This is a genomic window from Kordia sp. (assembly GCF_045105435.1).
GTDB lineage: Bacteria > Bacteroidota > Bacteroidia > Flavobacteriales > Flavobacteriaceae > Kordia.
Genome location: NZ_JBGCDL010000096.1, coordinates 1 through 42,313 on the forward strand (window position 1 = coordinate 1; position 42,313 = coordinate 42,313).

The 42,313-nt window shown below is 33.0% G+C and carries 33 protein-coding genes; 16 read left to right on the forward strand and 17 right to left on the reverse strand.

Going from position 1 to position 42,313, the window contains the following annotated elements:
- From AB8B65_RS04430 to AB8B65_RS04440, 3 genes are all read left to right on the forward strand, one after another.
- The coding region (locus AB8B65_RS04430; protein WP_405299649.1) for a hypothetical protein at nt 1-331 on the forward strand (331 nt) is incomplete at its 5' end.
- 143 nt (nt 332-474) lie between these two features.
- On the forward strand, nt 475-972 hold the full coding sequence (locus AB8B65_RS04435; RefSeq protein ID WP_405299650.1) for a hypothetical protein: 498 nt from the start codon (nt 475-477) through the stop codon (nt 970-972).
- Nucleotides 973-1,236: 264 nt separating this feature from the next.
- A complete protein-coding gene (locus AB8B65_RS04440; protein WP_405299651.1) occupies nt 1,237-1,995 on the forward strand; it encodes a hypothetical protein in 759 nt (252 codons plus the stop codon).
- Between the two features lie 95 nt (nt 1,996-2,090).
- On the opposite strand, the gene AB8B65_RS04445 is transcribed toward AB8B65_RS04440, so the two are convergent.
- Entirely contained in the window at nt 2,091-3,053 is a 963-nt protein-coding gene (locus tag AB8B65_RS04445) for a sodium-dependent bicarbonate transport family permease (RefSeq protein ID WP_405299652.1), read from the reverse strand.
- Between the two features lie 26 nt (nt 3,054-3,079).
- Nucleotides 3,080-3,370, reverse strand: coding sequence for a hypothetical protein (locus AB8B65_RS04450; protein ID WP_405299653.1), 291 nt, complete (start codon nt 3,368-3,370; stop codon nt 3,080-3,082).
- A 360-nt stretch (nt 3,371-3,730) separates the two neighbouring features.
- Between AB8B65_RS04450 and AB8B65_RS04455 the strand changes: the two genes are divergently transcribed.
- Entirely contained in the window at nt 3,731-4,651 is a 921-nt protein-coding gene (locus AB8B65_RS04455; protein ID WP_405299654.1) for a LysR family transcriptional regulator, read from the forward strand.
- Nucleotides 4,652-4,878: 227 nt separating this feature from the next.
- Here AB8B65_RS04455 and AB8B65_RS04460 read toward each other — a convergent pair whose 3' ends face one another.
- The 6 genes from AB8B65_RS04460 to AB8B65_RS04485 form a co-directional block, all read right to left on the reverse strand.
- The gene (locus tag AB8B65_RS04460) at nt 4,879-5,553 is read right to left on the reverse strand and encodes a response regulator transcription factor (protein ID WP_405299655.1); all 675 of its coding nucleotides are present in this window, start codon (nt 5,551-5,553) and stop codon (nt 4,879-4,881) included.
- 167 nt (nt 5,554-5,720) lie between these two features.
- Nucleotides 5,721-6,287, reverse strand: coding sequence for a hypothetical protein (locus AB8B65_RS04465; RefSeq protein WP_405299656.1), 567 nt, complete (start codon nt 6,285-6,287; stop codon nt 5,721-5,723).
- Complete coding sequence (locus AB8B65_RS04470) at nt 6,287-6,565, reverse strand: hypothetical protein (RefSeq protein ID WP_405299657.1); 279 nt, start codon at nt 6,563-6,565, stop codon at nt 6,287-6,289. Before AB8B65_RS04470 ends, AB8B65_RS04465 begins: the two co-directional genes overlap by 1 nt.
- Before the next feature lie 788 nt (nt 6,566-7,353).
- Nucleotides 7,354-8,169 (reverse strand): T9SS type A sorting domain-containing protein, encoded by an 816-nt coding sequence (locus AB8B65_RS04475; protein ID WP_405299658.1) that lies wholly within the window; start codon nt 8,167-8,169, stop codon nt 7,354-7,356.
- A 17-nt stretch (nt 8,170-8,186) separates the two neighbouring features.
- Nucleotides 8,187-9,773 carry a hypothetical protein gene (locus AB8B65_RS04480; RefSeq protein WP_405299659.1) on the reverse strand — a complete coding sequence of 529 codons (1,587 nt, stop codon included), beginning with the start codon at nt 9,771-9,773 and terminating at the stop codon, nt 8,187-8,189.
- Nucleotides 9,739-10,395 (reverse strand): discoidin domain-containing protein, encoded by a 657-nt coding sequence (locus tag AB8B65_RS04485; RefSeq protein ID WP_405299660.1) that lies wholly within the window; start codon nt 10,393-10,395, stop codon nt 9,739-9,741. Before AB8B65_RS04485 ends, AB8B65_RS04480 begins: the two co-directional genes overlap by 35 nt.
- 38 nt (nt 10,396-10,433) lie before the next feature.
- Between AB8B65_RS04485 and AB8B65_RS04490 the strand changes: the two genes are divergently transcribed.
- The 8 genes from AB8B65_RS04490 to AB8B65_RS04525 all read left to right on the forward strand — a co-directional run bounded on the left by AB8B65_RS04490 (nt 10,434) and on the right by AB8B65_RS04525 (nt 20,837).
- Nucleotides 10,434-11,603 (forward strand): sensor histidine kinase, encoded by a 1,170-nt coding sequence (locus AB8B65_RS04490; protein WP_405299661.1) that lies wholly within the window; start codon nt 10,434-10,436, stop codon nt 11,601-11,603.
- Between the two features lie 24 nt (nt 11,604-11,627).
- The gene (locus AB8B65_RS04495) at nt 11,628-12,260 is read left to right on the forward strand and encodes a helix-turn-helix domain-containing protein (RefSeq protein ID WP_405299662.1); all 633 of its coding nucleotides are present in this window, start codon (nt 11,628-11,630) and stop codon (nt 12,258-12,260) included.
- Nucleotides 12,261-12,617: 357 nt separating this feature from the next.
- Complete coding sequence (locus AB8B65_RS04500; RefSeq protein ID WP_405299663.1) at nt 12,618-15,383, forward strand: helix-turn-helix domain-containing protein; 2,766 nt, start codon at nt 12,618-12,620, stop codon at nt 15,381-15,383.
- A gap of 177 nt (nt 15,384-15,560) precedes the next feature.
- On the forward strand, nt 15,561-15,701 hold the full coding sequence (locus tag AB8B65_RS04505; RefSeq protein WP_405299664.1) for a hypothetical protein: 141 nt from the start codon (nt 15,561-15,563) through the stop codon (nt 15,699-15,701).
- A 4-nt stretch (nt 15,702-15,705) separates the two neighbouring features.
- Entirely contained in the window at nt 15,706-16,959 is a 1,254-nt protein-coding gene (locus tag AB8B65_RS04510) for a T9SS type A sorting domain-containing protein (RefSeq protein WP_405299665.1), read from the forward strand.
- 28 nt (nt 16,960-16,987) lie between these two features.
- Nucleotides 16,988-18,565, forward strand: a complete 1,578-nt coding sequence (locus tag AB8B65_RS04515; protein ID WP_405299666.1) for a tail fiber domain-containing protein — start codon at nt 16,988-16,990, stop codon at nt 18,563-18,565.
- Between the two features lie 100 nt (nt 18,566-18,665).
- Nucleotides 18,666-19,829 (forward strand): hypothetical protein, encoded by a 1,164-nt coding sequence (locus AB8B65_RS04520; RefSeq protein ID WP_405299667.1) that lies wholly within the window; start codon nt 18,666-18,668, stop codon nt 19,827-19,829.
- 12 nt (nt 19,830-19,841) lie between these two features.
- On the forward strand, nt 19,842-20,837 hold the full coding sequence (locus AB8B65_RS04525; RefSeq protein WP_405299668.1) for a hemagglutinin protein: 996 nt from the start codon (nt 19,842-19,844) through the stop codon (nt 20,835-20,837).
- A gap of 341 nt (nt 20,838-21,178) precedes the next feature.
- Here the strand turns inward: AB8B65_RS04525 and AB8B65_RS04530 are convergent, their stop codons facing one another.
- From AB8B65_RS04530 to AB8B65_RS04545, 4 genes are all read right to left on the reverse strand, one after another.
- The gene (locus AB8B65_RS04530; RefSeq protein ID WP_405299680.1) at nt 21,179-22,120 is read right to left on the reverse strand and encodes a carbohydrate kinase family protein; all 942 of its coding nucleotides are present in this window, start codon (nt 22,118-22,120) and stop codon (nt 21,179-21,181) included.
- Complete coding sequence (locus tag AB8B65_RS04535; protein ID WP_405299669.1) at nt 22,120-23,295, reverse strand: glycoside hydrolase 100 family protein; 1,176 nt, start codon at nt 23,293-23,295, stop codon at nt 22,120-22,122. The genes AB8B65_RS04530 and AB8B65_RS04535 overlap by 1 nt, the downstream gene beginning before the upstream one ends.
- Nucleotides 23,292-24,608, reverse strand: a complete 1,317-nt coding sequence (locus tag AB8B65_RS04540; protein WP_405299670.1) for an MFS transporter — start codon at nt 24,606-24,608, stop codon at nt 23,292-23,294. The genes AB8B65_RS04535 and AB8B65_RS04540 overlap by 4 nt, the downstream gene beginning before the upstream one ends.
- 243 nt (nt 24,609-24,851) lie before the next feature.
- Nucleotides 24,852-27,467 carry a TonB-dependent receptor gene (locus AB8B65_RS04545; RefSeq protein ID WP_405299671.1) on the reverse strand — a complete coding sequence of 872 codons (2,616 nt, stop codon included), beginning with the start codon at nt 27,465-27,467 and terminating at the stop codon, nt 24,852-24,854.
- Nucleotides 27,468-27,626: 159 nt separating this feature from the next.
- On the opposite strand from AB8B65_RS04545, the gene AB8B65_RS04550 reads away from it, so the two are divergent.
- The 3 genes from AB8B65_RS04550 to AB8B65_RS04560 all read left to right on the forward strand — a co-directional run bounded on the left by AB8B65_RS04550 (nt 27,627) and on the right by AB8B65_RS04560 (nt 34,946).
- Nucleotides 27,627-28,649 (forward strand): LacI family DNA-binding transcriptional regulator, encoded by a 1,023-nt coding sequence (locus AB8B65_RS04550; RefSeq protein ID WP_405299672.1) that lies wholly within the window; start codon nt 27,627-27,629, stop codon nt 28,647-28,649.
- Nucleotides 28,650-29,908: 1,259 nt separating this feature from the next.
- A complete protein-coding gene (locus tag AB8B65_RS04555) occupies nt 29,909-33,271 on the forward strand; it encodes a discoidin domain-containing protein (protein ID WP_405299673.1) in 3,363 nt (1,120 codons plus the stop codon).
- 76 nt (nt 33,272-33,347) lie between these two features.
- Entirely contained in the window at nt 33,348-34,946 is a 1,599-nt protein-coding gene (locus AB8B65_RS04560) for a T9SS type A sorting domain-containing protein (RefSeq protein ID WP_405299674.1), read from the forward strand.
- Nucleotides 34,947-35,039: 93 nt separating this feature from the next.
- Here the strand turns inward: AB8B65_RS04560 and AB8B65_RS04565 are convergent, their stop codons facing one another.
- The gene (locus AB8B65_RS04565) at nt 35,040-36,851 is read right to left on the reverse strand and encodes a hypothetical protein (protein WP_405299675.1); all 1,812 of its coding nucleotides are present in this window, start codon (nt 36,849-36,851) and stop codon (nt 35,040-35,042) included.
- Between the two features lie 273 nt (nt 36,852-37,124).
- On the opposite strand from AB8B65_RS04565, the gene AB8B65_RS04570 reads away from it, so the two are divergent.
- A complete protein-coding gene (locus AB8B65_RS04570) occupies nt 37,125-37,265 on the forward strand; it encodes a hypothetical protein (protein WP_405299676.1) in 141 nt (46 codons plus the stop codon).
- A 402-nt stretch (nt 37,266-37,667) separates the two neighbouring features.
- Here the strand turns inward: AB8B65_RS04570 and AB8B65_RS04575 are convergent, their stop codons facing one another.
- The 4 genes from AB8B65_RS04575 to bglX form a co-directional block, all read right to left on the reverse strand.
- Nucleotides 37,668-37,865: a hypothetical protein gene (locus AB8B65_RS04575; protein WP_405299677.1), complete on the reverse strand. Its 198-nt coding sequence runs from the start codon at nt 37,863-37,865 to the stop codon at nt 37,668-37,670.
- A gap of 135 nt (nt 37,866-38,000) precedes the next feature.
- The gene (locus AB8B65_RS04580; RefSeq protein WP_405299678.1) at nt 38,001-38,519 is read right to left on the reverse strand and encodes an RteC domain-containing protein; all 519 of its coding nucleotides are present in this window, start codon (nt 38,517-38,519) and stop codon (nt 38,001-38,003) included.
- A gap of 142 nt (nt 38,520-38,661) precedes the next feature.
- Entirely contained in the window at nt 38,662-40,041 is a 1,380-nt protein-coding gene (locus AB8B65_RS04585; RefSeq protein ID WP_405299679.1) for a sugar porter family MFS transporter, read from the reverse strand.
- Nucleotides 40,042-40,096: 55 nt separating this feature from the next.
- Nucleotides 40,097-42,298: a beta-glucosidase BglX gene (bglX, locus tag AB8B65_RS04590; RefSeq protein ID WP_405299681.1), complete on the reverse strand. Its 2,202-nt coding sequence runs from the start codon at nt 42,296-42,298 to the stop codon at nt 40,097-40,099.
- Nucleotides 42,299-42,313 lie beyond the last annotated feature (15 nt).

Genomic DNA, 42,313 nt, shown 5'->3' on the forward strand with positions numbered 1-42,313 from the left:
GATTCATCAAATGGGGAATCCATCAACAGACAGATACATGACCTTACATATTTACGGTTCTTGCGATAAAGCAGGCGATATTACTGCCGATGCGAAGAATTACGAATTGGAACACGATCGTGTAAATCATACGACTGGTGGTGCATTTTTTAACTTGCCAGAGGATCAGATTTATGATTTTGAACCAGCGCCAATTCCAACTGATGATGTATTTATCAATTATGCAAAGTTGATGATTGATTATTACCACCGTCAGGAACAAACTCCTGAAATTATTGAGTTAAAAGCAAAATTAATGCAAAAATTACAGGATCGTATTTGCCTTTCGTAATTGCATAAAACACTATTTATGACTAAAGCCTTGCTGGAAATAGTGAGGCTTTTTCTTTACAATCTTGCTTTCGCTGGAATTTTCTTAGATTTGTCCTTACAACGGCAACCTCAAAATCAACCTTCCTTAACATATAGAAACTAATGATGAAACGTCTAATTTTAATATTAATTTTTATAACTGGTTTCATCGTACCTGCTCAAAATAAGAGCGTTAAAAAGTCTGAATTAAAGAGAATATTCCGAAAAAGTATTGACCAAGAATCGCGGAGAAGAGTTTCAACACTTTCAAATCCCTGGGTAATTAACAATACTGATAGCTTGTATTTTAAAGCGGATACCATCAAACTTATCAATATTAAAAAAAAATATAAACTTCCTTTTTGCAAAAAAATTAATTGGTCATTTTTTAGAAAAGATAAATTTCATTTAGTAGATTCTCAATCCTGTAAAGAACCATCTACAGCAAAAATCGGTACTGCATTAAATCGTTATTGGGTAAAAATTAAAAAAACTGATATAGGCTTGATTTTGACAACACACAATATTAGTGGAGTTGTTGATCAATTCCTTGTAATTTCAATTAATCAAAATGTGTATGTAGATGAAATACTATTAAAAAGAATTAAAAAGAAATTTTAGAAAAATCTTTCTTACAGTACTACTTTCACTATTTTTTAGCCGGATTGTCGGCACAAGTTCAAACTTGCGCTAGCGGAGGAATCCATTTTTAAGGAAAAGAAATAATATGGATTTCACACAAAAAATATTTAGTCAATGATCATAGTTCCCATACTTTTTGCACTCATGCTACTATTAGTAGTTTTTAGGTTGACTACTATCCGCAATCGAAAGAAAGAACTCAAAAATTCGATTCATCAATCGGAAGTAAAGAGCGCTAAAAAAGTGAAAAAAAATCATTTTCAATATACCTACTGGCAAAACATCATCGATGGTAAAGAAAGCGTTACGATTGATACAACGGAAGTTTCCTCTCAAGTTTTATTAGATCACTGGAAATATATTTTCAACTATTATTACGTGATTAAAGAAGAAGTAAAAGCGGAGCGAATGGAAAAGCGTTTTAAAGAAGCTGACATTATTCATAATTTGACATATACTCAAAATTTAACAAAGTCGCTTTACAAGAAAAATTTAGAAATCGTAAAAAATAAGATCATTGATTTTTTTACTACGATTCTTAAAAACAGCGATAAACTTCGGAAGTCAGAAGCTAGTGTTCCGCTAAAAGTGATTAGCATTGTGTATTCGCTTGATGACAACTCGGAATTCTATCTTTGCGCGCAACCTAGTAGCACATTTTATGCGGACAAATTAGCAACGTATGTAAAAGAATTTCAATTGCGACATGAATTTGAGATTGATATTTATAAAATTGAATCTGAAATTTATAATGAATTCAATATCACAGTTGGTGAGTATTCTGATGAATATACCAATTATACGTACGACTTGTTTTCGCAATTACTTTTTGACTGTTGGAAAGTTGCCAAAAAAAATACCGATTCACCAATATTAGGCACTTTAGAATACGGGTCTGGTGGAATCGATTATGATTTGGACACAGGAGAAAGTATTCATTTTCATATCGAAGATCACTACAAAAATAAAGGCATTTTTATTGAAAAAGATGTTGATTTATAGTTACATAACAATTTCATTTTATATAAAAAAACAAAGTCTTACAAGTAACCAACTGATAAGACTTTGCCGGGTTTTTACTTATGAAAGTAATGTTATTATGTATGCTGTATAAACCACATGTATATTGGCATTCCCAACGTAATGTTGAACGGGAATGTAATGGCTAATGCCATTGGTAAATATAAACTTGGATTTGCTTTTGGTGCGGCAATTCGCATTGCGGCGGGTACGGCAATGTATGAAGCACTAGCTGCTAAGATTGCTAATAACAATCGGTCACCATCACTACTTAATACATGTGACGATAGATATGCTGTCGTAATTCCGTTGACAATTGGAATGAAGATTGCAAAAATTAAGGCAAACCATCCTTTTTTGATCAGTGTGCCTATTTTCTTTCCGCTGGTAATTCCCATGTCTAATAAGAATACTGCCAAAAATCCTTTAAAGATGTCTGTTGTAAATGGTTTAATGCCTTCTGCTTGTGCATCACTTGCCATAAAACCTATTACTAAACTTCCTAAAATTAGCAGTACACTTCCGTTAGTAACTGCATGTTTTACGAGTCCCATCATTTCTTTCGATGATTTTTTTCCGTTGGAATGAATTCGCATCAGCAACACACCTACAATAATAGATGGTGCTTCCATTAAAGCCATTACAGCTACCATGTGTCCTCCAAATGGAATGTCTTTCATTTCCAAAAAGCTAATCGCAGTTACAAACGTTACCGCACTTACAGAACCATACGCTGCTGCAATAGCACCTGCATTGTCTACTGTAAATTTTAAACGTAATATGTAATATGAATATACTGGAACGATGATTGCGAGTGCAATTCCCATTACAAGTGACCAACCTATATCGGCTGTGTAACTGCTGTGTGCAAGCTCTTGCCCACCTTTAAAACCGATGGCAAGCAAGAGATATAAGGAAATAAATTTTGAAGAGTTTTTTGGAATTTCGAGATCACTTTTTACTTGTGCAGCGAAAATTCCTAAAACGAAAAATAATAATGCTGGATTCGTTAAATTATCGAATAGTAAATGTAAATCCATTAGGGTATTTTATAGGTTTTGTAACCTTAGTCAATTATTTCTATTTCTAAAATTCCGTTGATTCGCACTTGCTTTCCAGCTTTTTTAGCTTCTAAGTAAATTTCTCTAAAGCTTTCTTTTTCGCGCAGTAACTGCCCTACTCTACTATCATCAAAAGTAGTATCGCTATTTACATCACCTTCACACATTGCTAAACGATGAATTTTGTGAAAATTAATTTTTTCTTCAATCAAAGAATTGATTACTTCTTTCGCTTCCATAGCAGTAAATTTACCTTCTACCAATTGTACTTTGTGCGTTACTTCTGTTGCTGTCATAATTACTTAGTTTTTAACTTTTACTTAATGCGTTAATGAATAATAAACTCAAAATAACTTCCGCTTTTACTGGTGTCCAAAATGCTCTGGACTTAGACTTTAGCTTGTGCACCTCGAAATTATATATCCAACAAATACAACAATAAGAGCAATTCGTTTAATAGAAGTAAACAATTGGTATTTGTTTATTTTTATTGGTAGAAAAGCATCATTATTTTTGATGTAAATTGAATGTGTAGCTCCTTCAAATTTGTTACTGAGTGATACTGTCTTATCTATTATTATTTTACAATGCAAAGGTTATGCTTTATATTCATATATTTTTATTTATATTTATTATACAAAACATAAGTAATATTTATGAACTACACCTTACACCAATTAAAAGTCTTTGTAGAAATTGTAAAAAAGAAAAGCATTACCAAAGCTTCCGAAGCATTATTTTTAACACAACCTGCTGTATCTATTCAACTTAAAAAATTTCAAGATCAATTTCCGTTGCCACTTACCGAAGTGGTTGGACGTAAATTGTATGTGACAAATTTTGGGGAAGAAATCGCAATTACTGCCCAAAAAATATTAGATGAAGTTTCTACCATTGATCATAAAACCAAAGAATATCAAGGAAAGTTAGCCGGAAAACTAACACTTGCCTGCGTTTCTACGGGAAAATATGTATTACCGTACTATTTGGCTGGTTTTGTGAATCAGCATGCGGGAATCGATTTTACTATAGATGTGACTAATAAGCAAAATGTGGTCAAAGATTTGGAACAGAATAAAGTTGATTTTGCTTTAGTTTCTGTTTTGCCAAAACATTTATCGTTAGAAACATTGCCTTTGCTTAAAAACAGCTTATATCTTGTTGGAGGAAGAGATCGTGAAGCAGAAAGAGGCGGTAAAATTGAGGCTATTTTTAAAGAAGAACCATTGTTATATCGTGAAGAAGGTTCTGCCACGCGAAATGCCATGGAAGCTTTTATTGACGGAAAAAATGTTTCCGTTCAAAAGAAAATAGAATTGACTTCCAACGAAGCACTAAAACAAGCCGTTATTGCTGGTTTGGGATATTCAATTATGCCGCTTTTAGGAATTAAAGATGCGGTTAATGATAATGCTATTAAGGTTATTGAGTACAAAGGTTTGCCAATTCATACACAATGGAATTTGGTTTGGCTAAAGAATAAATCGCTTTCACCTGTTGCCAATGCTTTTATTTCGTATTTGAAAGATGAGAAACAAAACATTAAAGCAAAATATTTTGATTGGGTTGAAGAGTAAAATCAGTTTTTTTATTTTTTTGATTCGATTCTAAAATAAGAACGTAAAACATAATTTTAACTCATACGAATTGAGGCTGTCTAAAAAGTCATAATTTTGTCAAACCGAACTTGATTCGGTTTCGCATAACAGTTGAAAATCAGCTTTATGAGATTCTGGATCAAGTCCAGAATGACAACTTTTGAAACTTTTCAGACAGCCTCTTTTTTATGCTTTTGATTTGATTATTAATTAAGAAACAATAATTCATCTGTATCAATAATTTTATTTTGAATAGCGTAAATAAGTAAGCCTGCTGTGTTTTTTGCGCCTGTTTTCCGCAATAAATTTCTTTTGTGCGCTTCTACCGTTTTAAGCGAAATATAAAGTCGTTCGCCAATTTGTTGACTCGTGTATTGTTTAGATAGTAATTTTAATATTTCTATTTCTTTTACTGTTAATGAATCTTGCTTCTGATTGTAAATTTCTGGTATTTTTTCAGAAAGTTGCAAACGCATGAATTCCATTTGATCTCTTGAAAAATAGTGCCCTTTTTTGAACACCTTTTGTATCACTCGTATCAGTTCTTCTTCACTTGTATCTTTAGGTAAAAAAGCACTAGCGCCTAATCTGAGAATTTGTGCCATTAATGAATCTGTGTATAATTTAGAAAGCACAATGGTTTTGATCGCTTCTGAACGAATTTGTAATTCCCGCAAGACGGACAATCCAATACCATCATCCATTCGCAAATCTAGCAGTACTACATCTATATTTTTTTGTTCGTAATTTGCCATAAATACTTTTCTTTCATGCGCAGTAAAAACAACTTTCATATCTTCATGCTCGCTTAGCAAATCACTTAAAAGTTGTGCAAATAATTTATCATCATCAACAATAGCAATTCTTATAATTTTATTCATGATACTTTTTAATTGTATTCTGGAATAAATATAAAAAACATTACGTATTTTCCTAATTTTATTTTAAACTTACACTTACTTTTTCATGTTTTTTGTATCCTAATGAATACTTTTCAGTGTGAATAAAAAAGTAACGCCTTGCATTACAACAAGACGCTACTTTAAGACTACATCGGTTTGTCTAAAATAATCATTCCATATATCAAGGTATCTCTTTCGCGAATTTGACGCCATTTTAATACCTCAACATTTAGGTTGTTGTCTAAAGAGTCTTTTATAACGACTTTTATTTTCATTGCAACTCCAGTAAACGCAACAGAAACATCATAGTTATGATATAAATCGGCTATGCGTTTTGGGTAGTAATCATAATCTGTTTTTCCCATATATAGGAACCGATTGTATTCAAAGTTATGCCCTAACAAGTTTACATACGCAGGATTAAAATATTGTACTATGAATTCATTTCCGCGTTTTAATTTTTGAAAAATTGGCACTGGAAATGTTTCAAAATTTCTGTTATACAATATCATATTAGACACTAAAGTTTCATTTAAGGTTTCTAGACGTGCAACTCGCTGCACCAAACCTTCATTTTTTTTACGTAAACTAAATGATGAAACAGTAAGCACCAAAATTGGCACGTATGTAAACAATCGGTATTTTTTGATGATTTCAAGAATAAACTGAAACCATTTTTTCTTTTGTGTGTTTTCTTCTTCTATAGCTTCCATTAGGAGATTAATTTTTTAAATGCACTTTTTATAAACAGTCCCAGGTTGTTATTGACAATTCCAATAAATTTCCCACTAGAACACAAAACAAAACCCAAAATGACAAGAAACGTTCTTGTTTTTGTAAATTGAATTTCTTCCATTCCAATAATCATATACGCATACATGGGCTGAATTAATGGAACAACAAATACTATAAAGCCTATTAAACGCACTATAAACACCCAATATCGCTGCGCTTTGCTTTTTCTGTTTTTTATTATTTTGACTGAATTCATATTGTAAATTTTAATTCATACTGATACAAGAATTTTAGTCACATCTACACATTCCATAAAACAATAGCCTGTTTTTATGGTAGTTTCTTAATGGTTATTTGATTGGAATATTTAGGAAGTTATGCGTTGTAATCTTGATAGAAAACGATATTTCTTAATCAAACATATATGAGGGAAATTATCTTTTTAGTTGCTGTTTAAACCTATACAATTATCACTGATGAGAAGAAAATTATATGATAATTTATATCGTATTTACACTTTATTAGATAACGATGATATATGTACTTGGCATCTTTATTGACTAAATCCTTTGCTGTACAAAAATACGAAACGAGAAACCTTTGAAAGTGTATTTTAAGATGCTTTGCCTGTAGTTTCAGTAAAAAATATAAGCTTTGAGAATTAAATATTGTACTATTTGCAAAGAAGACTTTTCTACAATGTATCGAATTCAATATAAACAGGTTAAAGAATGGTTTTTTGTGTGCGAAGCATGTCTTTTATCTGTTAAAAAAGATAATCCAAATTATCGTTATGGCGCAACTTGGAAGAAATAAGCCCTACTATTTTTCGTTTGAAACGCTCTATTTTTTTTTAGAGAAGAGTATTTTTTTGAAATTGAATTTTTAAAAAAACAGTTCATTTTTAAAAACAAGAAAGCCTTTCTATTTCTAGTAAGGCTTTTTTTCTAGTGTCCCGAACTTTCAAAATTTAAACTTTTTATAAATGATTTGGAAGCTATTAACTTGTTTGTCTCAAAAAAAAACAACTTATTGAAAGTTAAATCATTGCTTAAGTATTTTGATCGTTTTTTGAGTTTTTTCAGAATAGATTTTTAACATATAAATTCCGCTTGTTAAGCTATTGACATTAATAGCTGTCAAATTATTTTCTTTAGAAAGTACTAACTGTCCATTTAAATTATGCAATTCAGCTTTCACTAAGTTTACATTCGTATTTGTGATATGAATAATGTCTTTTACAGGATTTGGATATACAGCAAGTGAACTTAATTCATTTTTTTTCACTGAAAGTGTAGAAAAGTCAAAAGAAGACATCCCAGAAACTGCTGCTGTATTTGGATCCACTACATTTACAAATTCTGCCATACCGTTATCTATCATATCTGCCTGCATAAAACTTTTTAAAGGTGTCACCGTAGTCGCTAAAGCAGCATTGTTTTCTAATATATATATAATTCCCGAAGTTGGTGAGCCATTCACTTGAATTGTAACAACATTAGAAGTTGTTCCTGTAGATGGCGCCACTAAAGAAACGGGACTTCCCAACGTTTCTGTAATTAGATATCCATCAATGGACGGCTGACCAACAGCAGTTCCGTCAAAAAAGGTAGCAGAAGCCGCATTTCCTAAGGAAGATGTCATACTTATGGTTACGCCGTCTGGTACAATAATGGTGAAACCATAACTCTGCATCGAAGTTGCAAAATTGTTAGCACTTGTGTTCGGAACCGCTCCAATGGTAAAACTATAGGAACTATTATCAATTAAAGTATACGTATATCCATCTTGCGCATGTATTTGAATCGTAAAAAGGCTCAAAAGGATGATAATAATCGTTGTGATATTATGTGTATTCATTTGTAAATGTTTTAATGTTAGTTATCAAGTCTGCTAGGCAATTGTTCTAAGATTTGATACGTACTAAAATTCAAAAAGTTTCCAGGATGTGCCAATACATTTTGTAAAATCAGTGGTGTGTCTGGATTGGTTCCAGAATATTGACTGCTTCCATCCATATCAACATCGTTCGTATTATAACCGCTCACGACGTAGGTTGGGAAATTCAAGAAGTTTCCAGCATCATTTAATACTCTAGATAAAATTGATGGTGTATCAGGACTTACGCCTGAGTATTGTATAACCGAATCATCATTTGCATTTCCACACCACATGGCAACAATACCTGAAGGCATTCCAAAAGTTGTTTGCGCATTGCTTCCCCAAGTAATAGAATTATTTGCATTGGTAAAGTCTATTATATTTGATAAACTCATGGCTGTATTGGTCATAATTCCTAAATGATTCCGATGATTTACAACAACATTATATTGTTTAACTTGCTGTAAAAATACTAAAGGAAGTATTCCATCTAAACCTACAATATCTCCATCGCGTTGTAAAAGTGCAGATTGTCCATCTACAACTAAAGTGTTGTCTATGTTGTCACGTAATTCTACCCAAACCCAATCTACAATGGCATTTTCACCAGTAACCGAAAAAACACTGTTATTTACCACAGCAACATCGCTATATGGACTTGTCGTAGGAATCAATCCTGCTACTCGTAAATCATCTCGCATAAGATTTTCTTCTCCGGAAATAGGATTTATAAATGCGCCTTGTAAATACGCTTTGGCTTCTAAAACTACTTCATTACAATTGGTATTGAATACAGTTTGTATATCCTTATCGAAATTTGATGGCAAATTTATACTTGCATTCCAGTCGTCTGCAATAGTTTCATTATCAACTGTTACGCATATAAGGTTCGGGTTTTGGCTAATAAGTAATTTTTGAAAATTAGCAGTATTACCATTGGCTATATTTAAACTAGTTAGCTCATTACTCTTACATGATAATTGATTTAAAACTGTATTATTACTAAGGTCTAAACTGATTAAGTTATTACCAATACACGACAAGTTAATTAGCGCTGTATTATTGCTAAGATCCAAATTGGTTAGGTCATTAGAAGCAATTCTTACGTCCTTTAAAGCGACATTATTACTAAGGTCTAAAGTAGTTAAGTTATTGACACCACATCTCAAATCTGTCAAGGCTGTCTTATTACTAAGATCTAAACTCGTTAAGTTATTTGCACTGCATCGTAAATCGGTCAATACTGTATTAAAGCTTAGGTTTAGATTCGATAAATTACTAGAATTACACCATAATGTGCTTAATACTATATTATTGCTGACATCTAAACTCGTTAGTTGATTTCCTGTGCAATTTAAAAATGTTAATGCAGTAAACTCTTCAATACCGGTTAAGTCATTTATATTTTGATTGTTAACATCTAAACTAGTAACTGAACTTATTCTACTTGTGAGTACATAATTGTCATTAGCAATACCATTACCCATACTAGTGGCATCTCCAAGAGCTACAGTATCGCCATTGGCATTATGTGTTTCTAAGTAGTTTTCAAAAAGCGAATACGACACGACCTTTCTGCTCACATGCATTGCGACTATTTATGGAAGCAACAGTTCTTTTGTAACCAGATGGGCAAGACCAACATTTTCCTGTACTAACATCATAAAAAGAACCACCTTTACATTTTTTCGACTTTCCAACAACACGCGCACTTGCAAAAACGGGCATTGCTTTATTTACTTCATTGCGAACCGTTTTTACAGCTTTTCGTGTTTCATCTGCTACTTGAATTCCAGTGTTTTTTACATTTTTTACAGTCTTTGTAACTGCTCTTTTGGTATCTTTTATAACATCACCAATCACTTTTACTTCTGCTAAAGAAAGAATACCATTAGGACTTTCTAATTGTAATTTTACCTGACTTGCTTTTTTTCCTACTCTAAATTTTAATGGATATTGAATTCCTGGAGAAAATCTATGATTTCTTTTATTTACACGTTCCCATGTGCTACCATTATAAATGTATACTACAAGATTACTTAAGCGTTTTCTGCAACAGTCTGTTCTATTCCACACCAAGATTTCTTTTACATATTGCATGGTTCCCAAATCTACTTTCCACCACGGGTTTGGTGTTCCTCCATCTCTGGTGTGCGAAACCGATTTTTTTTGCCATCTTCCATCTGTGTTTCCATCGATAGCCAACTGAGCGCCTCCTTGATTTGAGCTGTAATTAGTGGATTGTGTCGCTTTCTTTCCTTTTGCAAGATTGGTATCCTACAGCTCGAAATAATAACAAGGTACGTTATGAAAATTTACCACCAGGAGCATATATTTTAAAACTTAGAGGCGGACTTGTTCCTGAAAGTGTTTCTCAAAATGAACGTGCGATTACTGTCATTGTAAAACCTTATTGGTATCAGACACTTTGGTCTAAAATACTGCTAGGATTACTTATTTTAGGGATTGGGCTTATCATATTACAATTCAAACTCAAACAAGAACGAACCAAGCAAGAATCGACACGTTTACAAGAATTAGACAACATTAAAACGAAACTGTACACCAATATTACACATGAGTTTAGAACGCCGCTCACGGTGATTATGGGGATGAATGAAAACATTAACGGTCATCCGCATGAACGTAGCCTAATACAACGAAATGCCGAAAATCTGCTGGCACTCATCAATCAGTTATTGGATCTTTCCAAATTAGATTCTGGAAATATTACGGTAGATATGATTCATGGCGACATCATCGAGTATTTGCAATATCTTACAGAATCTTTTTACTCCATGGCGTCTCAAAAGAAAATAAATCTACGTTTTGATGCAGCATTGGAAAGTCTTGAAATGGATTATCATGAAATTAAAGTTCAACACGTGATTTATAATTTACTTTCTAATGCGATAAAGTTCACCAAAACTGGAGGTAAAATAAATGTACATGTGCAAAAAGAAACTTCTCACTTAAAAATTGAAGTAAAAGATACTGGAGAAGGAATTACGAATGAAGACTTGCCACATATTTTTGAGCGTTTCTATCAAGCAGGAGTAAAAGCTAAAATAGATCAAGGAATTCAAAGTTATTCTGGCACAGGCATTGGACTTGCATTGACAAAAGAACTCGTAGAAATCATGGAAGGAAGCATTTCTGTGAAAAGTGAATTAGGTTGGGGAACAACGTTCACCGTTCTTTTGCCTGTCAAAAATGAAAAAGCGAGTATACAAACAGTTGTTTCTTCCGAAAATAATATGGATTTAGTGTTTGAAGAATCAACAATAACTGAAGAACAGCCAGCACAGGATAAACCACTATTATTAGTTGTTGAAGACAATCCTGGTATTGTAAGTTACATTCGTTCTATTGTAAAAGAAACCTATGATTTCCATATTGCAGTTAATGGATAAGAAGGTATTGATAAAGCCATTGAGTTGATTCCTGATATTATTATTTCTGATGTAATGATGCCAGAAAAAAATGGCTTTGAAGTTTGTGATGTTCTCAAAAAAGACGAGCGAACCAGTCATATTCCAATTATCATGCTCACTGCAAAAGCTGATATGTCGTCTAAAATTGAAGGTTTAGAAACGGGAGCCGATGCGTATATGACAAAACCATTTGAAAAAAAGGAGCTCATTATTCGAATGGAGAAATTATTAGAACTTCGAAAAAAATTACAGGACTATTATGGAGATGGAACCATAGAAACTAAGCAAAACAACGAACCAAAATCTATAGAATATACATTTATCACAAAAATACAATCGTACATAGAAGCGCATTTCCAAGATCCAGAATTATCGGTCACAACCATTTCTGATGTATTGAATTTAAACCATTCACAATTGTATCGAAAACTAAAAGCCATTACAGGAAAAACCTTGTCACAATTTATTCGTTCGGTACGTTTACAAAAATCCATTCATTTGATTCAAACAACAGATCTTACCATAGCTGAAATTGCCTATGAAGTTGGGTATAATGATCCTAATTATTTTACACGTTCCTTTAAAAAAGAGTTCGGGAAAGTGCCTGGAAATTTAAGAAATACTGATTCTAACTAACAAAATTACTGTCATTATCTTATGTAGAAGAAGTTATCCTGTGTCTCAACAAGGTTTTGTATTGAGAATCAAAAAGCTACAAAGTCAAAAAAGCAAACTAAAATTTTATTTTAACCATAATTCTTCTACATTTAATGAAAACTTATAAGGTTATAATATTCTGAAATTGAAATTTTCAATAAAAAATATCTTAAGCAACTTAAAATGTCTAATTTTATAAAGCACATGGATTGAATTATTTTAATAAAGATAATTTTCCCGGAAAATTTGATATCATTACCATTTACTAGTATGTGTTTTCTATTCTTCGATTGTTCAATAAATTCAAGTTTTCTAAAAAAAAGCTCGATACTATGTATGCTATTATTTTTCTCTTGTCATACAATCGCACAAAACACAAAAAGCGATGCTAAATGGAGAACTTTATATGATTCTTTGATTGAGCATTATGAATTGAGAAACACAGACAGTGTCACGTATTATGCAGAAGAGTTATTTACAACAACAAATCAACCTCACGATTCATTAAAAGTTAATGTTGGAGCTATGATAGCTAGATTAAATAAAAATGAATCCGAGGCTTTTCGTTTTTTAAACTTAATAGAAGCATCGCTGCTCAAGTCTACTAAAAATAGAAATTTACTTGGATGGAATTATTATTATAAAGCAACTTGGTATTACAATAATTCTTTTGACAAAAAAGCACTAAACTATTACTACAAAGCAGATTCTGTTTTTACTTCAATCAACAGGAAATCATTCGTATCGGTGATGACAAAAAATGGTATCTGTGATGTTTTAATGAAGTCTTTATTGAATGATGAACCTTTACTAATAAATCAAGTAATACCTTATATAAATGATGGTTTAAAGGTTTCAGATTCAATAGGTTTTAAAGTACCAAGCGCTATTTTATTATACAAAAAAGGAGATGTATACTTAGCAAAGAACGATTTAGAAACCTCAGCGTATTATTATAGAAAATCCTTAGAGATTAGTGTAGAAATTGATAATAATATTAGACAGTCATTAATACTTAATAAACTAGCAAACATATCGTTACGCAAAAACGTATTAGATTCTGCGATAATTTATCAGGAAAAAGCTGTAGAAAAAGCAAAGGCGATAACTAATTTTAAAGTCATTTCGGTAGTTAATTTAGAACTAGGGAAATTATACAATACAACTGAAAAATATATTGATGCAATACGTCACTTGGATTATGCAAAAGAAATGTTGGGTAAATCAAAATCTGCTAGAAAAGAGATCTATCACGATATTGATTATAATCTAGCGGAAGCTTATTTTGGCAAAAACGAATTCAAGAAAGGATATCTGTATTTAAAATCTGCAAAAGAAATTATGGAAGAAGTGCAGCAGATTAAAAATGTTGAAAAAATTGAAGAAATTGAATTAAAATTTCAATCTGAAAAAAAAGAACAAGAAATTGCGCTTTTAAAATCTCAGAATGAATTAGTAGCAAAGCAAAAAACAAATCAACGGAATCGGTTATTGGGAATTATCAGTATTACCTCAATAGCGGGTGTATTCTTTTTCTTTTTATATCGAAATCGTCAAAAAACTACTAAAAAATTAAAAGAACTAGATAAAGATAAATCTAACTTTTTCTCCAATATTTCTCATGAATTTAGAACACCGTTAACGCTCATTTCTGGTCCAATTCAACAACAACTAAAAAAGGAAAATTTACCTGATGATGAACGTAATAATCTTGAAATGATGAAACGAAATTCTGATCGTTTACTTTCCTTAGTAGATCAGTTATTAGGTGTCTCAAAAATAGAATCTGGAAAAGTCGTATTGCATATAGCAAACAGCAACATAATTACTTTTACTGAAATTTTAGTTGATAGTTTTAGATTTACAACAAAGCAAAAACTTTTAAAATTTAAAATCGACATAAAGCCAACAACTCATGAAACTTGGTTTGACAAAGATATTGTTGAAAAAATTATTACAAATCTGTTATCGAATGCTGTAAAATACACTCCCAAAAACGGAGAAATTGCCTGTAAAGCAGTTGTAAAAGACAATGAATTTCACTTCGAAATAAAAAACACAGGGACACCGTTGACAACTGAAGAAATTTCGAAACTATTTGATCGTTTTTATCAAATTGATGAAGACAAAGAAGGAACAGGAATTGGACTCTCATTAGTCAAAGAAATTGTAAAACTTCACAAAGGGACAATCGCTGCTACAAGTATTGAAAATTGGATCACTTTTAAAGTTATGCTGCCAATTGCAAAAGCCAATTATAAAGATGTTGAGGTTGAAGAAGTATTAGAAAATGACATCGTAACTTCTACAACGATGCTAACTGATGAAAACGCTTCTGATGAAGATACACCAATCCTTTTAATTGTTGAAGACAATACGGATGTACGCATGTATGTCGATTCTATTTTTAAAAATGATTATAAAATAATACATGCTGAAAACGGACAAATAGGAATTGATTTAGCAATAGCGCACATTCCGGACATTATTATAAGTGATATTATGATGCCTATAAAAGATGGTATTGAACTTAGTAAAACTTTAAAAACCGACGAACGTACAAGTCATATTCCAATCATATTATTAACTGCAAAAGCGGGCGATGGAAATAAAATAATTGGCGCAGCAACTGGAGCAGATGATTATATAACCAAACCATTTAATCAAGAACTATTAGCTGTAAAAACCAAAAATTTAATTGAGACGCGTAAAAAAATGCAGGAACGGTATAGTCAAGAAATTGTGCTAAAACCCACAGATATTAGTATTAATTCTACAGATGAATCTTTCTTAACCAAAATACAATCAATTTTAGACGACAAGCTTGTAGATTCCGCATTTAGCATAGAAGATTTTTGCCAGGTAGCAGGCATGAGTAGAATGCAATTACACCGAAAACTAAAGGCGTTATTTAACATGACAACTACAGAATTTATTAATTCGCAACGTTTAAAATTAGCTGCCGATTTATTAAAAACTTCAGATACTACCGTATCACAAGTTGGCTATAGTGTAGGCTTTAATGATCCAGCATATTTTAGCAAACGCTTCAAAGAAGTATACAATTGTACGCCTACACAATACGCAAAAAAGAATACATAAACACACTTTATTTCACCCTTTCTTTTAAGTGTTTATCCTAAATAAACACAGGTATTTCCTGTGTTTTAAGCAATGTTACAATAGTCATAGTGTTTGTTACAATGTTTATAGTCTTCACACAACTACACTACTACTTTTACCTTCATAAAGTTATTCTAAATACAACTTATAAAGAGAATGAAATTATACGAGGGAGAATTAAAAGAAGTATTAACCGATACGATTTACTTAAACGTAAGCAATCTTAAAAAAGGCTCCTATACCTTAAGCATTATTAACGAAAATAAAGTGATACAAAAAACTACTTTCAAAAAATAATACTATGAAAAAACACTACTCAATTTTTTGCATACTATTCTTCTTAAGCATTCAACAACATACAGCACAAACTGAATTCAGAAGAGATTCTATCCATATATTTTCATGGTCTAATGCGGACGATAGTTGGTCTCATAACACAAGAGAATTATACACATTTGATTACGAAGGAACAAAAGAAACCAATCTACTTCGCTTGATAGCAAATGGCGGAACTGGTAATTGGGTAAACTTTTATCAATTTAATAAAGACTATAATACCTTAAATAACATAACCGAAAGCATACAGCAAAACTGGAATAGTGGCGCTTGGTCAAATAGTGCAAGAGATACGCATACGTACAATGCACAGCATAATGAAACTGTTTTCCTATATGCTATAAGAGTGAATGATATTTGGAGAAGCCAAAGACGAGAAACTAAAATCTATGATGGAAACAATGTTGCTGCCAAAACGATTGAAGAACTTGATGGTTCTAGTCTTGTTCCTGAAGACAGATACTTATATGAATACGAAATAGCTTCTGACAGATTAACTCAAGAAATTGAGCAAATTTATTTTGAAGATGTAGATTTTTGGTTGAATGTAGAAAAAAAAGAATACAGTTATACCAGTTTTGGAGCATTACAAAAAGTAGAGGAATTTGGATTTAATGGAGGTCAAAACAATTTTAATACAAATGGAACTGAGCAGACTTTATATACTTATAATGCATTACAACAACTTACAGAACGAACCAGACAATTACGAATAAGTGGCACCTACAGAAACTTTGAGCGTTTTGTGTATACATATACACTAGGAAATCAAACAGAACTCATAATTCAAGAATGGGTTACCGCTGATAATATTTGGAGAAATCAATTTAGGCAATTACGAACTTTTGATGCAGATAATAACGAAATAGAACTTATATATCAAGCTTGGAATTCAGACATTGACGATTGGCGAAACTTAAGTCGTACCGTATCATTTTGGATTGCTGCAGCTGCTTTTGATGCTACTACACTAAGCATCAACGCAATTAATGATGACTCGTATTCAGTTGTTGTATATCCAAATCCAACTGCAAATTATATCAATATCAATACTTCAATACCTGTTCACTCGGTTACATTATATAATCTACAAGGAAAACAAATTCTTAAAACGAAAGGAAAAACAAAAATTGATATTGGTCATGTAGCAGCAGGTATGTATTTGGTTAAAATCCATATGGACAACAGCATACTTACTAAAAAAATTAGAATCAATTAAAAATAGTGAAAAACGTAAAAATAAGCTCATGAGAAAAATAATTACAGTACTTATCTTACTATTCGTAACAGTTTCAACTTTTGCGCAACAGGGCATAAATTATAAGGCTTTAATCAAAGATGATTCGGGTATTATAGTAGCCAATACAAATATAGTTCTACAATTTACCATTTATGAAGGTGACGCGCTAACAAACGAAGTATATGTAGAGCAGCATGCTTATACTACAAACGCAAATGGCTTTGTTATACTAACTATTGGAGAAGGTAATACTGTAGATGATTTCAATACTATTAATTGGGGAAATGATGAGCATTTTATTAATGTACAAGTGAGTGTCGATGGAGGTAATTTAATAGACCTAGGAACTACACAATTTATGGCGGTGCCTTATGCAAAGCATGCAACAACTGCAGCCAATGTATTTAGCGGAGATTACAACGATTTGATTAACCAACCTACAACACTACCGAGTGGCTTAGAGCAAATTACAGAAAACGATGGTACACAAGATAAAACTGGTTGGAGATTGGTTGGCCGTAACCCAAATTCTCACTTACCAATAGGTGAGGGCGCCATCGACTTTAGTACTTTTGGAGATGTATCTGGAGGTGCTAGCGGTGATTATTCTATGGCCATTGGTCCTGGCTCAGTAGCTTCAGGAGATTCTTCATTTTGTAGAGGTTATAATTCAAATGCTTCAGGAGCAGGATCTACGGTAATAGGAAGCTATTCTTCTGCCTCAGGAAATGGTTCTATAACATATGGATATGCTTCTTCTGCCTCAGGCGTTGGTGCTACAGTAATTGGGTCATGGAGTAATGTATCAGGTTTTGGTGCTACCGCCATTGGTCTTAGATTAGAAGCAGATTCTTATTATTCATTTGCTCTAGGGCGATATAATATTGGAGGCGGTACTCCAGGTTCATGGGTCGTTACTGATCCGCTATTTGTAATTGGTAATGGTGTTGATGATGATAATCGTAACAATGCAGTAACGGTTTTAAAAAATGGTAAAGTTGGTATCGGTAGAGCAATACCTTCTAGTTTGCTTGAAGTTGCTCATGAAAATAGTCCACCCACATCTAGTGATTATACAAACGCGTTTAGTATTCACAACATAAGCACAGGTGGTTCTTGGCAATTTTCAACTGTTAATACAGGGCATTTAAGTATCTACAAAAACGGAAGTTATCGCGGTTTTTTTAATGAAAGTAGCGGAACGTATAGTTCTATTTCTGATAGACGTGTAAAAAAAGACATCATATCTATAGAAGATGGTACACTTGCTAAAGTGATGCAACTAAATCCTGTAAGTTATCTTATGAAAGATCAAAAAGGCAGCAAACGAAACGTAGGATTGATATCTCAAGAAGTAAAAGAAATATTTCCAAGTATTACACATTACGTTAAGGAATCTGACTTGTTAACCTTGTCTTATTCTGAGCTTATTCCAATACTGATAAAAGCACTACAAGAGCAGCAAACTATTATTGAAGCTCAAAACTCAAAAATTGATAGTCAAGCATTAGAAACATCTCAACAAAACGCAGCTATCCTATTATTAATACAACGCATGAATGCGCTAGAAGCGGCAAACAACTAATAGTCAACTACTATGAAACGAGCATGTTAAAAAGTTTCTCATCTAACAAAATGATTAATAACGAACAACATATGACCGAAAAAACAATAAATATAAACAGATGAAAACAAAACTTACAGTGCTCGTATTACTATTGATTAGCAGTACAATACTTGCCCAACAAGGCATTAACTACAAAGCCATTTTAAAAGACGCAAGTGGCAATGTGCTTGCTACTACTTTTATGAATGTACAATTTACCATACATCAAACTACAGCTGCAGGTACCATTGTATATCAAGAAGATCATAACTACACAACAGATATTAACGGCTTATTAATACTTACTATAGGCACGGATTCTTCTCCAAGTATTGGTGTATTTGATGATATAAATTGGAGTGCAGACGTACATTTTTTACAAACAACAATTACCTATAGTGGCGGTACTATAAATTTTGATGCTACTGAGTTTAAAGCAGTGCCTTATGCAAAACATGCTGAAACTGCAGGAAATGTTTTTAGTGGTAGTTATTCTGATTTGACGAACCGTCCTTCAATACTAACACCAGGTTTGCTAAGGTACAATGAGCAAGATGGCAATCCTTTTGCTTTTGGTTGGGCACTTACAAATCGTCACCCTAATTCTTTCGGACCTTTAGGAGATAAAGCAGTAGACTTAACCTATGCTAGTACAACAGCTATATCTACAACAAGAGGAGCAACTGGATCGACTTCAGTTACAATGGGTTTATTAACTACAGCATCTGGATCTATTTCAACAGCAATGGGTAATAGAACAATAGCTGAATCTTACAACTCTCTAGCTATTGGCAGGTATAATGTTGGTGGAGGAGATCCATTAACTTGGTCTACTTCTGATCCATTATTTGAAATAGGTAATGGGAGTAGTAGTAACAGTAAAAATAATGCACTAACAGTCTATAAAAATGGTAACGCTAAATTTGATGCAGAAATTCAACGTACACCAACTGGAGATGCTAATTTAATTCCTATAGCCTATGGTACTGTAGAATCTGATGGAAATGTATTAAGTGGTACAGGTAATTTCACGGCTAGTATTAATGCGAACGTTATCACCATTAGTGTTAACAGTGTACCAATAAGTGTTGGCAATACATCATGTTTAATAACACCGTATTCCACAGCTTTTAGGACTTCCTCTATTGTAGTCGATGGAGGAGGCGATATACAAGTGCGTACATTTAATAGTTCGGGAAATTTAGCACCTACAACTTTTCAATTTGTGATTTATAAACTATAAAAAATGATTCTTATGAAAACAAGATACATACTACCAATACTATTGCTCATAAGTCATATTGGATTTACACAAACTATCGAAAAATACAATATTGATAGTGGCGGAGCATCTGCTACAGCAGGAGGAATAGAAATACTCTATACAATCGGGGAAACAAACGTACAAGAACATACGACAACAACGCTTTCTGTTTCCGAAGGATTTATCACGACTGATTTTAAAATTAATATCAATCCGAAAGTATTCTTGCAAGGACCACTTTTAAATTCAGTTATTGCCGGATTGATGAATGATGACCTAAGATCGAATAATCACTTACCTACAACATCTCCTTATGCAGATGGAGCTACCGCAGTAACAACTGTTTTCAATCTTGGTGGGACTTCTGGAACAGGAATACCACAAGATGATATTGTAGATTGGGTTTGGTTAGAAATACGCCAAGCAAATGACAATACAAAAATAATAAGATCGCAATCAGCATTAGTACAACGAGATGGTGATATTGTTGATGTAGATGGTGTTTCAACACTACAACTAAATGCAGCACCAACCAATTACTATATAGCAGTAAAGCACAGAAATCATTTAGGAATCATGTCTGCAAATGTAATTTCGCTCAATAACACTATGACGAGCGTAGATTTTACCAATCCAACAACACAAACGTTTGGTACTAATGCGCAAACAACTGCTGGAATACCTACAGGAACAAGAGCTATGTGGACAGGTGATGCAAATGGTGATGCAGTTGTACAATACTCAGGAACTACGCCCGATTCGCCAAGTATTTTATCGCTCGTGCTGAACGATGCAGGGAACTTTTTAAACTTCCCAACATTTGTAGTTAGCGGATACAACACCCAAGATGTCAATTTGGACGGAAACACACAATATACAGGAACAACACCTGATACACCTATCATTTTACAAAACGTATTGGCACATCCTGGGAATTTTTTAAATTTTAGCACCTATCAAATTCTAGAACAATTACCTGAAAACTAAAATTGTAACCCGTTGTGCATTTTGAATTCAAAAGTATAACGAAGCGTCATTTCGAGTGATTTTGAGGTGCGAAAAATCGTGTCGAGAACTGTTTAGTACAAAATATTCTATTCTCGATACAAATTTGACTCATTTTCAATCGTAAAATGCACAACAGGTAAATTGTATTACTTTTTTAATAAAGTTTTTTTCAGGATCATACCTAAAAATCACTCCTATTCTTTAAAAAAAAACTTATTATTTCTAGTAAGATCTTTGTCTTGTGCCCCGTGAATTTAAAGTTTGAACTTTTTGATGGCGGATTTACAAGCGATTCATAATTTTATGAAAACTGTGTGGCTTTATTTTTTCAATAGCTCCGATAAAATATTAATATTATTAGGCAACCTCCCAACATTTTGCAATTTCAAAGCGGCAAGATTTAGGGCGATATGTAAACAATCTTCAATCGAATTCTTTTTTAAATAAGCGAATAGAAAACCTGACCAAAAAGCATCTCCTGCACCAGTTGCATCCATGACTTTATTAATTTTTATGGCTGGCATATCAATTATTTTCTGATTGCGTTGTGATAGTTTTACACCATCTTTCCCTAAAGTCAAGCAAACCAAATCTACACCTAAATCGTGAAAGAATTTAAAAATTTCTTCATGAGTTAACACAACATCATCAAACAAACGCGAAACATCATCTTCACTAATTTTTACTAACGGATTGTAACTGCAATATTCCTTGATAATTTGCAACGCATTTTCTTTATCCTGCCATATTTTTTCAGAATAATTAATGTCAATACTTAATTTACACCCTAATTCAGATGCTTCTTTTGCTTTTGAAATGATTGTTTTTTGAGCAGGATTTTTACTCAGTGCAAAACAAGTAGTATGAAAAATAGTTGATTTTTCAAGTAAACTTGTCGGTATTTGATCTTCTGTAATTAAAACATCTGCATTTCGGTACGGAATAAAATCTGGCGTATGTAAAGATCGTGATACAAAAATAATTGATGTAGGTTTTGTTGCAACAGTTTTAACATAGTCAACGTTGATATCAACTTCATGTAATCGTTCTAAAATATACGCGCCCAATCCGTCATCGCCAATACTTGCCACCAACGTTGTGCTAAGTCCTAAACGTGCCGTATTCATTGCTACATTGGTTGGCGATCCGCCTAAATATCTATGGTAATCTCTGGTATTATTGGTAAGCACACCTTCTTGATGTCCAATAAAATCGACCAAGGCTTCCCCTACGCAAAGAATATCTATTTCTTTATTTGTGATCAAACTAATAATCTTTTTCCGTTAATGTATTGTTCTAATAATAGTTCTCCTGCGGCGCTCCATGTACATTGTGGAACTCCGATAGCTTTCTGAGTTTTTGTGTTGAAATTTTCATAGAAACCATAATTCTCTTTAGCGTTTAATTGCTGTATTGCTTTCAACACACTTTGAGGATTTTCTATGTAATTTTGACTTACCAAACTCATTCCATAAAAGCCATTTACCATTTGCCAAGTACCGCCATTATGAAATTCATACGGGAAATTTCTAAACTCATACTTACAATTATTGACAAGCAATTTCCAATCGTCATCTTCTTTCTTTATTGGTTTCCAAAATGCAGGCAATAAATTTAGCGGTAAGCTTTCTCGCAATTCTTCTGAATAGCTAGTTACGCTTTTTTGAAAAACAGCATCTCCAAGTTGTAATAGTTGTGCAATGGAATTTGCAAACGCATCAAACATCGTTTGGTAACCTGAAGGATTTACCGAAGCCATCCAATAAGAAGTATCTCCCAAATTGTTGTATGCCTTTGGATGAAAAGGTGTTTGATAGCTCGTTTTTCTATAATTTCCGTTTAGTTTTTCTGTGATGCGATCTATTTTTGTTTGAAACTTCTCTGAAGGTTTTAACCTTTGTACACATCGCAATGCCCATAAACGCAACACTTGATCGTAAAATGTATGTCCTTCCGTAATATATTCATCTGCCCAATTCCCAGATCGTGGTGTATATATTAAATCATTGTTATTAAATTCCCATGCTTCCAATAGTTTGAAGCCTTTTTCAATATTTGGAAGTAATTTTTCTAGCAATTCATCATCATTCATTATCCAACAATAATTACAAACACCAATGATAAACCATGAAATCGTATCTACTCTACCTGCCAATCCGCCAAAACTAACTTCAACTTCATTCGTTTCTTTAAAAAAAACATTGGACGGAATATGTCCTAATTCATGTTGATGATTTGCAAGCGTTTGCAATGTATTTTTGAATGTTTTCACTAAAGTTTCATCACCATCTAACAAAGCCGAAAGTCCGCAAATAACACCATCACGCGCCCAAACACGTTTATAATTTGTGATATTTTCGGCACTCGCCAAAAAGCCTTTTTCAGAACTCGCTTTAAAAAGTAATTTTTTAGCTTGTATGTATGATTGATTTATCATGTAATTGCAGCTTTTTCTTTTGATTTTGTTTGAATTAATAATGTACATACAACACTAATTAATAATAATACGCCTGCAAATGTGATGGCATTTCGCGGATCGTTGTCTAAAAAATTTTCTAGTATATAGCCAAATGATACGGTTTGAAGCAACATTGGAATGACAATCATCATATTAATAATTCCCATATATACACCGTAACGCTCTTTTGGAATTTTGTGTACCACCATTAAATATGGAATTCCCATCATACTTGCCCAACCAATTCCAAATCCAGTAATGGCAAAGAATAATAAATTTTTATTTTCTATATGCGGAAATATTAAAAATCCAATGGCTGCTAGTAATAAGCAAAAAGCATGTACTTTTTTTGGACTGTATTTTTTTGCGAATCCAACCAACGCAAAGGCAACTAAAAAAGTAACGGCATTGTACCAACCATTTACCAAACCTGTCCAGCTTGCTGCTTGTTCATACGCTTCCGGATTACTTTTTGGCGTGGCATTCCAAACCGAGAGTGCAATACTTTTTGAAGAGTTTTGCCAGTAACAAAACAACGCATACCATTGAAATAGATACACTAACGCCAATTGCCACATTACCTTAGGCATATCGCCAATGGCTTCATATATTTCAATAAAAGGATAAAAAACACTTCGTTTTTCACTTTTTAAAGCTAATAACTCTTCATCTGTTGGCGGAATTTCATCTGTGGTTTTCATAGTCCATAAAATGGAACCAATAGAACAAACTGCTCCTAAAAAGAAGGATGCATACACCCAAGTTGGTAAAGAACCTGTTGTTCCAATAAAAATCATTGGAAATATAAATAAAGAGACATTGGCTAACACTTGTCCCAAACCAGTAAAGAAACTCTGCATTTGAAATCCTAACGGTTGCTGCTCTTTTTCTAACTTATCTGCAATAAAAGCTCGATAAGGTTCCATTGCCGTATTATTTCCTACATCTAATATCCAAAGCAAACCTGCAGCCATCCATAAAGAACTACTAAAAGGAAACGCTAATAAACAGATACTACAAATCATAGCACCAATAAAAAAATACGGCTTTCTTCGCCCAAATTTTGGATGCCACGTTTTGTCACTCATGGCACCAATTAATGGTTGAATTAACAGACCTGTCATTGGACCGGCAAGATGCAATAATGGAATTTGTGATGGATCAGCTCCTAGAAAATCATAAATTGGAGTCACTGCACTTTGTTGCAATCCGAAACTATACTGAATTCCGAAAAATCCAATATTCATATTCCATATTTGCCAAAAACTTAATTTAGGTTTCTTAAACTTCATGCTGCTCAGTTATTTTTTCTAGAATATTTTTAAATACAATTTTTTCTCTTTTCAACTAGTTACTTACTAATCGTAGTATCTTCAAAATAAGAAACTTAATCTATTTCAATATACACAAAGAAAATATGGTATACAGCAATAAAAAAAGCTTTTCATAGTATGTCATTTTTATGAGAAAAAGAGTCAATATCAGTTGACATCAACTCTTTTAAACTAATTAAAAAACTTATGGTATTCAAATAATTAAAACATGTATTGTAATGTAAGAGAGATTGATCTTCCAGGTAAAGGTCTTGCTCTTACAATATTTGTTTGTCCTTCTACAATACTTCCTTCCTCTGATTCTGTAATTCCTAAAGAATCAAATATGTTGTTTGCTGCTATGTTTACGTTTAGTGATTTTGTAATTCCAACATTAACAAAGCTATTTACGATTAAAAATCCTGGCATTACCAATTCATTATTGTCTTGTGCAAATGCTTTCGATTGTCCTATGAAACTTAATCCAAGTGAATTTTGTTTTTCATTTCCAAAGTTATAGGATGGAATTACGTTATAGATGAAATCTGGTTGTCTTCTAGGTGTGTTTCCTGCGTTGTCTCCTGAATCTACTTCTGCGTCTGTCCAAGTAATTGCTCCGCGTAAACTGAAATCATTAAACCTGTAGAAACCTTCTACTTCAATACCTAACGACTTATAATCATTTTCAACGATACTATTTGTAGATGCTTCAAATCCGCCTTCTTCTTCTGTTTTTGCATAAAAAGCTGTTGCATAGATTGCTCCGTTTTCAAAACCTCTCTTATACCCTATTTCTGCCTGATTGATAAAATCTAATGCATTGATTCGATCTCCATCTAAATAGTCTAATCCTGAGAATAAAATACGATCTGCTTTTGCAGAAGCACCTCTACTGTAGCGTCCGAAAACAGCTTGATTGTCTTGTAATTTATAGTTCAATCCTAATGAATACGATACATAGTTATAATCGTAGTCTACGGCAGTAGGATTTGCAGTATCCACGGCAAATACGTTTTGCTCTGGTACAGAAATAACACCATCATTGTTGACATCAAATTCTCTTTCTGTTCCGCCTGTAAATGAACCAGAAACACGTCCTGAATCATAACGTAAACTTGCATCAACAGTAAATTTTTCAGAAGCTTCTAGCGTAAAGTTTACATAAGGTGCAGATACGTTGTAGTCTGTATCATAGTTTCTGTGTAAATTTCCCCAAAAAGGAGTTCCATACGCATACAAACCATTTTCACTTAGTGCGCCACCTGTTGCATCAAATGCATTAATTAAACGTGCATTATCATCGTTTACTTCTTGTAAATATGAATTCCATAACCATGACATAGAAATGCTTTGGAAAGATTTAAAGTATCCTACTGTTACGTCTAAATTATCAAACGATTTTGAAAGTTTAAAATCGTTCATAAAGTTATTAAAGTTGTTCAATTCTACATCAAACATGTGTATTCTTGCTACCAAACTGTTTCCGCTAACCGCAGATCCGTCTGTAAATGCTAAGGTAGCACCTGCACCGAAAGAATCTGCAATTGTATTTGCATCCGCTACTTGCGAAGGAAATGGAGAAACAAACGCACCTCTGTTAGAAGAAAAGCGCCCATTGTTGCTTACTTTCCAGTTATTTCCTAAATCGAACTTAGCTTGCATTCCCACAGAAGTAGAAATTGGATTCATTCCATCGGTCACATCACCTCTTTGTACTTGTCCATCAGGACCCAATCGTACTGTTTGTGTTAAGTTGGCACTGTGCAATGATCCTCTAGTAGCATCAAAGTTTGGTGCATTGCCCCAATCTGGATCGCTGTTTGTACCAGTTACTTGTATTGGCATTGGTAAATATGCAGCAGCTCTATCATTAAGGTATTTAGCATACACACGTACAGATCCATTTTCAAATTCTTTTGTTAAGCTTAATTTCAATTGCCCTCCATTATTGGCAGTAAATCCTGTTTCACGGACACCTTCTCCTGCTCTGTAAAATCCACCAGTATGAAAGTATAAACCATCTCCTATTTTTGAACCATAACTAAAATCAGTTCTGAACGAGTTGTAATCAAGACCAAATGTAGTTCCGATGGCTCCGCCTTCATTTTTCCCTGTTTTACTGATAATATTGATAATTCCACCAGGTCCGTTTGACGTTAATGTTGACGCGGAACCTCCTCGAATTGCTTCTATTCTTTTTACGTTATAATCAAATCGAGTAAAAATATCTGCTGTTCCAAAAGAAATATCACCATATAATAATACAGGTAAGCCATCTTCTTGTAATTGTACGTATTTAGATCCACCAGAAGATATTGGCACACCACGTACTGCGATGTTTGCATTTCCTTCTCCTCCAGATGATTCTGCACGAATACCTGGAATTGTTCTAAAAATTTCTGCGGTAGTTCTAGGTGCCGATTGTTTTATAGTTGCAGGCTGCATACTTGTAACAGATATACTCGATTCTATTTTTGACCTCGGATTTACTACACCTGTAATAATTACTTGATCTAAAGATTCGGCATCGTCTGCTAATGTTATTTTAAGTGCAATAGCATTTCCGTTTGCTGTTATTGATTCACTGTAGGTTGCATATCCTATTGAAGAAGCTTTCAATGTATAAGTTCCATCTTCCACATTTGTGATAGCAAACTTTCCATCAAAATCCGTAACGGCTCCTTTTGTAGTTCCGTCAAGAATAATGTTTACGCCTGGGATCGGCATTCCTTTTTGATCATTTACTGTACCTGAAATTTTGGTTTGCGCAAATGATAATGTCGTAACCAAAAGTAACAATAAGGAACAAAGACCTTTTAAGTTAGTATAGTTTTTCATTGTATTATTAATAGTTTTTTGGATTAATTTTTAGCTAAATTATATTTATGATGCTATTATTTTGCATTTTTCTAATCGAAAACGTTTTCGATTTTACCGAAAACGTTTTCGATTTTGTATTTTAGTCATTCTTTAAATAAAAAAACTATTTTAGTTTCCATGAAACCAGTTACTTTAAAAGATATCGCAGAAACTTTAGGTATTTCTATTACTACAGTATCAAAAGCTTTAAAAGGATACCCTGATGTTAGTAAAAAAACCCGTGCTTTAGTTAAAGAGCTTGCCGAAACATTGAACTATAAGCCCAATGCTTTCGCTGTAAATTTACGAACAGAAGAATCTAAAACAATCGGTTTGATTATTCCTGAGATTGTACATCACTTTTTTTCGAGTGTAATTAAAGGTATTATAAGTCAAGCAGAAAAGAAAGGCTATTTGGTTATTATTTTACAATCAAATGAATCGTATGCGTTAGAAAAGAAACAACTCGATTTGTTAGTAAGTAAACGTGTTGATGGCATTTTGATATCGCTCGCTAACGGAACTGCCGATTTTAAACACATTACTGATATCATAGATCAAGGGAAACCAATTGTAATGTTTGATAAGATTGCCAAAATTGTCAAATGTTCTAAAGTTATTATTGATGATCGAAAAGCGGCGTATATAGCGACACAACATTTGATCGATACTGGCTGTAAACGCATTGCACATTTCAGAGGTCCATTGTTACCTCAAAATGCTATTGATCGATTTCTCGGATATAAAAAAGCACTGTTAGATAATAATATGATATACGACCCTTCTTTGGTATATTTATTTGATGATATGACTTTTGAAGTAGGCGAAATGTTTGCCAAGAAAATTTTATCTGAACATACTGATGTTGATGGCATTTTTGTGAATACCGATTTGGTTGCCATTGGTGCAATTACAGAGTTTAATAGACAAGGTGTTAAAATTCCTGAAGATATTTCTATTGTTGGTTTTAGCAATTGGTTTATGTCTTCTGCTATTACGCCTTCTTTGACTACTATAAATCAACCAGGTTTTGAAATGGGAAAAATAGCATTCAAGCAGTTATTCAAAGAGTTAAAAGCTAAGAAAAAGAAAAAAGATATTGTTCCTAAAATTATTGAACTGGAAACGAATTTAGTGAAGCGAAATTCTACCCGATCTTAAATCTTAATACTTAAAACAAGAAATCCTTACTAGAAATGGTGAGGTTTTCTTGCAACCGCGAAGGGATTATTTCATGATCCCATAACACTCAATACTGCAAATGAGGCTGTCTGGAAAGTTTCAAAAGTCGTCATTCTGGACTTGATCCAGAAACTCATAAAGCTGATTTTTAACTGTTATGCGAAACCGAACTTGATTCGGTTTGACGAAATTATGACTTTTTAGACAGCTTCGCTTGATGTGACCTCAAACTTTCAAAGTTCGAACTTTTTGATTGAAGATTCAAATAGAATTAGTCTGTTTGTAAAAGAACATGTTGCATTATTAACATGGACTCTTATTCTTATAAAATAAATTTTCAACATTTTTTAGTTCTATATATTGGACTTCATATTCAGAAACTTTAGGTCAATTATCTCCAAGCTTTAGTTTCTTAATCTATTTTAATTAAACCTTCCTTTTTATTTTTAAAAGCCTCATTCTTTTTCATATTCCACGAAAGAGAAACTAGTGTACAGAAAAAAAACTTAGAACTACGGTATTCCCGTAAAACAAATGCCATTAAAGCGTAAATACCTGTACTACAGCTGCAAGTACACCTTTTATTAACCTCTTTTTGAGGGCGCATTAACCTTTTGCTAACCCATAATTTAAAACTAAACCCTTAAAAAACGTCAATTTTACAAAACGAAAAAGAGCCAGAATTTTCAAAAAAAAATTAAGGTTTCTAATTAATTAAGAATTTAAATATAAAGCTTATGAAAAACCTATTAAAGTTATTATTAGTGATGCTCATCAGTTCTACGATGACAGCGCAGACAACTCTCTATAATGAAGAGAGCTTCGAAAATGTAGAAAATATCTATAATCTCGGTGATGATTTGGCCGGAAACGGAACTGACTATTACGGAATATGGATTGACGGAGGTTCTAATGCTTATCAAAAATCTAGTGAGAAGTATTGGGGCGATTATAGTTTTGTAATTACCAAACCAGCGGATGCAACTAAACCTAACTATGGCTCCATTTACACCAAACCTATTGATATGTCTAATCAAACTGGTGCTGAACTAGAATTTAACTATATTATTCTAAACTCAAATGGAGATACACCTTCAAATGGTGGATTTGTAGTCCAAGTATCTACTGATGGAGGCGAAACTTGGGATACTATGAGATCCTTTTACCTAGCTGCAGAGGACATATATAAGAGTACAGAATCTATATGGGAGGCAGATTGTAAATCAGACTGCTATAATTTGATTCTACCACAGGCAATATCTTTTTGTCGGACAAGCTGTGGACTAACAAGAGATACTGGCGGTATACCTGGTGATGAGTTAAGAAACTATTGGTCTCAAGCTAATAGTATAGATTTACCCTCTGGTACAGCGATGACCTCAACAATGGTATTTAGAATTAAAAGCTATTTAAATGACGATGTTACAAAAATTTATATCGATGATGTAAAAATAAGCTATACTGGAGGATCTGCTCCCCAATTAAGTGAAGACACTGTCATAGCAAGCTCGGATCCTGTAAACACTGCAACTGTAAATGAAACTGATTTTCAAGGATTTGCAAGTACATCAGATTGGGGTATTTGGAGAGATGGCGGTAGAAATGTATATATTACGGATTATCTTGCTCTTGATGACAACTATAATTCAGGTGGATATGGTGCCTGCTTAAGGAATTTCTTTTCTGGAAAATCTAATGGCACATCAGATGGTGTTGATTTAGGATTTCAAAAACCCACGTATTCTTCTATTGTAACTAACAATTTAGATTTTACTGAAACTGAAGATCTAGATTTAGCTTTTTCATTTGTGTCTTACAATATGAAAATGAAAGATGATCATATACTTGATACAGCACAAGTTCCAAACATTGATGGAGATTTTGTCAATGTATATGTCCCAGGACCTGATTATGTAGATATCTCTATATCCACAGATGCTGGATATACCTTTAAACACATCAAGAGACTTACCTATGGTGAAGATTTTTTAAATCTAGTGCGTCAGAACATCATCATAAATATCCCAGGAAATATTTTAGCAAACGATGATACTACTGGTAACGTAATATTAAATACTGCGAGCCTAACCACAACAACCCAGATAAAGATCCAGTGTTTTTCTGATACTGATGAACAACAATTTTATATTGATAATCTAACACTAACGCAATATGGTTCAAAATCATCTCCAAAAGGAACTCCAAGGGATCTAAATTGGGAAAGTTATGAGCAAACCTATCTATATGCAGATCCTTCTCAAATGGGTGGTGATGCGTACGAATATATAAACAGTAAACTTTTAGATCCACAAGTGTATGAATCTGGATCATGGAGAGACGCATCAAATGATGCAGATCTTTCTACGGATATTCCTGGTGCTTTTGGTTGTGTTGAACATTCAGATTGTAGCGATCACTCCACATTAACAGATGTCTCTTGGACAGAAGGTCAAAGACACATTGAACAGGTAATGGATGAAACTTTAGGTAAGTATACTTTTAATTTTCACTCGCATTTGAATGAAGATACTGAACGCTGTAGAACGGATGATGCTTACGACGATAGAATGCGATGTGAGATAAAAACCAAACATGATTCTAAGGATGCTCAAAAAGGTATTCAGGGAGAAACCCATTTCTATGCATGGAAAATGAAATTGCCATCAGACTTTAAAGGATCTAACAAATTTACACACTTACACCAAATCAAGCCTGTAGCAGGTGACCATTTTGGTATGCCAACTATTACATTAACAGCAACAAGTAAGGTAGATGCTGCAGATGCGGATGGTGAAGTTACCAGTTCCGATACAGGTGAACAAGTACTTAAATTACGCTATGCTGGATTATCAGATTCTCAAGTAACAGTAGATGTAATTGATCTAAATCTATTAAAGGGAAAATGGATTCAGTTTGTAGAAAAAGTACATTTTGACGTATCGGATAAAGGTCGCTATGAATTATTGGCTTATGATCCTATTAATGGGAGTATAAACGATCCAATATTTACCTTTGAGTCCTACAGTTTACAAACCTGGAAAGCTTCTGGTGAGTCTGGCGATATTAGTGATGCAGACTGCTTTGTTCGTCCAAAATGGGGAATCTATAGAAGTAATGTAGAAGCTGAAAAATTAGGTAATGAAATCATCGGATTCGCAGACTTTATCATGTTAGAAGTAACTGACCTTGATGATGGACGCTATGGTGATATTACAAAATTTGCCGAATATATAGAAGTAATTACACCTGATAATGATTACAACAACATTGCCTTATTAGGTACAGCAACACAATCTACTGATGCACACGGAGGAATTGCTCAAAGAGCAATAGACGATGACCAGAATGGAAGATGGAGTAATGGATCTGTTACCCATACTGAGTCCGGAATTGGTGAATGGTGGGAAGTTGCATTAGATGAAACTTATATTATTGGTGATATCGTAATTTACAATAGAACAGACAACTGCTGTGTAGATCGCCTGGAAAATTTTACGGTAAACGTATTAGACGATAATCGAAATGTTACCTATACGTATACGTCGACCACTACTGTAAGTGGCTCATTGACTCTTAATGCCAATGAAGCAATAGGAAGCTATGTACAAATTGTACAAGATGAAAGTTCACCACTTTCGCTTGCCGAAGTAAAAGTCTTTGGAGTTAGAGCAGTTCCAATAGGAAAAACGATACAATTACGTAAAGGTGGTGGTAACAATAGATTTGTAACAGCCGAACAAAGTGCTAATGACAATCAGCTTATTGCCAGAGCAACATCACTTGGAGCATGGGAGCAGTTTATTGTAGAAGAACATCCTAATGGAGGCGTTGCATTATTTGCAAAATCGAATAATAAATATGTTCAAGTACAAGGTAATAATCAAAACGCTCCAGTACGAGCGGCAGGGAATGCTATGGGTACATGGGAACAATTTGAATGGGTACCTCTGGGAGATGGAAAAGTTGCACTAAAAAGTACTTTTACTGGAAAATGGATACAAGCTAATTGGAATACAACGAATGCTGTATTGTATCCTAAAGGAGCAGCAGTTGGAACTTGGGAAACATTTCTTTTTGAAGTTATTGATTCTGATTTATTAAAAGATGATTTAGAATTCTTAGATCCTTATGATGATCAAGGTAACAAGTGGTTTGAAACAGCACAAGACAAAACTGATTTTCTTAATGCTATCTTGACAGCAACTGGAACTACAGCAAATACAGCTCCTGCATCTCTCAAAAATGATCTTTTTGTGGCCAGTGTACGATCCGATGATGATGGGGAATATGATAACAAAAACTATCATACTATAGTTCTTGTTAAAAGCGATACGATGAATCAGGCATTTAATGACTTAGCTCATAATTTTCCAGATAGACATGTATACACGGTAAACTTTTATTTAGGTGAAAACATGACGTATGCAGAGTTTCTTTTAGATGAAGATGTGCCTACAGGATATTGGGGTGAATCATTAATCAATTTACCTTATAGAGAAATCCTTACAGCTACGGATGTAAATGCGAGTAGAAATATTTGGGTAAATATAACATCAGATTTTAACAGCATAATGAATTCACTCACGTTATGGGGAAATTAAAAGATACTATACTTTATACCTCTGATAATTAATCAGTTCAATTATTCTTTTAAAATTATAATTAAAAATTAATAAAATGAAAAATAATTTATATTCATACCTAACTATCATAAGCTTTTTTCTAGTAGGTATAACAGCGGTTTCCGCACAAAACGTTAATATAAACTCCGATGTTTATGATCTTGAGGAAGATGGAGAAACTTATAAAATCACATCATATATTGAGACAATGACTAATTACAATCCACCCTGGGCAAAGAACCATAAAGGAGGACCAATTATGTCTGCTTTACTAAATGTTACGCACGGTTATATAGAAACTGATAATACAGAGGTATACTATAAAGGCGGCATGAAATTACACATATATGCGCCAACAGTAAAAACGGGAAAAAACGCTTTTGACGAACCTTTGCCGGTAATTGTATACGGATATGGCGGTGGTTTTCTATCTCCTTGGAGTGAAAAAGAGAACAAAACAATACCTCAATGGCTAGCTAAAAGAGGATATATTGTCATAGCACCAGAATATCGATTAGGAATGTGTATGTACCAAGAAGAGCTCGCTCGCCGTGCAATATGGAGAGCTCTTCAGGATATTAGAGTAATCAATAGATATGCTAGAACAATAAATGACGTTAATTACAGTTCGGATCAAACTAAACCGCTTACTTATGTAGGCTGGAGTTCTGGAGCGTTTATTGGCTTGCACAATCTCTATCTAAACGATGTAAACAGACCAGAGCCAACAAAACATGGTTTTAATTTTCAATATAGGCAAAGAAAATTTAAAAGAAAGGAGCTTGGTAGACCAGGTTATACATATAATTGGTACGATGGACAAACATACGATCTTGGTGGCTTAGACACACCATTCATGGGAACATCTAGCCAACCTGTAGCATCCGCAGAAAATCCTGTTCCAGATATAACGGTAAGTATTTCTGGAGCTATCGGTGATCTTAGTTGGACTCATGACGTAACTAACAGACCAAAAGCACTCTTTATGCTTCATCATAGTAAAGATGCAGTGGTACCTTTTGGAACGGGAGAAGCGTATAAAGGTTTTTTGCTTTTTGGTACTAAAGGAGATTGGAAATTTCCAGTAGTGAATGGTAGTAGTGCAATAAATTCAGAGCTTACTACGTACTCAAATAGTTTATTAGTCCCTGATATTTATAAGTTTTCAGAAGTAAAACCTGATTGCGACAATGACGATTGCCTAGAAGGCGATGCAGGAGGAAAATATGGACCAAAAAACATACCTGACTGGTGGCATGATCCTACAGAATATGCTAATAACCAAGTTGTAATGAATTCTATATTAAGTTTTATAGAAACCTCAACTGCCACCTTAACTAACGGAGTAGCTAATAGATCTTTAACCACTGTACAAGAACCCTTACTTATAGAGCCACCTGTACATATAGAAGAAGCTTTAATTGTATATCCTAATCCCGCAAAAGACAAATTTTCTATAGAAATAGGTGACTATGAAAAAGCTTATAAGCTAGAAGGGTATGATTTTACAGGAAATCTTTTATTAACAGAGAAAATTAAGAACTCTACTACAGATGTATATACAGTAGATTCCAGTAAATTAATTCCTGGATTATATGTTTTTAAGTTATATACCAACAGTGGAATAAAGACAGCAAAAGTGATGATAGAATAACCCTATTCTAAATAAACGCAAGAGTATAAAACCGTCTTTTCTTTAATAGAGAAGACGGTTTTTAATTGTAATATAGTACGCCCAATTTAGGAGCTACGCAGATGTAGCTGTATTGATATAAATTGTATCCAAATATTCCTTTAGCGACACATCTTGATAAATACTCATTTTCTTTTTCAGTCTGCTCCTTGTTACTTTTACCGTATTTGGAGTAACATTTAGCATAGCAGCTGTTTCTTTAAGTGACAAATTCAATTTAGTAAGCAAACAGTATCTAATTTCTGTAGTAGAAAGTTCTGGGTGCTTATTTTTGAGTTCTATAGTTAATGTAGGATATTGAGATTCAATTCTATCGGTTACCAATGAGATATCTGATGAAGATCGGATAAGGCTTCTAACAGTTTTATTAACCTTCGCAAGTTTAGGATTCTCATCCTTTATGGACTCTAACTCTTTTTTTATAGTATTTAGCACTTCTACTTTTTGAGCCATAGCAATGGCAGAAGCGTCTAATTCATTATCGCGCAATCGAATCTGTTCCTGTAGCAATTCTTTTTCATTGGCCTTAAGGACACTGACAACTTTTTTACTTTGTTTATACTTTTTATAAAGAAAAAATCCGCCTAAAAGGAGTAATAAAATTAACAGTACACTACTGATCATTATAATATACAGCTTTTGTTGTTCGTTATTTTTTTCCAATAATTGGTTTTCAAAGCGTATATTTTCATTGATATGTTGTTGCCGTATAAGCTTCATATTAGAAGCATTATATTTAATCAATAAATCTTTTTCTACAACACGAACACTATCCGTTATATTATCCTTTTTTCTATAATATTCCATGGCAGATTTATAATCATTTTTTTTCAACGCATATTTGGCAAGTTTCGTCAATACAATCTTCCTTGTGATTGAAGAGTTAATCAAATTCAATTGCGATTTAGAGTACTCTATTGCTTTGTCTATATTACCAATAGCATAATAAAAATCACTTAGATTTCTTGCGGTATTATTCAATCCAAGAATACGCCTTTTGGGAGCCGTTGTATAATATTCTCGAACTACTAATGCGGAATCAATCGCTTTTTGATAATCTCCAAAAAGAAAATAATCATAGGCTATCCTGTTTTTAATAAAAAAAACTAAATGTTTTAACTTCTCTTTTTTAGCAAGTGCTAAAGCTTTACTATTGTAGTAAAAACTTTGCTCTGGCATTTTTTTATGTTGATAGGCTAAAGCAATATATAAATAAAATTGTCTTTGAGTATTTGCTCTCATGTGTATGGTATCTTTCAAGCGCTGGTCAAGAAGTTTAATAGACTTATCATATTTTCCTTCTGCATTATATATTCGAGTAAGTAGGAACGCATGTCTTATTTTAAGGTCAATGTTTTTAGTTTTAGAAAAATAGGTTTCTGCTTTAAGATGGGATTCTAAGGATGGTTGATTCAATCCAAAGTAATTCCCCAAAAGAAAACCTTTTAAGGTATAATACTTTATTACCATATCTAAAATATTTTTCCTCTGTAATTCGTCAGCATCAAACAATACTATTTTGGACTCAAACCTGTCTAAATAATGTATCATACTATCAAACTTTCTTTCTCCTAAATCACCCGTAGCATGATCCTTAGCTAACATCATATAGCTGTTTAGTTCGACTATTAAACTGGGGAATTGTATCGCTTCTTTAAGTACTCTATGATGATTAATGTGAGCTTCTTCAGCATCATCATTATTATTGTACTTATATAAATCTTTAAGCATTCTATCTTCGACTATAGAATTTTCTGTTTCCTGAGCGGATACAGGAAACACAGAAATAAAACACATAAAAATAAGAAATAAAAAATAAGAAACTTTTGAAAAAACAATCATACTATCTTGAGCGCTAAAAAGCATAAAGTAAAAGTATTTTAATTAGTAAACACATAAATATTACACAACGCAATTTACAATTTTATTAACATATTTATTTATTTATTTTTATAAGAAAAACCTAAATTAAAATAAGAAAAACCTTTGTGAACCGAACTACAAAGTATAGTATGAAATAAATTTTAAACGCATATTATAGTAAAATATTCAACGTTTTAAGACAGTCAATAAAATCGTATCAAATGCCGAAATTGCTAAACGATTAAAAACGTATGGACTAAAGATATATCGTCAACGATGACAGATGTATTTCGTAATGTAGTGCATTGTGGTTTGATTTCACATAGTTTATTGGACCACCAAATTGTAGATGGAAAACACAAGCCGATTGTATCAAGAGCATTATTTTTAAAAGTACATGGAAGCAAAGAAGCATAAGTCAAAGCACAACAAAGCAAATGAAAATCTACCATTAAAAGTATTTACAAAATGTGAAGCTTATAAAAGTTCACTAACAAGTTATTTAGTAAAGAAAAAAAACATCTACTAGTACAAATGTAAAACCGTTGGTTCTATCCATATATTTTTGAGCGAGCTCAATATATACATACAAAAAAAGTCCTGCATAAAGCAAGACTTTTCATTTGTCGGGTTGGCAGGATGAAAACTAAACCGCCACTATATAGTAAAATCAATACTTTAAGGAATAGACTAAAACAGTGTGAACCGAATTGTTGACCTATTAATTAGATTGAAATAGTAATATTTATCTGAACGTCTTGATACAAATTTACAATTTAAACTTCATTAAACCCAAACAAAAAGCATCAAATTTTATGATTAATCAATCAAATAATTATTGATAATTTCTTCATCTATACCGCTATATTCTGCAAAGTCTTTAACTGTAATAAATTGGTATGGTTCTTTATCAAAGTAGTTTTTAATATCATTTAAAAGCTTCCGTCCATACCTCTCACTTCGTCCTGTGATGCGTTGAATATCTTTTGGGTATATACAAGCTCTTTTTTGTTTCATAATACTTTATGTATGCTTTATTTATACTTAAAACGTAGTTAATAATTAGATGATGGTGATGATGATGCGTTGTTAAAATGTTGACAACACGATAGTGTTATCAATATTTTAATGACGTTTTTGGTTGTAACGGAATTAATGACCAAAAACGGAATCTTCAATTTTATTGTAAGCTACAGTACTATCATGACTTGTAGAAAATTCATCATCAATAAAAAATGAAAAAGTATCGGGAAATAATCTAATATCTGCCTTTCCTCTAACAAAGTAATATTCATCTAATATTGATGCTCCACGACGATAGTAATGATAAAATTCTAAATTATCATTAAAATAATTCTGAAGTCTATCTATATGATTATTGAAGTATTTTATTTGAGACTTATTACTAGAACGTGGCCTTTTACTCTCTATATTGAATAGCTTTTGATAATAAATAAGTTTACTAAATATTTTAGGCTTATAATGCTTAAAAAAAGTAATCTCTTCTTCAGTATTTTCAAAACCATTTTGCAACACTTTTGTATGTGCTTTCTTTAAAAAGGTTTTGCTTAATTCTATACCAATTTCAGTTTTTTCTAAAATATGATTGGACTCCTTATCTAATAACTCTAGTCTATTATCTAATTGTACTAATAATTTATCTACAGTCATACTAAATTGTTTGGAACTTAAGAAGTGTTAGAATTCTAACAAAAAGTAACTGTAATAAGTCAAAACAATTATTAATTACGCATCATATAATTCTTGTGAACAGTTTAAAGTTCTAATTATCTTTAGAGTTTTTAAATTAAATTTATACCCAAATACTTTCTAATTCTTCAAGACTTTTGCCTTTTGTTTCTGGGACTAACTTATAGGTGACAATAATAATTATTACTATAAACAAAATGAAAATAAAGTACGGTAAAGAACCATTCCAAAACGCATTTTTATTAGTCTCACTACCTACTACCATTGGAAATGATTGTGAAACCACATAATTTGCTGCCCATTGTGCAGCTACTGCAATTGACATGGCAACACTTCTAATTTTATTAGGAAACATCTCAGATAATAAAACCCAAACAACTGGACCCATTGATAGTGAAAATGAAGCTATAAAAATTAAGATACCTAATAAAGATAGGACACCTACATTTTGTTGCTGCAAGGTTACACCTAATAGTAAAAAACCAATAATCATTCCTGTACATCCAATATATATTAATGGTTTTCTTCCAAATTTATCTACAGTAAACATTGCAACAAAAGTGAATACAATATTTATAAATGCCAAAAGAATTTGTTGCAATAAGACATCTTCTTGACCAAAACCTAAAGCTTTTTCAAAGATATCTGCTCCATAATAAAGGACAGCGTTAATTCCTGTAAATTGTTGCAAAACAGAAATTGTAGTTCCTATAATAATGATCCCTAAAATTAGTTTTGAGAAATAATTAACTTTAGTGTCTGTTTCGTTTTCATTATGCAATGACGCTTGTATTTCTTTATAGTCAGCTTGTGCGCTTTCTTCATCTTGAAGTTTATTTAATACAGCAATAGCTTCTTCATTTTCTCCTTTTAAACACAACCATCTTGGGCTTTTTGGAACAAAAAATAATAACACTAAAAATAATGTACTTGGTATTAGCTCTGACCAAAACATACGTCTCCACCCAAATTCAATATTCTCAGCTTGCGTTAGATTATTACCAATAAAATAAGTGACTAAAAACACACTAAAAAAACCAATAACTATAGCAAGTTGATAATATGTTACCATTTTACCTCTTATAGAGCTTGGTGCAATCTCAGCGATGTACATAGGCGCATTCATAGATGCAATTCCTATACCCAAACCACCAATGATTCTAAATATAACCAATGTCGTTACAGTTTCTGGAAAAATGCTTGGTAAACCTGATCCAAATGCAAAAATTGCAAAAAGAATTGCGGCTATAATTAAAGATCTTTTTCTTCCTATTTTAATACTTAATTTCCCTGCCATTATAGCTCCAATAAAACACCCTAAAAGAGCACTTCCTACTACCCAACCTTTTAACGCGTCACTTAATTCAAAGTACTTGCTAAAGTAAAATTGTGCGCCATTAATAACTCCAGTATCGTAACCGAATAAAAGACCTCCTAAAGCGGAAATAATTGTTATTAGTAATAAGTATGTTTTTTTATTCATAATTCTTTAGTTTGTTAGTTGAATTCATTAGTGCAAGTGATGACTAATAGTAATATTAAATTTTAAAATCTGCTTCCAAAATTGTTTCCGAACTACCTCCTACAAACGCTTTAAAATCACCTGATTCTACAATAAAATCGCCTTTATTGTTAAAAAAACCAAGTTCATCTTTTGTAAGATTGAAACTTACTGTTACCTCTTGATTTGGTTCTAAAGAAACCAATTCAAATCCTTTTAATTCTTTTACAGGTCTTGTAATACTTCCTACTAAGTCTCTAATGTAGAGTTGCACAACTTCTTTGCCTGTAACGTTTCCTGTGTTTTTAACAACTACAGATGCTTTAAAAGAGTCTTTAGTTACTTTATTAACCGAAAAATTATTATATGAAAATGTAGTATAGCTTAATCCATGACCAAATGGGTAAAGCGGTTTATTACTTTCATCTGTATAATGCGACCAAAATACTAATCCAGAATTATTAGGTCTGCCTGTGCTTTTGTAATTATAATATATTGGTATTTGACCAACACTTCTAGGAAACGTCATAGGTAATTTTCCACTTGGATTATAATCGCCATACAAAACTTGAGCAACTGCATTTCCGCTTTGCGTACCTAATTGCCATGCTTCTACAATTCCTGGAATATGTTTTTCTGCCCAAGGAATAGCTAAAGGACGTCCATTATTAAGCACTAACACTATATTTTTATTTACCTTAAAAACAGCCTCTAAAAGTTCTTGTTGTACACCTGGTAAACCTAGATTTGTTCTACTACGTCCTTCTCCACTCTGAAATCCATGTTCTCCTAAAACCATAACCACAACATCTGCACCTTTAGCAGTTTTTATAGCTTGTGGAAATTCACTTTTATCCTTAGTATTAATAGCTAACTCGATAGTAAATACTGATTCACCTGTGTTAACATCTGCTCCTTTTGCGTAATTTAATGTGTTTCTTGTGTAGGTTTGCATGCCTTCTAAAACCGAAACTGCTGTATTATCTTCTGCTGCCAATCTCCAATTTCCTAATGGACTTGTTTTATCAGAAGCCAAAGCGCCAATGAGCGCGATTTTTTGACCTTCTTTTTTTAGTGGTAATATGTTATTTTCGTTTTTAAGAAGCACAATCGATTTTATTGCCATATCTAAAACAGCATCCTGAATCTCTTTACTTCCTGTAACTTGTTTTTCATTTTGTTTGTTGCAGTATTTGTAAGGATTGTCAAATAAACCAAGTTCAAATTTTACTGTTAAAATGCGCTTTACAGCATCATCAATAAGTGCTTCATCAACAATACCATCTTTAACTAAATTTGCTAATTCATCAACGTAGGCATAAGATTCCATGTCCATATCTGAACCAGCTTTAATAGCTAATTCGGCAGCATGCTTTTTATTTTTCGCATATCCATGAGTGGTCATTTCTATAATTGAAGCCCAATCTGAAACTACAAAACCTGTAAATCCCCATTTTTCTTTGAGAATCTCACGTTGTAAGAAAGTATTTCCAGTTGCAGGAACACCATTTAATTGGTTAAAGGAATTCATGAAAGTTTTTACACCAGCATCATTAGCTGCTTTAAATGGCGGAAAAACAATGTTATTTAATGTTGAAGCGCTAATGTCCACCGTATTATATTCTTTACCAGCTTCGGCAAAACCGTAACCTGCCCAATGTTTTGCGCAAGCAGCAATAGTTTGTTTTGAATTTAAATTATCTCCTTGAAAACCATTAACTCTTGCTGTAGCAATTTTACTTCCTAGATATGGATCTTCTCCTGCTCCTTCCATAACGCGTCCCCAACGTGCATCTCTAGAAATATCTACCATTGGCGCAAACGTCCAATTAATTCCTGCAGCAGCTGCTTCTTTAGCAGCAACTTGTGCAGATGTTTTTATGGCTTCTAAATCCCAACTTGCAGCTTCTGCTAAAGGAATAGGACTTATTGTTTTATAACCATGAATAACATCGAAACCAATAATTAACGGAATACCTAATCTGGTTTCTTCAACAGCAATTTTTTGAACAGCTTTTACTTCTTCTGCACCTGTTACATTAAGCATTGAACCAACATAACCTTTTTTTAAGTGCTCGTATTTTTTAGAAGCATCACCAGATTTAGGTGCTGGACCAGTTACATCCCAAAAACCATTATATTGATTCATCTGACCTATCTTTTCTTCGATAGTCATTAATTGCATTAAAGAATCAACTTTAACTTCAATATTGGCTTGTTTTGAATATTTACCAGCTATATGGTTCGTTTCATT

What these genes read in the sequence shown, in the direction of transcription:
- AB8B65_RS04435 (WP_405299650.1), top strand. Translation starts at nt 475, where the DNA reads ATGATGAAACGTCTAATTTTAATATTAATTTTTATAACTGGTTTCATC.
- AB8B65_RS04445 (WP_405299652.1), bottom strand. Translation starts at nt 3,053, where the DNA reads ATGGATTTACATTTACTATTCGATAATTTAACGAATCCAGCATTATTA.
- AB8B65_RS04450 (WP_405299653.1), bottom strand. Translation starts at nt 3,370, where the DNA reads ATGACAGCAACAGAAGTAACGCACAAAGTACAATTGGTAGAAGGTAAA.
- AB8B65_RS04455 (WP_405299654.1), top strand. Translation starts at nt 3,731, where the DNA reads ATGAACTACACCTTACACCAATTAAAAGTCTTTGTAGAAATTGTAAAA.
- AB8B65_RS04460 (WP_405299655.1), bottom strand. Translation starts at nt 5,553, where the DNA reads ATGAATAAAATTATAAGAATTGCTATTGTTGATGATGATAAATTATTT.
- AB8B65_RS04465 (WP_405299656.1), bottom strand. Translation starts at nt 6,287, where the DNA reads ATGGAAGCTATAGAAGAAGAAAACACACAAAAGAAAAAATGGTTTCAG.
- AB8B65_RS04470 (WP_405299657.1), bottom strand. Translation starts at nt 6,565, where the DNA reads ATGAATTCAGTCAAAATAATAAAAAACAGAAAAAGCAAAGCGCAGCGA.
- AB8B65_RS04475 (WP_405299658.1), bottom strand. Translation starts at nt 8,169, where the DNA reads ATGAATACACATAATATCACAACGATTATTATCATCCTTTTGAGCCTT.
- AB8B65_RS04500 (WP_405299663.1), top strand. Translation starts at nt 12,618, where the DNA reads ATGCTATTATTTTTCTCTTGTCATACAATCGCACAAAACACAAAAAGC.
- AB8B65_RS04505 (WP_405299664.1), top strand. Translation starts at nt 15,561, where the DNA reads ATGAAATTATACGAGGGAGAATTAAAAGAAGTATTAACCGATACGATT.
- AB8B65_RS04510 (WP_405299665.1), top strand. Translation starts at nt 15,706, where the DNA reads ATGAAAAAACACTACTCAATTTTTTGCATACTATTCTTCTTAAGCATT.
- AB8B65_RS04515 (WP_405299666.1), top strand. Translation starts at nt 16,988, where the DNA reads ATGAGAAAAATAATTACAGTACTTATCTTACTATTCGTAACAGTTTCA.
- AB8B65_RS04520 (WP_405299667.1), top strand. Translation starts at nt 18,666, where the DNA reads ATGAAAACAAAACTTACAGTGCTCGTATTACTATTGATTAGCAGTACA.
- AB8B65_RS04525 (WP_405299668.1), top strand. Translation starts at nt 19,842, where the DNA reads ATGAAAACAAGATACATACTACCAATACTATTGCTCATAAGTCATATT.
- AB8B65_RS04535 (WP_405299669.1), bottom strand. Translation starts at nt 23,295, where the DNA reads ATGATAAATCAATCATACATACAAGCTAAAAAATTACTTTTTAAAGCG.
- AB8B65_RS04540 (WP_405299670.1), bottom strand. Translation starts at nt 24,608, where the DNA reads ATGAAGTTTAAGAAACCTAAATTAAGTTTTTGGCAAATATGGAATATG.
- AB8B65_RS04545 (WP_405299671.1), bottom strand. Translation starts at nt 27,467, where the DNA reads ATGAAAAACTATACTAACTTAAAAGGTCTTTGTTCCTTATTGTTACTT.
- AB8B65_RS04550 (WP_405299672.1), top strand. Translation starts at nt 27,627, where the DNA reads ATGAAACCAGTTACTTTAAAAGATATCGCAGAAACTTTAGGTATTTCT.
- AB8B65_RS04560 (WP_405299674.1), top strand. Translation starts at nt 33,348, where the DNA reads ATGAAAAATAATTTATATTCATACCTAACTATCATAAGCTTTTTTCTA.
- AB8B65_RS04565 (WP_405299675.1), bottom strand. Translation starts at nt 36,851, where the DNA reads ATGCTTTTTAGCGCTCAAGATAGTATGATTGTTTTTTCAAAAGTTTCT.
- AB8B65_RS04570 (WP_405299676.1), top strand. Translation starts at nt 37,125, where the DNA reads ATGACAGATGTATTTCGTAATGTAGTGCATTGTGGTTTGATTTCACAT.
- AB8B65_RS04575 (WP_405299677.1), bottom strand. Translation starts at nt 37,865, where the DNA reads ATGAAACAAAAAAGAGCTTGTATATACCCAAAAGATATTCAACGCATC.
- AB8B65_RS04580 (WP_405299678.1), bottom strand. Translation starts at nt 38,519, where the DNA reads ATGACTGTAGATAAATTATTAGTACAATTAGATAATAGACTAGAGTTA.
- AB8B65_RS04585 (WP_405299679.1), bottom strand. Translation starts at nt 40,041, where the DNA reads ATGAATAAAAAAACATACTTATTACTAATAACAATTATTTCCGCTTTA.